The sequence below is a fragment of the Taibaiella soli genome, assembly GCF_003236175.1.
GTDB lineage: Bacteria > Bacteroidota > Bacteroidia > Chitinophagales > Chitinophagaceae > QKTW01.
Window position 1 is genome coordinate 118,442 of the sequence record NZ_QKTW01000027.1, and the last position, 57,671, is coordinate 176,112.

Annotated in this window: 50 protein-coding genes, 1 tRNA gene and 1 riboswitch (1 of these 52 cut by a window edge); of the genes, 38 read left to right on the forward strand and 13 right to left on the reverse strand. The window is 43.0% G+C overall.

Annotated features, from left to right (window positions below; translation table 11 throughout):
* Nucleotides 1–59: 59 nt before the first annotated feature.
* Complete coding sequence (locus DN068_RS20310) at nucleotides 60–551, reverse strand: cupin domain-containing protein (protein ID WP_111000777.1); 492 nt, start codon at nucleotides 549–551, stop codon at nucleotides 60–62.
* A gap of 760 nt (nucleotides 552–1,311) precedes the next feature.
* Between DN068_RS20310 and DN068_RS20325 the strand changes: the two genes are divergently transcribed.
* Genes DN068_RS20325 through DN068_RS20335 form a run of 3 tightly spaced genes read left to right on the forward strand, consistent with a single transcriptional unit; the run spans nucleotide 1,312 to nucleotide 3,656 of the window.
* Entirely contained in the window at nucleotides 1,312–2,112 is an 801-nt protein-coding gene (locus tag DN068_RS20325) for a helix-turn-helix domain-containing protein (RefSeq protein WP_207799071.1), read from the forward strand.
* Nucleotides 2,113–2,140: 28 nt separating this feature from the next.
* Nucleotides 2,141–2,479: a putative quinol monooxygenase gene (locus DN068_RS22320; protein WP_207799073.1), complete on the forward strand. Its 339-nt coding sequence runs from the start codon at nucleotides 2,141–2,143 to the stop codon at nucleotides 2,477–2,479.
* A gap of 10 nt (nucleotides 2,480–2,489) precedes the next feature.
* Entirely contained in the window at nucleotides 2,490–3,656 is a 1,167-nt protein-coding gene (locus DN068_RS20335) for an FAD-dependent oxidoreductase (RefSeq protein WP_111000781.1), read from the forward strand.
* A 26-nt stretch (nucleotides 3,657–3,682) separates the two neighbouring features.
* Here DN068_RS20335 and DN068_RS20340 read toward each other — a convergent pair whose 3' ends face one another.
* Nucleotides 3,683–4,645, reverse strand: a complete 963-nt coding sequence (locus tag DN068_RS20340; protein ID WP_111000782.1) for a CorA family divalent cation transporter — start codon at nucleotides 4,643–4,645, stop codon at nucleotides 3,683–3,685.
* A gap of 375 nt (nucleotides 4,646–5,020) precedes the next feature.
* Between DN068_RS20340 and DN068_RS20345 the strand changes: the two genes are divergently transcribed.
* Both DN068_RS20345 and DN068_RS20350 read left to right on the forward strand, forming a co-directional pair.
* Entirely contained in the window at nucleotides 5,021–5,581 is a 561-nt protein-coding gene (locus tag DN068_RS20345; RefSeq protein WP_111000783.1) for a TetR/AcrR family transcriptional regulator, read from the forward strand.
* A 30-nt stretch (nucleotides 5,582–5,611) separates the two neighbouring features.
* Nucleotides 5,612–6,457 (forward strand): sialate O-acetylesterase, encoded by an 846-nt coding sequence (locus DN068_RS20350; RefSeq protein ID WP_111000784.1) that lies wholly within the window; start codon nucleotides 5,612–5,614, stop codon nucleotides 6,455–6,457.
* Nucleotides 6,458–6,644: 187 nt separating this feature from the next.
* Here DN068_RS20350 and DN068_RS20355 read toward each other — a convergent pair.
* Together DN068_RS20355 and DN068_RS20360 are read right to left on the reverse strand one after the other, a co-directional pair.
* Nucleotides 6,645–6,717 (reverse strand) — tRNA-Lys (locus DN068_RS20355).
* Between the two features lie 122 nt (nucleotides 6,718–6,839).
* Entirely contained in the window at nucleotides 6,840–8,369 is a 1,530-nt protein-coding gene (locus tag DN068_RS20360) for an aldehyde dehydrogenase family protein (RefSeq protein ID WP_111000785.1), read from the reverse strand.
* A gap of 419 nt (nucleotides 8,370–8,788) precedes the next feature.
* Between DN068_RS20360 and DN068_RS20365 the strand changes: the two genes are divergently transcribed.
* From DN068_RS20365 to DN068_RS20400, 8 genes are all read left to right on the forward strand, one after another.
* A complete protein-coding gene (locus tag DN068_RS20365; RefSeq protein ID WP_111000786.1) occupies nucleotides 8,789–9,196 on the forward strand; it encodes a VOC family protein in 408 nt (135 codons plus the stop codon).
* 330 nt (nucleotides 9,197–9,526) lie between these two features.
* Nucleotides 9,527–10,270, forward strand: coding sequence for a class I SAM-dependent methyltransferase (locus tag DN068_RS20370; protein WP_111000787.1), 744 nt, complete (start codon nucleotides 9,527–9,529; stop codon nucleotides 10,268–10,270).
* A gap of 186 nt (nucleotides 10,271–10,456) precedes the next feature.
* Complete coding sequence (locus DN068_RS20375; protein ID WP_111000788.1) at nucleotides 10,457–11,137, forward strand: response regulator transcription factor; 681 nt, start codon at nucleotides 10,457–10,459, stop codon at nucleotides 11,135–11,137.
* Nucleotides 11,134–12,390 carry a sensor histidine kinase gene (locus tag DN068_RS20380; RefSeq protein ID WP_111000789.1) on the forward strand — a complete coding sequence of 419 codons (1,257 nt, stop codon included), beginning with the start codon at nucleotides 11,134–11,136 and terminating at the stop codon, nucleotides 12,388–12,390. Before DN068_RS20375 ends, DN068_RS20380 begins: the two co-directional genes overlap by 4 nt.
* A 192-nt stretch (nucleotides 12,391–12,582) precedes the next feature.
* On the forward strand, nucleotides 12,583–13,269 hold the full coding sequence (locus DN068_RS20385) for a potassium channel family protein (RefSeq protein ID WP_111000790.1): 687 nt from the start codon (nucleotides 12,583–12,585) through the stop codon (nucleotides 13,267–13,269).
* Between the two features lie 42 nt (nucleotides 13,270–13,311).
* On the forward strand, nucleotides 13,312–14,394 hold the full coding sequence (gene cax, locus DN068_RS20390; RefSeq protein ID WP_111000791.1) for a calcium/proton exchanger: 1,083 nt from the start codon (nucleotides 13,312–13,314) through the stop codon (nucleotides 14,392–14,394).
* 272 nt (nucleotides 14,395–14,666) lie between these two features.
* Nucleotides 14,667–16,856, forward strand: coding sequence for a TonB-dependent receptor (locus DN068_RS20395; protein WP_111000792.1), 2,190 nt, complete (start codon nucleotides 14,667–14,669; stop codon nucleotides 16,854–16,856).
* A gap of 134 nt (nucleotides 16,857–16,990) precedes the next feature.
* Nucleotides 16,991–17,653 carry an NAD-dependent epimerase/dehydratase family protein gene (locus DN068_RS20400; RefSeq protein ID WP_111000793.1) on the forward strand — a complete coding sequence of 221 codons (663 nt, stop codon included), beginning with the start codon at nucleotides 16,991–16,993 and terminating at the stop codon, nucleotides 17,651–17,653.
* 317 nt (nucleotides 17,654–17,970) lie between these two features.
* On the opposite strand, the gene DN068_RS20405 is transcribed toward DN068_RS20400, so the two are convergent.
* Nucleotides 17,971–18,867: a LysR family transcriptional regulator gene (locus DN068_RS20405; RefSeq protein WP_111000794.1), complete on the reverse strand. Its 897-nt coding sequence runs from the start codon at nucleotides 18,865–18,867 to the stop codon at nucleotides 17,971–17,973.
* Between the two features lie 103 nt (nucleotides 18,868–18,970).
* Between DN068_RS20405 and DN068_RS20410 the strand changes: the two genes are divergently transcribed.
* The 4 genes from DN068_RS20410 to DN068_RS20425 all read left to right on the forward strand — a co-directional run bounded on the left by DN068_RS20410 (nucleotide 18,971) and on the right by DN068_RS20425 (nucleotide 23,144).
* Nucleotides 18,971–19,954, forward strand: a complete 984-nt coding sequence (locus DN068_RS20410; RefSeq protein WP_111000795.1) for an aldo/keto reductase — start codon at nucleotides 18,971–18,973, stop codon at nucleotides 19,952–19,954.
* A gap of 21 nt (nucleotides 19,955–19,975) precedes the next feature.
* Nucleotides 19,976–21,079: an alkene reductase gene (locus DN068_RS20415; protein ID WP_111000796.1), complete on the forward strand. Its 1,104-nt coding sequence runs from the start codon at nucleotides 19,976–19,978 to the stop codon at nucleotides 21,077–21,079.
* 3 nt (nucleotides 21,080–21,082) lie between these two features.
* Nucleotides 21,083–22,189 (forward strand): alkene reductase, encoded by a 1,107-nt coding sequence (locus tag DN068_RS20420; RefSeq protein ID WP_111000797.1) that lies wholly within the window; start codon nucleotides 21,083–21,085, stop codon nucleotides 22,187–22,189.
* Between the two features lie 91 nt (nucleotides 22,190–22,280).
* Complete coding sequence (locus tag DN068_RS20425; RefSeq protein WP_165836473.1) at nucleotides 22,281–23,144, forward strand: alpha/beta hydrolase; 864 nt, start codon at nucleotides 22,281–22,283, stop codon at nucleotides 23,142–23,144.
* 168 nt (nucleotides 23,145–23,312) lie between these two features.
* On the opposite strand, the gene DN068_RS20430 is transcribed toward DN068_RS20425, so the two are convergent.
* Nucleotides 23,313–24,845 (reverse strand): T9SS type A sorting domain-containing protein, encoded by a 1,533-nt coding sequence (locus DN068_RS20430; protein WP_111000799.1) that lies wholly within the window; start codon nucleotides 24,843–24,845, stop codon nucleotides 23,313–23,315.
* 421 nt (nucleotides 24,846–25,266) lie between these two features.
* Nucleotides 25,267–28,086: a M16 family metallopeptidase gene (locus tag DN068_RS20435; protein WP_111000800.1), complete on the reverse strand. Its 2,820-nt coding sequence runs from the start codon at nucleotides 28,084–28,086 to the stop codon at nucleotides 25,267–25,269.
* Between the two features lie 214 nt (nucleotides 28,087–28,300).
* Here DN068_RS20435 and glmM point away from each other — a divergent pair, with 214 nt between their 5' ends.
* The 6 genes from glmM (at nucleotide 28,301) to DN068_RS20465 (ending at nucleotide 34,956) form a co-directional block, all read left to right on the forward strand.
* Nucleotides 28,301–29,695, forward strand: a complete 1,395-nt coding sequence (glmM, locus tag DN068_RS20440; protein WP_111000801.1) for a phosphoglucosamine mutase — start codon at nucleotides 28,301–28,303, stop codon at nucleotides 29,693–29,695.
* Between the two features lie 1,162 nt (nucleotides 29,696–30,857).
* Entirely contained in the window at nucleotides 30,858–32,366 is a 1,509-nt protein-coding gene (locus DN068_RS20445) for a phytoene desaturase family protein (RefSeq protein ID WP_165836474.1), read from the forward strand.
* 190 nt (nucleotides 32,367–32,556) lie between these two features.
* Nucleotides 32,557–33,225, forward strand: a complete 669-nt coding sequence (locus DN068_RS20450; RefSeq protein ID WP_111000803.1) for a hypothetical protein — start codon at nucleotides 32,557–32,559, stop codon at nucleotides 33,223–33,225.
* A 23-nt stretch (nucleotides 33,226–33,248) separates the two neighbouring features.
* On the forward strand, nucleotides 33,249–33,803 hold the full coding sequence (locus tag DN068_RS20455) for a Uma2 family endonuclease (RefSeq protein WP_111000804.1): 555 nt from the start codon (nucleotides 33,249–33,251) through the stop codon (nucleotides 33,801–33,803).
* A 90-nt stretch (nucleotides 33,804–33,893) separates the two neighbouring features.
* Nucleotides 33,894–34,448, forward strand: a complete 555-nt coding sequence (locus tag DN068_RS20460) for a Uma2 family endonuclease (protein ID WP_111000805.1) — start codon at nucleotides 33,894–33,896, stop codon at nucleotides 34,446–34,448.
* A gap of 148 nt (nucleotides 34,449–34,596) precedes the next feature.
* Nucleotides 34,597–34,956: a hypothetical protein gene (locus DN068_RS20465; protein WP_111000806.1), complete on the forward strand. Its 360-nt coding sequence runs from the start codon at nucleotides 34,597–34,599 to the stop codon at nucleotides 34,954–34,956.
* 19 nt (nucleotides 34,957–34,975) lie between these two features.
* Here the strand turns inward: DN068_RS20465 and DN068_RS20470 are convergent, their stop codons facing one another.
* The 3 genes from DN068_RS20470 to DN068_RS20485 all read right to left on the reverse strand — a co-directional run bounded on the left by DN068_RS20470 (nucleotide 34,976) and on the right by DN068_RS20485 (nucleotide 37,982).
* Nucleotides 34,976–35,203, reverse strand: a complete 228-nt coding sequence (locus DN068_RS20470) for a hypothetical protein (protein WP_111000807.1) — start codon at nucleotides 35,201–35,203, stop codon at nucleotides 34,976–34,978.
* A 369-nt stretch (nucleotides 35,204–35,572) separates the two neighbouring features.
* Nucleotides 35,573–36,547 (reverse strand): deoxyhypusine synthase family protein, encoded by a 975-nt coding sequence (locus DN068_RS20480; protein WP_111000809.1) that lies wholly within the window; start codon nucleotides 36,545–36,547, stop codon nucleotides 35,573–35,575.
* A 115-nt stretch (nucleotides 36,548–36,662) separates the two neighbouring features.
* Nucleotides 36,663–37,982 (reverse strand): citrate (Si)-synthase, eukaryotic, encoded by a 1,320-nt coding sequence (locus DN068_RS20485; RefSeq protein WP_111000810.1) that lies wholly within the window; start codon nucleotides 37,980–37,982, stop codon nucleotides 36,663–36,665.
* Nucleotides 37,983–38,189: 207 nt separating this feature from the next.
* Between DN068_RS20485 and DN068_RS20490 the strand changes: the two genes are divergently transcribed.
* Genes DN068_RS20490 through DN068_RS20500 form a run of 3 tightly spaced genes read left to right on the forward strand, consistent with a single transcriptional unit; the run spans nucleotide 38,190 to nucleotide 40,094 of the window.
* Nucleotides 38,190–38,645, forward strand: coding sequence for a hypothetical protein (locus DN068_RS20490; protein WP_111000811.1), 456 nt, complete (start codon nucleotides 38,190–38,192; stop codon nucleotides 38,643–38,645).
* Nucleotides 38,646–38,686: 41 nt separating this feature from the next.
* Nucleotides 38,687–39,175 (forward strand): hypothetical protein, encoded by a 489-nt coding sequence (locus DN068_RS20495; protein ID WP_111000812.1) that lies wholly within the window; start codon nucleotides 38,687–38,689, stop codon nucleotides 39,173–39,175.
* On the forward strand, nucleotides 39,159–40,094 hold the full coding sequence (locus tag DN068_RS20500) for a hypothetical protein (RefSeq protein ID WP_111000813.1): 936 nt from the start codon (nucleotides 39,159–39,161) through the stop codon (nucleotides 40,092–40,094). The genes DN068_RS20495 and DN068_RS20500 overlap by 17 nt, the downstream gene beginning before the upstream one ends.
* A 117-nt stretch (nucleotides 40,095–40,211) precedes the next feature.
* On the opposite strand, the gene DN068_RS20505 is transcribed toward DN068_RS20500, so the two are convergent.
* The 3 genes from DN068_RS20505 to tgt form a co-directional block, all read right to left on the reverse strand.
* Nucleotides 40,212–42,419: a M43 family zinc metalloprotease gene (locus DN068_RS20505; RefSeq protein ID WP_111000814.1), complete on the reverse strand. Its 2,208-nt coding sequence runs from the start codon at nucleotides 42,417–42,419 to the stop codon at nucleotides 40,212–40,214.
* A gap of 245 nt (nucleotides 42,420–42,664) precedes the next feature.
* Nucleotides 42,665–43,741 (reverse strand): LptF/LptG family permease, encoded by a 1,077-nt coding sequence (locus DN068_RS20510; RefSeq protein ID WP_111000815.1) that lies wholly within the window; start codon nucleotides 43,739–43,741, stop codon nucleotides 42,665–42,667.
* A 157-nt stretch (nucleotides 43,742–43,898) separates the two neighbouring features.
* Complete coding sequence (gene tgt / locus DN068_RS20515; protein WP_111000816.1) at nucleotides 43,899–45,029, reverse strand: tRNA guanosine(34) transglycosylase Tgt; 1,131 nt, start codon at nucleotides 45,027–45,029, stop codon at nucleotides 43,899–43,901.
* 85 nt (nucleotides 45,030–45,114) lie between these two features.
* On the opposite strand from tgt, the gene DN068_RS20520 reads away from it, so the two are divergent.
* The 12 genes from DN068_RS20520 to DN068_RS20575 all read left to right on the forward strand — a co-directional run.
* The gene (locus tag DN068_RS20520; RefSeq protein WP_111000817.1) at nucleotides 45,115–46,272 is read left to right on the forward strand and encodes a glycosyltransferase; all 1,158 of its coding nucleotides are present in this window, start codon (nucleotides 45,115–45,117) and stop codon (nucleotides 46,270–46,272) included.
* The gene (gene rsmG / locus DN068_RS20525; protein WP_111000818.1) at nucleotides 46,263–46,886 is read left to right on the forward strand and encodes a 16S rRNA (guanine(527)-N(7))-methyltransferase RsmG; all 624 of its coding nucleotides are present in this window, start codon (nucleotides 46,263–46,265) and stop codon (nucleotides 46,884–46,886) included. The genes DN068_RS20520 and rsmG overlap by 10 nt, the downstream gene beginning before the upstream one ends.
* A 90-nt stretch (nucleotides 46,887–46,976) precedes the next feature.
* Entirely contained in the window at nucleotides 46,977–47,411 is a 435-nt protein-coding gene (locus tag DN068_RS20530) for a methylglyoxal synthase (RefSeq protein ID WP_111000819.1), read from the forward strand.
* Nucleotides 47,412–47,414: 3 nt separating this feature from the next.
* Nucleotides 47,415–48,017 carry a CDP-alcohol phosphatidyltransferase family protein gene (locus DN068_RS20535; RefSeq protein ID WP_111000820.1) on the forward strand — a complete coding sequence of 201 codons (603 nt, stop codon included), beginning with the start codon at nucleotides 47,415–47,417 and terminating at the stop codon, nucleotides 48,015–48,017.
* Nucleotides 48,018–48,191: 174 nt separating this feature from the next.
* Entirely contained in the window at nucleotides 48,192–48,902 is a 711-nt protein-coding gene (locus DN068_RS20540; RefSeq protein WP_111000821.1) for a YebC/PmpR family DNA-binding transcriptional regulator, read from the forward strand.
* Nucleotides 48,903–48,970: 68 nt separating this feature from the next.
* The gene (locus tag DN068_RS20545; protein WP_111000822.1) at nucleotides 48,971–49,750 is read left to right on the forward strand and encodes a patatin-like phospholipase family protein; all 780 of its coding nucleotides are present in this window, start codon (nucleotides 48,971–48,973) and stop codon (nucleotides 49,748–49,750) included.
* A 96-nt stretch (nucleotides 49,751–49,846) separates the two neighbouring features.
* Nucleotides 49,847–50,674, forward strand: coding sequence for a 23S rRNA (guanosine(2251)-2'-O)-methyltransferase RlmB (gene rlmB, locus DN068_RS20550; RefSeq protein ID WP_111000823.1), 828 nt, complete (start codon nucleotides 49,847–49,849; stop codon nucleotides 50,672–50,674).
* 780 nt (nucleotides 50,675–51,454) lie between these two features.
* Nucleotides 51,455–51,645: riboswitch (cobalamin riboswitch) on the forward strand.
* A gap of 130 nt (nucleotides 51,646–51,775) precedes the next feature.
* Nucleotides 51,776–52,753: a DUF4465 domain-containing protein gene (locus DN068_RS20555; RefSeq protein ID WP_111000824.1), complete on the forward strand. Its 978-nt coding sequence runs from the start codon at nucleotides 51,776–51,778 to the stop codon at nucleotides 52,751–52,753.
* Nucleotides 52,754–52,783: 30 nt separating this feature from the next.
* Entirely contained in the window at nucleotides 52,784–53,785 is a 1,002-nt protein-coding gene (locus DN068_RS20560) for a T9SS type A sorting domain-containing protein (RefSeq protein WP_111000825.1), read from the forward strand.
* A gap of 19 nt (nucleotides 53,786–53,804) precedes the next feature.
* Complete coding sequence (locus DN068_RS20565) at nucleotides 53,805–54,902, forward strand: DUF5074 domain-containing protein (protein WP_123985432.1); 1,098 nt, start codon at nucleotides 53,805–53,807, stop codon at nucleotides 54,900–54,902.
* A 3-nt stretch (nucleotides 54,903–54,905) separates the two neighbouring features.
* Nucleotides 54,906–56,840 (forward strand): TonB-dependent receptor, encoded by a 1,935-nt coding sequence (locus DN068_RS20570; RefSeq protein ID WP_123985433.1) that lies wholly within the window; start codon nucleotides 54,906–54,908, stop codon nucleotides 56,838–56,840.
* 442 nt (nucleotides 56,841–57,282) lie between these two features.
* A protein-coding gene (locus tag DN068_RS20575; protein WP_123985434.1) for a hypothetical protein crosses the window boundary here: on the forward strand, nucleotides 57,283–57,671 show its start. 1,201 nt of this gene lie beyond the right edge of the window; the window shows 389 of its 1,590 coding nt (coding positions 1–389); the start codon lies at nucleotides 57,283–57,285; its stop codon lies beyond the right edge, outside the window.

The window sequence follows — 57,671 nt, forward strand, 5'->3', positions numbered from 1 at the left end:
CTGGCATGATGGATGGCAGCACCGTTTCCTATATACAAAATGCAAGCTCTGCTTTTTCATTAGTCAAGATAATCGGGAGGATAAGTTGTTTGTCCGTGTTTTATGTCTAACGCTTTAAGGCGCTCCTTAAGTTCCGGTGTCATTTCGGGTCTGGGAGCAAATTCACTGGGTTGGACGGGAACGCCTATTGCTTCAAAAACTTTTTCCAAACCCGCAGGAACTACGGTGCAAAGTAGCCTGGCATTTTTCTCCGTTGTATTTTTAAAACAGTGAATGCCGCCATCAAGTGGAATGTTCACAAAGCCGTCTTTTTTTACGACGGTTTTTCCCGATTCCGTTTTAAACAAAACTTCCCCCTCCAGCACATAAAACATTTCCTGCATTTTGGGGTGAGCATGCGGAGGGGGGCCGCCTCCCGGTGGAACCAGCATTTCTATGACGGCATAATTTCCTTGTGTTTCTTCGCCCGAAATGATGATTCGGTAGTTACCTCCTGCAACGCCCAGATGCTCGCCGGCTGCGCTGCTTTTTATTTTTATTTCCTGTTGCATGTTCTATTATTTTAATAGTTTTTGTCGGCTTTGATTTTCGCTATACATATCGACCTTTTAAGATTGCTTCATCATCGGTAACGAACAGTACGAATTCGCTGTAATGATAATTTCTTCGTTTTAGATAACAACACTTTCTTTCGGCAGAAGTAAAATAAGCAAAATCGAAAAAAAGTGTTTTTGAATTTTTAAAATCAAGTGATTTGAAAGCGCTGAAAATTTCGATTTGTGTTGTTTAAAAAGCAAAAAAAGTGGCCCGAAAAAATTCGAACCACTTCTCAAAACTAATTGTTAGTCTGTGACCCCGCAGGGGCCCATTTCGGTTGTATTGGTGCCCGAACTCAAAGCGATAATAGATAAGTGGGATAATCTTGATAAGCATCCGGATAACTATGTTTTTGCCGTATATGATGACACAATGAGTGCGCTTAGAAAGCATGATTTGAGCGTGCCGTTTATTCGTGTGATAATAATTGGATGGCGAAGATTTTTTAAAAGCGCGGAATAAAGAAGAAATCGTCAATTCATTTTGATTGCCATCTTTAGTTTTTTGGTTCACCAATATGCCAAGGCATTTTGTCGTAAATTTAGAAGATGGGAATAGAGAGGGTTCGTTCCGGTTGCATCATTCGTTACCGGAATAATATTTTTTGATTTTAAGCTTCGGGTTTTCTTAACGGGGTAACCGAAGGAAGTTTTCGGGTAAAGCCATATGGAAACAGAAGCTTTCATCTTATGAAAGTTCGGCTTCATTAAACTAATGGAAAAACTAAACAAATCGATAGCCAATAAGGAACGAATAACCATGAACAATAAATTGCATTACAAATTTATAGATCCGGATAATTCTCTTACTGATTTTGTCGCCGGCTTTTGGTGTTTACAAAATACATCGGAATATGCGGAAGAAGCCATCGCGTTACCTGACGGTCGAATTGATCTGTTTTTAACGAAATCCGTATCAGGGCAACTTTCTATCGGCATTTTGGGTCTCGGTACGCAACCCGACAAGGTGGAAGTTGAACCAAACACTTTGATTTTTGCCATTGGTTTTAAACTGCCCGCAACGGAATATATTTTCAATTTTTCCATTGCCGATTTATTAGATAAAGGAAAACAATTGCCAAACGATTTTTGGGATTTCGCTGCCGACGATTTAGACGATTTTGATGCGTTTTGTGGAAAGGCTTCTCAGAAAATTCATTCTTTAATACCGAAAGACATCGACGCCCGAAAACAAAAATTGTTTGAGTTGATTTATGCGTCAAAAGGTGAAATAACCGTGAAAGAGCTTTCTGAAAAAGCATTTTGGAGTAGCCGTCAAATGAATCGTTATTTCAATCAGCAGTTCGGGCTTTCATTGAAAGCATATTGTAATATTCTTCGGTTCAGGGCATCATTAGAACACATTGCAAAAGGGGAATTTTTCCCGGAACTTGATTTCGCAGACCAAAATCATTTCATAAAGCAGGTAAAAAAATTCTCCGGAGTGGTACCGACAGAATTATTCAATCATAAAAACGACCGATTTATACTATTGTCGACGCTGAAACAGAAATAATTTTGTATTGAATTTGAAATACAAGATTATGGAAAATCAAAATGAAAGAAAATCGCGTTACAAAAATCAACCCGGTTATGTAATGAAAATGGTTGCAAAACCCGGCAATGGCGATTTGTTGCGCAAGCTCGTGACAGACGGAATGTTGATTGCCAACGAAGGCGGAACGTGGATTCACTGCCTGGTCGACAATGAACCCGACACATTGTGGACATTTGAATTTTTTGAAAGCGAAGAAGCGAAATTGAACTACGAAAAAAGCGACCTCGCAGACAGACTTCGTGGCCAAATTATTGATTTGCTTGCCGAACCGCCAATGCGAATTTCGGTAACGCCATTTTCGGCAAGTTGGTTGCTTAATTCATAATCAGAAATCTATGTTACTACAAAACAAAACAATAGCTATTATTGGCGGTGGCCCGGGTGGATTGACATTAGCAAGGTTGCTGCAGCAAAAAGGGGGTACAGTAAAGGTATATGAGCGGGATTTAAACAGAAATGTGCGTACCCAAGGTGCAACGCTCGACTTACACGAAAACTCGGGACTAAAAGCCCTTATATCGGCAAATTTGCTGGATACTTTCAAAACGAGATACAGACCGGGTGCAGAAAAAGGACGGGTGCTTGATAAAGCAGGCAATATTCTTTACGACGAACACGAAACAAGCGGTTCAGAAATTGATTTCGACAGTCCCGAAGCAAGGCCCGAAATTGACCGTAGCGATTTGCGTGAAATGTTACTAGATTCTCTTGCTGCCGATACCGTTGTGTGGGACAGTCATTTTGCGAGTATGGTACAAGCTGACGGGCAATGGGAAATTACATTTAAGAATGGCAAAACAGCTTTAGCCGATATTGTGATTGGTGCTGATGGAGCTAATTCTAAAATTCGCCCGTATGTAACAGAAATCCAATCCTCTTATGCGGGTATTACTATTTTGCAAGGAAACGTTGAAAACGCCAAGACAAAGGCACCTCGTATGTACGAATTGCTGAATGGCGGGAAAATCTATACGCACAGTGAAGGAAAATATCTGCACATATCGGCGAAAGGCGATGGCAGTATTGACTTTTATGTTAGCAGCAAAACGGATGAAAATTGGGCAAAAGACAATAGTGCGATCTTCTCAGACAGAACACAATTAAACGAGTGGTTTAAAACAACATTCACTGCGTGGAACAGCGTATATTTTGAACTATTTGAAAATGTAGATTTACCGATGCTGATTCGTCCGCAATATTGTATTCCTTTTGATCAAACCTGGGAAGCGCAATCCAGCATTACTTTGCTCGGCGACGCCGCTCACATTATGGCTCCTTCAGGGGAAGGTGTAAATTTAGCAATGCTTGATGCGCTTGAATTATGCGAATGTCTAACTAACCCGAAATTTGAAGATTTACAAACGGCCATTGCCGCCTACGAAACGCCCATGTTTCAACGCGCTGCAGAAGAAGTGACAACATCGTGTGAAATGATAGAATGGATGCATGGTGACAATGCGCAGGAAAAGTTGATTAATCTTTTTAAAGAAATGGGAGAATAAAACGTTAATTACTCCCGAAGCTAAACTTAATTCAACCATTTTTTTCTTTTAAACCAAATCAGCGGCCCGATAAAAGACTCGAGCAACAAAAGGATCACATACAAATAACCATACTTCCATTCCAGTTCCGGCATGTACTTAAAGTTCATCCCGTAAATACCGGCAACAAGCATCGGCACTGAAACGCACATGGTTATTATAGTGAGTGTTTTAAAGATCCGATTTTGCTCCAGGTCTATTTTGTTGGATACATAATCTTTAAGATCATCCAGCCTTTCGAAATTATTTTCAACATATTCGTTGATTACCGTTAGGTCATTTAATTCAAACAAGATGGTTTCTTTAGTTTCAACGGTAATCTTCTTACTTTTTCGAAGGAGCTGCAAGATTCTTCTGAATTCATTAAGCGCTTCTTTTACAATCAAATTGTTGAATTTAAGCGCGGTTATATCATCCAGCTCTCGCTCGGAAAAACTCTTCTGTTTTTGCAGATTTGAGTAAAGCGTTTTGATATTCTTTGAAAGCAGCTCTGTCAGGTCAGCAAAATAATCCGGAACAATGCCGATCATCATGGATAGAAAAGCATCTAAAGTTAAAGTCCCGCTTTTTAAATTATCGAAATATTGCTGTCTTTTACTTTCCTGTATGAACTGCTCAAAATTAACCGCCATAAAAGAAATCATAACTTCATCTTTCAGGATGAATGTTACGATCACTTCTTCAATTTTATTTTGAAACCTGAAAAAAGGAAATGAAAAATTAAATGCCAGTTGACTGGTCTCTTCCAGATAATGGGAGCTTATTTCAATGTCATCCCCATTATTCAATATCGCCGCATCGATGCCAAAAAGTTTTTCAAGCTTTCTAACGTCATCCTTCGCGTAGTTGATAATCTGTACACTTTTTATACTGCTTAGGTCTGCAAGTATTTCTTCAGTACTATTTATCGTACTAATATTTCTGTTTTTATCCAGTAGTTCGATAATCATGGTCCGCTTTTTAAGATTTTTGCGATGCCGTGAGGATGTGTTAATTAACGGCGGAAATACTGAAACGGAACTTAATCATAATTTTCCGTTTTTCAGATTTTCTTTTCACCTCGGCTGATGAAAGCTAACATAGATTAACACTACCTGCCGTGATGATTATTTATGATAAACGGGCTAACGCTAATGGATATTCCAGTATTCGTTCAAAGGCCGTTACCGATAAAAGCTCCTTAAAAAAAGTACTGAAAGACATCAGCGGCGAATGCGCAAAGCCAGCTTGTATTTGTAATATAGGATTAGCCGGGGAGAAGGGGAATCGATAAAACAATATAACAATGTCTCATTTTTGTGACAAATGTCATAGTTTTGTGCGGTATGACCAATCAGGCAATCATAGATAGCGCGATCAGTATTCTGAACGAGGATTTTTCAGCACCGCTGGACAGAATTGCGGACAAGGCAGGACTGAACAGACGCACGTTGCATCGTTATTTTAAGGACAGGTCTGAGCTGATAGACGCTTGTATGAATGATATGATGCAGACTTGGCAGCGTGCAATGCTTGCAGCATACAACAGCACCACTGATCCTGTCGGACAACTGGAGCAAATGTTGTATGCTGGCATTGACTGTGGTGTAAAATATGCGTTTCTGAACAAGCTTTATTCACAACCGGTCAAACCTATTGATACAAGCAACAAGGATTACCAGGCGTATGAACTTGCAAAGGATAAATGGTTCAGTATTGTGCCAAAGCTTCACCGGAAAAAAATTATCAGTAATAAACTGTCTGCGCCATGGATAAGACTGTTGTTTACCAATATGATCATAACGACCATCGAGGCTTTAAGGTCCGGCGATATTGCGGCTAATGATATAAAAAAACTAGCCTGGTACTCGTTTAGCAGAAGCATTGGCATTGATCAAGATGCCTGATACTCAAATTGCAATTTTTCAAAAAAACTAATGATACACTCCTTTTTAATGATCGGACAGTCAAACATGGCTGGACGTGGTTACCTTAAAGATGTGCCGCCAATCTTAAATGAATCGGTCAAAACGTTACGGAACGGCCGATGGCAGATTATGTCGGAACCAATCAATTATGACAGGCCAACAGCCGGTGTTGGCCTCGCAGCTTCATTTGCCGCAGCTTATAGCCTGAAACAGAAAGTGGCTGAAATTGGATTAATTCCTTGTGCGGATGGTGGTACAAGTCTTGAAGACTGGTCTGCGGGCAATGCACTTTTCGATCATGCAGTAGCACAGGCAAAACTGGCACAACGTTCAAGCAACCTTACAGGTATTTTATGGCACCAGGGAGAAAGCGATTGCTTTCCGGAGCGTGCCGCTGTTTATCAGGAAAAGCTGGGGGCGATTATTAAGCAATTGCGTCTTGAACTTGCTGTTCCTGATATTCCATTGATTGTTGGTGGCCTTGGTAGTTTTTTGACTGCAGGTATGTATGGAAAATATTTTTCGTCTTACACGGCCGTGAATGAAGCATTACTGCAATTTGCAAAAACACAACCGGATACTTATTTCGTTACAGCAGACGGATTAAATGCAAACCAGGACCAGCTTCATTTTGACGCGGTATCACAACGAATACTTGGTATACGCTATTTTGAGGCGTTCCATAACCGCCAGCACATTATAACACCGCTAACGTATGAGCAGGAAATATTGAATACGATTTACAATAGAGCACAAACCCTGAAAGAGAAAACGATATTATTAGAACACAGATTTGCCTCTGGCAGCATAACGCAAGATGAGTTCGTCGCAGAATTAGCGGCAATACAACAGTAGTGAAAACATTCACTCGGGGCTAATGATTTCGTCCGATTCGTCTATTGAACGGTAGGTAACGTCGTTGAGTAACCGTCAACATCACTAAAATAAACTTCCAATAACGCCTCGATTATTGTTGACTTTAAAAGCAAAAAAAATGGCTCGAAAAAATTCGAACCACTTCGCAAAATTAATTGTTGGTCTGTGACCCCGCAGGGGATCGAACCCTGGACCCACAGATTAAGAGTCTGTTGCTCTACCAGCTGAGCTACGGAGTCATGGTAAACAAATCTAACAAACGAACGTTTGAAATCCCAAAAAAATAACGATTATTTTATCTGCCGCAAAAAATAGGAACAACTGCGTTTTACAGTGTTCCTATTTTATTATAATGGATCAACTAAAAGAAACCGGTTTCGGTTTTGTTATAAGAGATCAGCATGTTTTTAGTGTAACGATAATGATTGAGTGTCATTCTATGTCCTTCGCGCCCGAAACCTGATTTCTTGCAACCGCCGAAAGGTGCGTGTGCAGGATAAGCGTGATAACAGTTTACCCAAACACGCCCAGCCTGTATGGCTCTGGGCACCTGATACAGCTCGTGAGCGTCGCGAGTCCACACGCCTGCACCCAAACCATACATTGTGTTGTTGGCAATAGCGATTGCCTCTTCTGTAGTTTTAAAGGTTGTGACTGAAGTAACCGGTCCAAAAATTTCTTCCTGAAAAACGCGCATTTCATTATTCCCTTTAAAGATCGTTGGCTTTATATAGTAGCCGCGTTCCAATCCATTGCCCTGATAAAATGGTTCACCGCCGCAAAGCACTTCCGCTCCTTCCAGTCTGCCAATCGTAAGGTAGTTAAGAATTTTTTTGTACTGCTCTTCGGAGACCTGTGCACCCATCATCGTTTCCGGATCAAGTGGATCGCCCAGCCTAATGGCATTTGTACGTAATATCACACGTTCCATGAACCGGTCGTAAATATGCTCATGTACAAGTATGCGCGAAGGGCAGGTGCAAACCTCACCCTGATTCAATGCAAACATTACAGCACCTTCCACCGCCTTTGCAAAAAACTCGTCGTCTTCAGCAACTACAGATTCAAAAAAGATATTCGGACTCTTGCCGCCCAATTCCATTGTTACAGGAATCAGACTTTCTGATGCGTATTGCAAAATCGATCTGCCGGTCGTTGTTTCTCCTGTAAATGCGATCTTCTGAATACGCGGAGATGTTGCCAATGCTTTGCCCGCTTCAGGGCCAAATCCTGTTACAACATTTAAAACGCCGGCTGGAAGTACGTGGCCAATTAGTTCCATCAGGCACATAATGCTAGTAGGTGTTTGTTCTGCGGGTTTTAGAATCACCGTACAACCAGCAGCCAATGCGGGCGCAATTTTCCATGCAGCCATTAGCAACGGGAAATTCCACGGAATAATTTGTCCTACAACGCCGATGGGCTCATGAAGGTTAATACTCACCGTCGTGTCATCGAGCTCGCTGATGGTGCTTTCCTCACTGCGGATCGCACCTGCGAAATAACGGAAATGGTCAATCACAAGTGGCAGATCTGCTGTTTGTGTTTCCCGTATTGGTTTTCCATTGTCGATGGTTTCTACCGTTGCCAGGTAATGCAGATTGTCCTCAATAATCTGTGCAATTTTAAGCAGCAGATTACTTCTGTGAGCTGCACTTGTTTTGCTCCAGGTTTTAAACGCTTCACTGGCCGCATCTACCGCTTTTTCAATGTCCGCAGCATTTCCTCTGGCGGCTTTTGTAAATACTTTGCCGGTAATGGGAGAGAGGTTATCGAAATAGTCGCCGTTGGCGGGTTTTTCCCACCGGCCTCCGATATAGTGATCGTATTTTTCTTTAAATGAAATTGTCCAGATGCCGGCTGTTGAAGTTGCGATTGCTGATGTATCCATTGTAATTGTTTTTAAGTTGTTAACAACGTAACTTACTGTATATTAAATATTAGTGAATGGATTAGCAGGTATATTTCTTGCGCATAATCATATTCTATAACTGAAAATAGAGGTGGAATATTTGCGATAAATTAGAAATGCATAAGTGTGAATTTTCTTTATCGGCTTTTCCCGTTTACCTGATCTCCTACGTATAGGACGATTAGGCCAAGAAGGAAAAAACATTGTGTGTTCGTTTTTAATTGATGATGGGAAATTGCTTTAGTAAATAATATGTAGTCGTGAAATCCGACAGGATTAAATACATCTTCGTTTTAAATAAGTGGTGACGCAAAACGGATACTGATTCGTTTGTAACAACAAGATGGTTTATGGTAACGGAAATATTTTACGTAATTTACTTTCCTAAAACCTGACACATGATGAAACAACTTTGGCTGAATTTGCCGGTAAAAGACGTTAACCAATCCCGGGCTTTTTTTACGCAGATAGGATGCCAGCTCAATACCCATGGAAACACCGAAACATCCGCCAGTATTGTGATTGGCGGCTCTACTGTGATGCTTTACGACGAAAAAGCCTTTAAGAGCTTTGTAAATAACGAAGTCTCTGATTCACAGAAATGTACTGAGATGCTGATCTCATTTGATGTGGAAAGCAAGGAAGAAGCTGATGAGATTGCAAAAAACGTACTGCTGGCAGGCGGACGGACGGCTCATCAACCTAAGGAAATGGACGGATGGTTATACGGTTTCGTATTCTCAGATCTCGATGGTCATCGCTGGAATGTAGTGTACATGGACATCAGTAAAATGCCCAATAATTAGATGCCAATAAATTACAATATCAACATTCAGCATTTCTAAATGAAATGTAGATTGAAGTAATCCCATTTTTTTTGAAATAAATTTTTGCAAGGGTGTTTTGTGCCGGTGAAGGTACTGAAACACCTTTTTCTATTTTCTTTCCTCCGAACAAGTGCAGTATGCTTCGTCTTCAGCAAAGTCAGTTTTAGGGTTGTATTGCTGACGCACCACAATTGAATTAGGTTAAAATTTATTTGTCGAACGCTTCTTTTCTTTCAAGAAAAAACGGCACGATAATTGGGCTTGGTGTAAACCAGGGGAAATAAAGCTCTCCTGGTTTAAACTTTCGATATGGAGAAAAGCATAAAAGAGATATACTACAATCACAAAGGTTTTCTTGTCAATAAATGGAATCATTATCTGGATATTTACGACAGGCATTTCCTTCCTTATCAGGGAAAAGATGTCAAATTCCTCGAAATTGGTATTTCCCAAGGCGGGAGCCTTGAAATGTGGAAGCAGTATTTCGGTGCCGGAAGTATGTTCTATGCGATGGATATCATTCCCGAGTGTAAAATGTTTGAAAGGGAAAACGTCAAAATTTTTATAGGCTCGCAAGGAGATCCTCAATACTTAAATTCAATTTTGGGAGACATACCGCCTTTGGATATTCTACTAGATGATGGCGGGCATTTTGTAAAAGATCAGATCGTTACTTTTAATCTTCTCTGGGATAAGGTCAAGGATGGAGGATTGTATGTTTGCGAAGACCTTCATACTTCTTATTGGTATTCATACGGCGGTGGGTATATGAGAAAGGGCACCTTCATCGAATTTGTAAAACACCTGATGGATGTGATGCATGCCTGGCACTCTAAACAACCAGCTAAATTTAAACTTGAGAAATTAACGGAACAGATTAAAGCAATCCATGTTTACGAAAGCATGGTTGTGATTGAAAAAGCGAAAGTATCTCAGCCGAAGCAATCAAAATTTGGGGAAAAACAAATTCCGGATCAAATCCCTGCGAAAAGAGGGTTTTTCGATCTGGCAACGGGAAAAATCAGAAAAGCATGGATGGGTTTTAAAAACTAATAACGCAGCGGATACTTTAGAGGAAATGGTCGATGTCGATTTTTATTTGTAAAAAGTAAAAATCAGCATCGACCATCGATAATTTTACAACTTCAGAATTGCTCCCGATTTACTTGCTATTTTGCGGCGGCTTCACGGTAATTTCTTAAATTAAGGAAAAGAAATCCGACGCAAAGTTGTAGAAAAATGAAGATTCTGATAATCGAAGATAATGTGGCGTTGTCCAAAAGTATTTGCGACTTCCTGGCAGCGGAAAATTTTGTGTGTGAAACAGCTTATGATTTTCATACGGCGATGGAGAAAGTATCCTTGTATGAATACGGCTGTATTTTGTTGGATATCGGCTTGCCCGACGGCAGTGGCCTGGAAATTTTAAAAGAGCTCAAAGAGAACAACAAAACGGACGGCGTGTTGATTGTCTCGGCAAAAAATTCACTTGACGATAAAATTGCCGGATTGAATGCCGGTGCCGATGATTATTTGTCGAAACCCTTCCATTTGCCAGAACTCGGCGCACGGGTTGCTGCTATTATTCGCCGGCGTTCTTTTGAAGGAAAAAATTTAATCAGTTTTGATGAATTAACGATTGATATCAATGCCAAAACTGCACAGGTTAATGAACAAGAGTTAGACCTGACTCGTAAAGAATACGATCTGCTGCTCTATTTTGTTAGCAATAAAAATAAAGTAATCAGCAAGGGCGCCATCGCAGAACATCTATGGGGCGATGATATGGACATGGCTGACAACTATGATCTTATTTACACGCATATCAAAAACCTGCGGAAGAAAATGATGCAGGCGGGAACCCCGGATTATATTCAGTCAGTGTATGGCATGGGTTATAAATTCGCGGTACCAAAATGAAGCTGTTTACAAAATACAACCGTGTAAACCTGCTGGCAACGACTATAATATTCTTGCTGGCCAGTATCGCCTTTTCAGTACTCATCACATATGTATTGGTTTCACAGCTCGATGAAAACCTGGATATAGAACGGCATGAAATCAAAAATTATATTGAGAAGTACAATCGTCTGCCGGAAACTATACCCGTAAAGGATCAATATACTTCTTATGTTCTAACCAATGATCCGCCGAAGAAGAAGAAATTTGCTACCATCCGTGCGTATGTTGCGGAAAGTCATGAATACGAAATGCAGCGTGCGGTGGTATTTCCAATCACTGTCAACGGACAGTCTTATTCTGTGACCGTTGCCAAATCAATGGAAGGTACAGACGACATGATCCGTTCCGTAATTGCGATTACATTGATCACCATTTGTACCATTCTTGTCGTGAGCTTTCTGACCAATCGTATTTTGCTGCGTAAGCTCTGGCAGCCATTTTACGGCACGGTTGATAAACTGAAAAATTATCGCATCGGTCGGTTGGAGAAAATTGAATTCCCGCAAACAGACATCGACGAATTTTCTCTGTTGAACAGCACGTTGGAATCAGCGACCGGAAAGGCAAACGAAGACTATTTACTGCTAAAGGCATTTACGGAAAATGCATCACATGAATTACAGACTCCCATTGCGGTTATCCGTTCCAAACTCGATGTGTTGATACAAGACGAACAGCTGACGGAAACACAATCATCTTTGGTCGAAGAAGCTTACGAGCATATTCGCAAGATCACCAAACTGAATCAGTCTTTGTTGTTGCTGGCGAAAATTGAAAACCGCCAGTTTATGGAAATTACTGCTGTTGCGCTGCAGCCATTGATCATCGCGAAGCTGAAACAGTTTAAGGAATTACTGCGTCACAAAGGCATCGATGTAATCGTTGACCTGCAAGAGGCAACTGTAAATATGGATCCATACCTTGCAGACGTACTGCTGAATAACCTGCTGAGCAATGCGATCCGGCATAATGCGGCAAATGGCAGCATAAAAATCACATTGGCACCACACGAACTTTCCATGGGTAATTCTGGTGTTGATCACGCATTAGATAACAGCCAACTGTTCGTTCGCTTCAGCAAAACGAGCAACGCAGCGGAATACAACGGACTTGGTTTATCCATCATCAAAGAAATCTGCGCTGTAAATAATTACAGTATCGGGTACAGTTTCAGGGAACGGTTACATACGTTTACCCTGAACTGGAAATAATCTCCAATGTACCATTGGCGCGGAATAGCCCACCGTCTTTCTGAGGGGCTGTATGATCCGTTTACGCAAACGTTTCAACGATCAGATTCAGGCTAAATTTCGATGCAATTACACATTTATAAATAGAATAATATTTGGTATCTTGTAGAAGAAGAATTTTTTAAACGGTTTCTTAATCTGCGGATACGACACATGAATTTGTTTGAAAAAAAAGTGCTATCATTCTGGGATCGGGAAAACAGCCTCACGATTCTATTAATCGTTCTTGCAATTCAGATTTTTATTGTCATTCCTTTTGGACAGCAAACATTTTTTGGCAGGGCCATCTTTTATGTCTTCTATATACTATTAATGGTAACCGGGATGCTTGTATTAATGAAAAATAACCGGTTAAGGGCAACCACCTTTGTTTTATTAATACTCGCCGTCGTAGCACTTTTTGGTACAAATCCAAGTTTTGAAATTGCCCATGATCTGATCACTGCATTTTTCTGTCTGTTATTGAACTGGGTAGTATTGTTGCGAACATTCGGAAAGGGGCCGGTTACTACGCACCGCATCTTCGGGGCCATCGTGGCCTATCTGCTCATCGCGCTGATATTTGCGCTTTTGTATCATACCGTTTATATCATCAAGGGAGAAATCTCTTTTAAAGGATTAGGCACTGCCGATAGAAAGGAATTTTTATACTTCAGCTTTGTGACACTCACCTCTATTGGTTATGGCGATATCAGTCCTGTGGTGCCCTTCCTTAGATCACTGGCTAATCTTGAGGGCCTGGTGGGGCAGTTATACCCGGGAATAATAATAGCCAGACTTGTTTCTATGGAATTTGAATCCTCAAGGAGAAAAAAGGAAAACAATGATCGTCTGGCTTAAAAAAAATCATCGTCCATTTACAATACCTAACACATCTTCGTCATGCACCAGTTTATAAAAGACCTGAAATCAACGCCGATATTTTGGCTGGGTGTATTCGTGCCCATTGTTTTGATATTACATTGGACACATGGCGCATCGGAGACAGCGATGTTTGTACTGTCGCTTTTAGCGATCATTCCGCTTGCCGGTTTTCTCTCTCATGCTACCGAAGGTGTTGCCGCAAAAACAGGAGATACTGTCGGCGGGCTGTTGAATGCAACATTGGGTAATCTAACCGAATTAGCAATTTTTATAACGGCGCTGCATCAGGGATTGATTGATCTGGTAAAAGCTTCTATTGCAGGTGCTGTTGTTACAAACTCATTATTTATGCTCGGAAGCGCATTGTTGATTGGGGGATTAAAGTTTCGAGTTCAAAATTATAATAAGCTCAATGCTTTTATTCAATCATCACTGTTGTTCATCGTTTGCATTGCTTTGATGGTACCTACAATTGTAGCAAAAGTTTCAGTTGGAGAAAGCACGGTACGGGTAGGAAAGATAAGCTTTGGGATCGCCATTTTACTGCTTGTCATTTATCTGCTGGGATTATTGTTTTCCCTGAAAACACACGCTGATTTTTTTAAATCAGAAGAAACAGAATCGGTAGACGAACATGTATGGCCGGTAAATATATCGGTGGTTGTGCTTATTATCTCCGCTGTTTGCATTGCTATTGTGAGTGAAATTTTCGTAGATGGTGTGCAGGGTGCCGCAACGAAGATGGGGTTATCGCAGGCATTTGTAGGATTTGTGATTATTCCTATTGTAGGTGCTGCAGCAGAAATGATGGCTGCTTTTTCTGCTGCCAGGAAAAATAAGCTGGACATAAGTGTGGGCATTGCTATGGGAAGTTCGGTACAAATTGCGCTATTTGTGGCGCCGCTAATGGTTATACTCAGCTATTTTATTGCACCGGCACCTATGGATCTCAGTTTTAAAGGTGGACTGATTTTCATGTTATTATTTGCTACGCTTACCGTGGCATTAACCTCCAATCAGGGCAAATCAACCTGGTATTTAGGTGTTTTATTGATCGCGGTTTATTCCATCTTCGGCATCACATTGTTTTTTATGGATTAGGGAGGTTAAACATCAGATGTTTCGTTTGCTGAAATGATAATCAGGATTTAATATAGGGCCTTTCTGGCTCAATAAAGCATGAGGATTTTCAGTGTTTTATTGCCAGTTTAACCCAGGCAAAAGCTGTATGCTATTGACTTTCCGCATTTCATGTCCAACATTTATAGTGTTGCTTAGACGCAGGAATTTTTCAACCATCACCACATGTCTGCATTTAACCTACAGAATCTGCACAGATTCACATTGCTATTTTACATAGTAATTCATACTTCGTGAAAAAACTGATTCTTTTGATCGCTATCAGCTTTGCCGCTCAGACTTTATGGGCACAGGCAACCTTTAAGGCTGTAGTCGAAGATAAATCCACACATGAAACACTGGCCGGCGTCTCCGTTGTTGTAAAAGGAAACGAAACAGTCGGTAATAGTTCAGACGTAAATGGCAAATTGGTGCTGAGCAATTTGCCCGAAGGGAAACTGACGTTGCAATGCAACTTCGTTGGTTATAAAAAGCTGGATGTTGACATCGTTTTGCCGGATACAAGCACACACGTTATTTTTCTGGAACCTGATGAAGCGACACTAAACGAAGTAGTCGTTGTTTCGTCTACCCGCAATAACGACCGCATTGAAAATGCAACGACAAAAGTTGAAGTGCTTGGCTCTGAGGAAATGAGCGAAGAAAGCATGGTGAAGCCCGGAAACATTTCCAGCATTCTTGGCGATGTGAGTGGTATTCAGATCCAGCAATCTTCGGCGACTTCGGGCAATGCAAATGTTCGTATTCTCGGTCTAGATGGCAAATATACACAGATGCTGAAAGACGGCATGCCGCTGTATGATGGTTATTCCGGTGGCTTTGGCGTATTGTCTATTCAACCATTAGACCTGAAACAAGTGGAACTGATTAAAGGCTCTGCTTCTACTTTGTACGGTGGCGGTGCCATTGGCGGTTTAATCAATTTCATTTCTAAGAAACCTACTTATGAGCCGGATGCTTCTTTTATTCTGAATGGAACCACGCTGAAAGAAGGAAACCTGAACGGTTATTTTGCACAACGCTGGAAGAAAATTGGTTTTACATTATTCGCCGGACAAACAATGCAAAAACAAGTGGATGTAGATGGCGACGGCCTGAGTGATGTGCCAAAGATTAGCAGCACGAGTATTCACCCGACTTTATTTTTATATCCTACCGATAAAAGCACGATTTCTATCGGATGGGCAGGCAACTACGAAAAACGCACTGGTGGTGATATGCTGGCGATTGATAATGCTAATGATGCCGCACATCCGTACTATGATAAAAACGATTTAAAAAGGAATACGTACACAATGATTGCTACTAATAATTTCACCAGTCGGATTACGGGTACTTTAAAAGGGAGCCTCAGCGTATTTGATCGTACCGAAACAACCAACACCTATTTATTCAAAGCACAGCAGAAGAATTTTTATTCCGAGGCATCGCTCGCCATTCATCTGGATCGTCATAACATTGTCGGTGGTGTAAACATTACCGGTGACGATTTCCGTCCGGATGCAAGTACGCCGGCACCCGTGGGTAATTTCTCCAATACAGTACAGGGTATCTTCGGACAAGACACCTGGCAACTGCTGAAGAACACAAAACTGGAAGGTGGCCTGCGTGTGGATCACCATACACAATATGGCATGTTTGTATTGCCGCGTTTGGCTTTGTTCCAAAAGATCAACGAAGCATGGGGTGTGCGTGCGGGATTCGGTATGGGCTACAAAACGCCAAACCCGCTTTCTCCGCAGATAAAAGACTACGAAATCTATCAGATTATGCCGATACCTTCTGGTGTAACACCGGAAAAATCAACTGGTGGCAATATTGAATTCAACTATAAAAAAGCATTCGGTGATGGCGACGAAAAAAACAGTTTCTTTATCAATCATGCGTTTTTCATGACCCAGATTAATAACCCCGTTGTTGGTACGGAACAGCCGAATGGTGATCTTACTTTCAGCAATGGCAGCAAACCTATTGTAACACGCGGTTTCGATACGTATGTTCAACTGAAAATGGCACCATGGGAATTCTACGTAGGTTATACATATACCGACGCTATTCGCAAATACCTCGCCGATAACCAATACATGCCGCTCACGCCAAGAAACCGTGCTGCTGCAACAGCAGTGTATGAGATTGAAGGTAAGTGGCGTTTCGGTCTGGAAGCATCTTACAACGGAACACAATACCGCGATGGCGACACCAAAACACCGGACTATGTTTTCATGGCAACCATGATTGAACGTAAGTTTGGAAAGAAATGGAGTGTGGTGCTCAACTGTGAAAACTTACTTGACGTTCGCCAAACGAAATACGAAACTATCTACACAGGCTCGATCATGAATCCGGACTACAAGCCTTTGTGGGCGCCAATCGACGGCAGAGTAGTGAACCTGGCAATTAAATTTATGCCGTTTGCTCACTAGCGTAGCCAATTGATTAAAATGGTAAATGGCTAAATCAGTTGTGACTGATTTAGCCATTTTTCCATTCAGGATAAACGACTGATTTAACTTTGACCAATTAACCATTTACCGAATTAACCTTTTAACTTCACAAAATGGGTATTAAAGTAATCATCACAGGTGCAACCGGAATGGTTGGAGAAGGCGTACTGCTGGAATGTTTGAAGAATCCGGAAGTAGAATCTGTTTTGATTATAAACCGTCGTACGGCTGGCGTGATTCATCCAAAACTGACGGAGATTATTCACACCGATTTTTACAACCTCAATCCGATAGCGGATCAGTTGACAGGATATGATGCTTGTTATTTTTGTCTGGGTATTTCTTCAGTTGGCATGAAAGAGCCTGATTATTTTAAGACCACTTACACGCTGACGATGCACGTCGCTGAAATACTTTGCCTACGCAATCCAAACATGGTCTTTTGTTACATCTCCGGAGCCGGAACAGATAGCTCTGAAAAGGGCCGCCAGATGTGGGCGCGCGTGAAAGGCAAAACAGAAAATGATCTCATGAAAATGCCGTGTCGTAACGTGTACGCATTTCGTCCCGGATTTATCAAACCAATTGAAGGACAAAAATTCGTCAATAAACTGTACAAATATATCAACTGGATGTTTCCGATCTTCCGCCCGATATTTCCCGGAGGTTTTTGCAGAGTCACAGAAATCGCAGATGCTATGATCTACGTAACAACACATGATGTGACAAATAAAGTGGTGACGGGAAAAGATATTATTGCGTTAGCGAGCCGTTAGTGGTTAATTGTATTGTTCTTTTTTGGCACCGACGTATTGTCTCCGGTTCAGCCTGAGTTGCGTCGCACATTTCAGCGCCGGTGCTGCTATTTCCATTTTTTCAAAAACATGAAGAACCATACCGGCGTGAGCCTTCCATAGGGCGCTCGTGTCTGCCAATTCCGTCAGATTGTATCTGGCTTCACGAGACTGGAGCTATTATAGACACAGGAAGGAGCGCTACGTTAACACCTGCGCCAATGGAAATAGAGATTTTGCATCTCTGCTCCTTAGCTTCTCTGCGGGAAATTTTTGAATTTTTACTTTTGAATTTTACTTCAAAACGCTTGTTTTTCAAAAACCTCTTTCACCAGTCCGATTTCCTTTTCATACATCGTTTTCTTCCGATTGCCGAAGTACAGCGTATTCTCAATCGTATTATTGCCTTCCCAGGCCAATTTGATTTTACCAGCATTCATCTCCGAACGGCACAGAAAATCCGGCACAATAGAGAACCCCTCCGAATCACTCAAACAACGGACAATAGAACTGATGTTTGGTACAATATAATTCGGCTTGAAATCGATATGATGTTTGAAATTGCTTTGCCAGAAGCGTTTCAGATGCTCCATGTCTGCCGCAGTACTATACCAGATCTGTTGTTTTAGCCATTCTTCCGCTTCCGCAACCTTATTTGCTTTTAACAGTGCATTCAACGGCTTTAGATTTGTTTTAGATCCGGCTACCATCACAATTCTTTCCTTCGCAAACGCTTTATACTCCAGGTTTTTCTGTTCTTCTTTCTGCGGCGTGATGATCAGATCGAGCAGACCTTTGTCCAGGTCATGAATCATCTGCGGATATTCGCCAAATTTAATGATGATATTAAACGGTAGCGAAGAAATATGTCGCTCCAAGGTGAACTGAAACGTCTCGAAACACATGCCGATACTGATTGTAGCACGATCATCCTTTGTGCTTTTATGAAAAAGCTGTTCAGCACTTTCCAGTTTATAAATCGGCTCCAGGATAAAATTATACAGCACTTTACCACGTTCAGTCGGCACCATTTTCTTCGCCGAACGATCAAATAGTTTATATCCAGTATAAGCTTCCAATGAGTTCAAATGCAAGCTCACGCCGGGTTGTGAGATAAACAGCGTTTGCGCTGCTCCGGTCAATGTTCCCGTTTCATAAATTGCTTTAAACGTCCGCAGCCATTCCAGATTAAGCATAGCTTTATATTATTTTTCTGATACAAAGATACAATTTAAATAATTTTTCTAATATACTGGATTGACGGAAATTTGTTCCATCAAAATAAGAAAACGAACAAAAATGGAATATAGAAAACTCGGAAACAGCTCGCTCGAATTATCAACTATCACTTACGGCGCGTTCGCTATTGGCGGTAATATGTGGGGCGGTAATGAAAAAAACGATTCTATCAGCGCTATCCACGCCGCTCTGGATCATGGGGTTACCTCAATTGACACCGCGCCTTTTTATGGTTTCGGTCTCAGTGAACAAATGATTGGTGAAGCATTGAAAGGCAAGGATCGTACGAAGGTACAACTGCTTACAAAATTTGGATTGGTTTGGGATGGCAGCAACAATGGCAAGGGAGAATTTTTCTTCGATGCAAATGATGAGGGTAAAACAGTTCCAGTCTTTAAATATGCTTCAAAGGCAAACCTGATCAAAGAAGTTGAAGAGAGTCTGAAACGCCTGGGCACCGATTATATTGATTTGTTGCAGTTACATTGGCCTGATAATTCAACGTCGATTTCCGAAACAATGGAAGCACTGGAAGCATTGATTCAACAAGGAAAAATCAGAGCGGCTGGTGTGAGTAATTATAGTGTTACACAAATGCAGGAAGCTGCAAAGACCATCGGTTTGGCTTCCAACCAGGTTTCATACAGTATGTTGAACCGCGCCATCGAACAGGAATTAGTGCCTTATACAACTGCAAATAAAATTGGCATCATTGCTTACAGTCCGCTGGAACGGGGTTTGCTTTCCGGTAAATATTTTAAAGACGCGAAGCTCAGCAATGACGACCATCGCAACGGCTATTTTGGTCAGTTTGACGCAGAGAAAGTAAAAGCTTTGCTGCAAACAATTCAGCCAATAGCGGAAGAGAAAAAAGCAACTTTATCACAAATTGTACTTCGGTGGACCACTTTACAAAATGGAATTACTGTAGTGCTGGCCGGTGCGCGAAATGCAGCACAAGCAATTGAAAATGCCGGCGCCATGAATATAGAATTATCTGCCGGAGAATTGCAAATGATCAACAACGCAATCGCCGGAATTTAAGAACGTTTAAATATAAGTGTGATGCTATTCACAAAATATGAATTAAGCGGACTGCCGCTTGGTAACAGAATCGTCATGCCGCCAATGACGCGATCCAGAGCTTCTTCGGGCGAAGTTGCAACCGACCTGATGGCGGAATATTACAGTCAACGTGCTACAGCAGGATTGATCATATCAGAAGGAACACAGATTAGCCGGCAAGGACAAGGTTATGCATGGACACCAGGAATTTTTACGGATGAACAGATTCAGGGCTGGCGTAAAGTAACAGATGCAGTTCATAAAAATGGAGGTAAAATATTTGCACAGCTTTGGCATGTAGGTCGTATATCGCATGTGTCACTGCAGGAAGACGGGGCAGCACCGGTAGCTCCTTCCGCAATTTTAGCCGACGGTGTAAAGGTTTTTGTAGATGCCAATGGCGATGGGGCCATTGGCGGTGCTGGTGAAATGATACAACACTCCATGCCACGTGAATTGACTATAGGCGAAATACAAAGCATCATTAAAGATTATGCACATGCCGCCAAAAACGCTATAACAGCTGGTTTTGACGGTGTGGAATTACACGGTGCCAACGGTTATCTGATTGAGCAGTTCATTGATTCGCAAACCAACCTTCGAACAGATGAGTATGGCGGTTCGTTGGAAAATCGTCTTCGCTTTCTACGCGAAGTGGTGACAGCCGTCGCTGATGCGATTGGTAAAGAAAGAGTGGGCGTACGTCAGGCGCCACTCACAACATTGATGGGTGCGATTGATGATCATCCGGAAGAAACGTATATCGCCGCGGCGAAAATTCTGAATGAAATCGGAATTGCCTACATCCATATTGCAGAAGCTGACTGGGACAACGCGCCGGTGATGCCGGTTGCCTTTAAGGAAGCCTATCGCAAAGCGTTCTCCGGCACTTTAATTTATGCAGGAAAATACACAAAAGAACGCTCCGAAGAAGCGCTGACAAAAGGTTGGGCAGATCTTATCGCTTTTGGCCGCCCATTTATCGCTAACCCGGATTTGCCGTATCGTTTAGAAAATGACTTGCCTTTAAACGAGCCTGATCGCACTAAGTTTTTCGGTGGCGATGCAAATGGCTATACCGATTATTCATTTTATAAAAACTAAGCAATGTCTTTATTCGAATCATTTCATAGTAAACAGCTCCAATTAAAGAATCGAATTGTTATGGCGCCGATGACCCGCGCGCGCAATCCCAACGGCATTCCGAACGAAATGAACGCACTGTATTATCTGCAACGTAGTGACGCCGGTTTGATTATCACGGAAGGAACAGCAATTTCCGATACCGCAATGGGCGTCTTGCATATTCCCGGTCTCTATACGGCTGCTCAAACCGAAGGCTGGAAACTGGTAACAGAAGCTGTGCACAAAAATGGTGCAGTAATTTTCACTCAGCTCTGGCATGTTGGCCGTGTATCACATACATCGATACAGCCCAATGGTGGTAAGCCTTTTGGTCCGTCTGATATTCGTGCTAATTCATCTGCCTGGGGGTACGATGAAAACGGAAAGGAAAATTTCGTTCCCTGTTCTGAACCACAAGCACTGACAACCGAAGGCGTGGGACAAGTGGTAAATGATTTTGCCAATGCCGCGAAAAATGCGATTGTTGCAGGATTCGACGGTGTGGAACTGCACGGGGCTAACGGATATCTGATTGAACAGTTTCTGAATCCGTTTGTCAATAACCGCACGGACGAATACGGAGGTTCTGTCGAAAACAGAAGCCGGTTTCTGCTGGAAGCAATAGACGCGTGTATCGCTGCAATTGGTGCGGATAAAGTAGCAATTCGTTTAACGCCTTATGGAGGCCTGAATGATTTGCCGTTGTACGATGAAATTGAAACTACTTACCAATACCTCGCTGCTGAACTGCAAAAACGAAATATCGCTTACATCCATATTATGGATCAGCAATCACGCGGCAGTTTTGCGCTGCCAAAGGATTTTATGAGTCGCTTCCGGACCTGGTATGCCGGTGTGATTGTACTCGCTGGCGGAATGAGCAAAGGAATCTCTGAACAAATGATTGCTGACGGCAGCATTGATTTAGCTGGATTCGGCGAACCATTTATTGCGAATCCTGATCTGGTAGCACGTTTGCAAAACGACTGGCCGTTAACTGCTCCAGAGCGTCACTTACATTATGGTGGCGGAGCACATGGCTATACCGATTACCCATTTTTTGAAACAGCAGATGTTTGCAGCGCATAGATGGTAAAGCTGTGTTAAAGTAAGTATTCCGGAATATGGTTAACATGTTGCGTGTCGCTAGATCTGTATGTTTATGTCAAACTACATACCTATGGCAGTACTACGCAGCGTTTTTCTGTTTTCCGGAATGCTTTTTATTTTCAGTAGTTGTCAGCCACGGACAGTAAAGCAACGTGGTCAGTCATCTGATGTTTCCCGCGATGCTTATTTTAGCATGTATGCACCGTCGGTAAATGACAGCTTTTATATTTCTGTAGCTCTGCCCGAAGATTATGATCCGTCAAAAAAATATCCGGTCGTTTATCTGCTCGATGCCAATGTTTATTACAACATTATTGCCGCTACTACAAAAGAATATGGCACCATCGGCATGCTGGATCCTATGATTGTGGTCGGTATCGGTTACAAAGATTTCCCAACGCTGGATTCACTCCGGAACCGCGATTATACTTATCCGGCGGCAATGCCAGAACAGGAAATGGCAGCCAGTGGTGGCGCTGAAAAATTTCTTTCTTTCCTGAACGGCCAACTTATCCCTTATATAGACAAGCATTATCCGACAAACCCGCAACGTACTTTAGCCGGACATTCATTAGGTGGCTACTTCGTGATGTATGCTCTGTTTCAGCATCTGAACGGTATTGATCATAGCTTCACACATTATATTGCGGCAAGTCCCTCTCTGGAATACAATCAGCAATATTTATTAGGTCGGTTTGATTCTCTTAAGACAACAGCAACTGCAGATTCGCTCACCACATATATCACTTATGGAGGGCTGGAGGATAAAGAAAATGCGGAAGACGTCAACTTCGTAAAGACAGATTCGCTTTTGCATCATGCAGAGAAGACACTGGCGCGCTTCCCAAAGCTAAAAACAACAACGGTTACATTTTCGAACATGGTTCATATGGATACACCGTTTCCGAGTTTTATTAAAGGCCTCCAAGATTGATGTTTGAAAATTTGTGATTGACTTTGGTTTATCAGATTTCAGGAAGCCAATTGCAATTGAAGGCCAATCACCAATCTCAAATAAACAAATGACCAAAATGAAAAAGGCTTCCCCCCGGAAGCCTTTTTATTATAGAACCACAACCAAAACAAAATGTTTTTGAATGTCTTATTTGATGATTTGAATTTTGCTTGTTTGTAAAACACCGTTTGTGTTTGCAACGCGGCAGATATACATTCCCTCAGTCAGGTTAGATGTTGCGATCTGACCGTTACCATTTACTTCTTGCGTTGCAACGTTTACACCGTTCATGTTGAAGATAGCTACAGTTACATTACCCGTTGTAGCGATGTTCAGTACATCTTTAGCTGGGTTCGGGTAAAAGTTTACTGATGCAGCAGCTACTTCTTTACCGATGTTCAGTTTGATTACTTTAGAATATTGGAAAGAGCCATCGTTGTCTACTTGTTTCAGACGGTAGTAGTTAGCGCCGTTCGCAGTGTTGTTATCGGTGAATTCGTAAGTGTTGTTACCAGTACCTTTTGCAGCGATTGTGCCGATATTTTCAAAAGAAGCACCATCAGTAGAATGTTCGATCTCGAAAGTAGCTGTGTTTTTTTCGTCAGCAGTAGCCCATGTCAGTTCTGTATTTTCATTTACTGCACTTGCAGTGAAAGAAACCCAGGTAAGACCGAGTGGTTTAGCAGTATTGCCCATTGCAACGCTGTATTGAACCGTACGTGTGAAAGTCAGAGAAACTGAAGGATCACCAGTCATACCACCGAATTCTACTACGAAACCTAACGTGTTAGAAGAATCCATATCGCTCCATTTACCGTTTGTTGCAGAGATAGCGCCAGAGTTTTCACCTTTTGTGTTACCACCCTGGTAGTTATCAGGTTGGTTTGTGTTCCAGTTCATGAAACTATTGCCTTGTGCTACAGGAGCAACTGTGCCATAGTTGTAGAAATTTTGGTGTTTACCATAATCTGTGCTGGAAACGAAAGTTCCTTTTTCAGGACCAGTAACCCAGTACCAGTTTGCTTCAGAACCGTTTTGATTATTGTAGGTAGCAGTGCCGGTAGCAGCGTTGATCTGAGCTACGTCGTCAGAAGCGCCCATCCACGCGTCAGCCTGCAGTTTTGCTTTGATGAAATCGTTTTCCGCCTGAGAAGTAGCAGTAGCAAGGTAACCGTGCATACCGTAGAGACGCATTGTATCAGCGCTGTATTTAGCAGCTCCCCATGTTTTAGCGCCGGCAACGTATTGGTAGTAGTGACCGTTACCGCTGAAAGTCAGCGCAGAACCGATTGTGAATGCTACAGATTTAGAACCTGAAGTTGCAGCAGATGTCAGTGTAACGCTGCGGAGTATATTTTGATAGTTGATAGCAGCAGAAGAACCGGAGAAGGTAAGAACGCCGGTAGTTGCGTTGTAAGAACCAGTGATGCCGTTGATTGCAGTATAGCCGAGTACATCGCCAGACTGAAAACCAGTGATGCTTACTGTTGCGCCAGTGTAAGTAGTGCTTGCATCCAGCGCAATTGTGGTATCTACTTTATAAGCAGTAGTTGCAGAAGCGGCAACCTGGAGTGCAGTGGCGTTTCCTTTGATCGGTGCAGTAGCTGATTGAGCGTTTGCAGCGAAAGTAGCAGTAGCGAGGGCAGCAGCAGCGATCAATTTTGTAAATACTTGTGTCATTTTGGTTGGCTTTGGGGGGTGGTTATTTGTTTGTTTTGTTGACACAAAGATGGAACGAGAAACCCGACAGGACAGTTAATCAATTGCTAATGAGTGTGTTGCAAGAAGGCTCTTAACCAGACGTTTTTAAATCAATTGTTAAGCGATATAGAATCTGATTATAACGATTGAATATTAAGTGCTTCGGAAAGCCTTGCTGGATAAGGGTCTTAGAGAATGGGCAAATTCAAAAAATGGAAGTGTTTGTAAATCAGTTCGTTTTGTTAAGCTAATTGTTAACCGAAAGGCGCTACCGGGCAACGGGTATCAGAATTTGGGCATTTGCGGTTGATTTTGAGTTTATGAGCATGAAAAAGCCGGCTCTATGGCCGGCTTTTCACAAAATATTACTTGCTAGTATCTAATGTCTGATGCCTAAAAACTAACCTTCAGGGTAGAGTATAGCTGTAAACTGATTTTTACCATTAAACAGTTTTTGTGCCGTTTGCTGAATATCTGCAGGTGTCAGTTTATCTACCCGGCTATCATATTGCAGGATGGTGTTTTTGTCTTTACCCCAGAATAGAATGCTTTCGAGGCTGCCCATCCAGTATTTGTTTTCTTTCAAGGCCGTGCGATGTTGTTCATGCCAGGTTGCCTTCACTTTATCCAGGTCTTTCTGATCAGGACCTTTTTCCTTCAATTCCTTAATTTCATCGTTTGCAGCTGCGATCAACTTATCTACATTCTCCGGACCGCAGGGAAGCTGCATGCCCACAGAATACCGTTGATAAGGTAATCTGCTCACACTCGCATTGAATCCACCGCCGTAAATAGCACCTAACTTCTCACGAAGATCTTCCACCACTTTTATATTAAGTACTTCAGAAAGCGCTTGTGCTTTCAGTGCCAGATCATCAGAATAGGGAATCTCGCCATAATACTGGGTAACGATCAGGCTTTGCTTTTCCGTACCTTTTTTGAATTTTAAAGTATGTTCACCGGCAATCGGACGAACGCCATTGTCTTTATAAGCCGTTGTTTTTTTCTGCACCGGAATGCTGCCCAGATAAGTTTCCAGCAATGGAATGATCTTTTCAGCGTCTACATTGCCGACAATGAAGAAATGATAACCATCGGCGGAGCCAAATTCCGCTTTGTAAATGTCCAGCGCACGGTCCAGATTTACTTTGTCGATATCCTGAATGGTCGGAATTGCAATTTTGGCCAGCGGATTATTATCATACAGCGTTTTAATCATGGTATCCGCAAAAGCTACTTTTGGATTTGCAGAAAGGAATTGCAACTGTTGCTTTTGTTTGTCTTTAAATGCATTGTACAGCGCCTCATCTTTTCTCGGATGCATAATATAGAGGTAAGTGAGTTGCATCAGCGATTCAAAATCCTTGATACTGCTGCCACCTGAAAGTATATCTTCAATATCAGACATATCGGAATTGATGCTGACTGTTTTGCCTGCCAGAATTTTTTCAAGATCTGTAGGTGAAAAATCACCGATACCCATTTCTTCAATGATATCGGTAATGAAAGCAGCATTCTGTTTGTCGGCAACGCCATATTGACCAGTACCACCTTGTTTCACACCTCTCATAATGATTTCGTCACTTTTGAAATCGGTCGGCTTGATGGTTACCTTAATGCCGTTACTTAATGTATAAGTAGTTGCATCTAATCCTTCCTCTTTGACAGTTCCTACTACTTTTCCAGGTTGCGGAATCGTTGTCATCAAACTGGTCGCTACTTTTTCTTCTGCTTTAGCCGTTACCGTCTGACTCAATCCAGCTTGCGTCATCGCGAGCAAAGCGGCATCGTTTGGCAATTTCTGATCTGCTTTTTCAGGAGCAGTGATCAGTGTAAACGTGTTCACGTTCTGCATCCATTGCGCAGGTTGTTTACTTACTTCTGAAAGCTGAATGCCTGGCAAAAGATTTTTATAATATTGGTATTCGTTTTCGATGCCAGGAACTGGTTCGTTATCCAGGAAATTGCGGGTGTATTCGTTGATGTAGCTGCCGCTGTTGGTTGTTTTACGTTCGTTGTAAAGCTTATCCATGCCGCTCATCATTTCTTTTTTCGTCAGTTCCAATTCGCTTTCGGTAAAACCGAATTTCTTTGCTCGGATCAACTCTGCTGTAACTGCTTTCATGGCATTATCCGGACCATCAGCACCAAATCCTGCATTCACAACAAAACTTTCATAACCATGAATCAGGTCATCGAATCCTGCGCCAGCATAAAGAAACGGAGGATTACTGCTTTGCGACAGATCACTAAAACGACGGTTCAGCATTTGCAGCGCCAATGCTCGTACTATATTTGAGCGGTAGTCGCCTACAGTTTTCTCTTCCATTTTTTTGGTGTGTGAAAACATAATCTGCAGATCTGAACTTGTTGCTTCTTTATCAGTCACAACCATCGCGTCTGATTTTGTACGTGCCGCAGCTGTAATATAGGTGCGTGTTTTTTCGCCTTTCGGATTTTTCAGCGTAGCAAAATGTTCCCGTATCAGTTTCATCGCGGTAGCAGTGTCAATATCACCAACAACAGCTACGGCCTGCAGGTCCGGACGGTACCAATCGTTATAGAAACGACGGATGTTTTCGTATTTGAATGTCTTTAGAATGGTGTCCTTACCAATCGGCAAACGTTCAGCGTATTTAGTACCTGCTGCATATTTCGGGAAATATTTTTTCAGCATGCGGTCGTCCGCGCCTTTACCCAAACGGCTTTCTTCCAGCACCACGCCGCGTTCATCGTCAATATCCTTATCAGTCAGCAAAGCATTGTGTGCCCAGTCTTCTATAATCTGGAAACCTTTTTCGAGATTACCTGGCTTGTCTGTAGGAATGGGCAGTATATAAACGGTCTGATCGAAAGCCGTATAAGCATTCAGATCGGCACCAAACTCCACGCCGATTGATTGCAGATAATTGACCAGTTCGTTTTTCTGGAAATTCTTTGTTCCGTTGAAGTTCATGTGTTCCATGAAATGCGCCAGACCTTGCTGGTCGTTATCTTCCAGAATCGAACCGGCTTTTACTACCAGGCGTAGTTCTACTTTTTTCTCCGGTTTTTGATTCGGGCGTACGTAATAGGTAAGACCATTGGCAAATTTGCCGGTAAGTAGATTTGGGTCTGTCGGTAAGTTTGATTTCAGATCCTGTGCAAACAATGAAAAACCTGCAAAGGATAAGGTGCCCGCCAGCATGCAGCGAAGCAAAATTCGGGTGTGTGATTGCATAAAAGCGGTCAGATTTAAAGGAGCAAAGTACGCTAATGGCTGGAAAATAAAAGCTGTGGAAAACGTTCGAAAATGCTAAAATGTTGTTATATAACGGCTTCTCTAGCCGTTATATGCGCCGAAAGATCCTTTTGTTCAAAATTCTATGTTAATTGTACTTTCCGGCTAGCGCGAGTATATTAAACGCTTATCTTCGCACGGTAGCACAGTTTATATGGCACTTATCAAATCGATTTCAGGAATCAGAGGAACTATTGGCGGAAAACCCGGCACCGCGCTTACACCGATCGACATTGTAAAATTCACTACTGCTTATGGCGCATGGATCGCACAGCAGGGAGAGAATAAGAAAATCATCATCGGTCGCGACGGACGTATCTCCGGCCCGATGGTGCGCAATCTCGTTGTTGCAACGCTTCAGGGCATGGGTTTTGACATCATCGACCTCGGCCTGAGCACCACGCCAACCGTTGAAATGGCAGTGAAAACAGAAAGCGCAGCAGGTGGCATTATCCTTACAGCCAGCCACAATCCCAAAGAATGGAACGCACTGAAACTGTTGAATGCGGCAGGTGAATTTCTGGACGCTGAGGCAGGCAAATGGATATTGGAATATGCCGAAAGATCTGAAATGGATTTTGCGGATGTAAATAAATTAGGAAAGGTAACCACAGACGAGACTTTGGGTCAAAAGCACATCGATGCTATTCTGGCGCACCCATTAGTTGATGTAGAAGCAATCCGTAAAAAAGAATTTAAAGTTGTAGTTGATCCGGTAAACAGTACCGGCGCTATTTATGTACCAATGGTACTGAAAGCGCTGGGCGTTGATGATATCATTATTATCAACGAAGAAGTAACCGGTAAATTTGCTCATAATCCGGAACCTTTACCAGAACATCTGCGCGAACTGTGCAGTGTAGTAGAAAAGAAAAACGCACATCTCGGTATTGCCGTTGATCCGGATGTAGACCGTCTGTGTTTTGTTTGTGAAGATGGCAGCCTGTTTGGCGAAGAATATACACTTGTAGCGATTGCTGATTATGTGCTTTCTCATAAGAAAGGTAACACTGTTTCCAACCTTTCTTCTACACGCGCATTGAGAGATGTTACCGAAAAACACGGTGGTACTTACTATCCAAGTGCGGTAGGCGAGGTGAATGTGGTGAAAAAAATGAAAGAAGTAGACGCAGTAATCGGCGGTGAAGGTAACGGTGGTGTTATCGTTCCGGAACTGCACTACGGTCGTGATGCGCTGATCGGTATCGCTTTATTCCTTACTCATCTGGCGAAGTCTGGCAAAACGGCTAAAAACCTGCGCAGTTCATATCCTGATTACATTATTTCTAAAAACAAAATTGAACTGGACGAAAGCGTGGATGTAAAACACATCTTCGACCAGATCATGAAGAAATACAAAAAGCAGCCGATCAATACAGAAGATGGTCTGCGTATTGAATTCGATAAAGACTGGGTACACCTGCGTACTTCAAACACAGAGCCAATCATTCGTATCTATGCGGAAAGCGTAAACGAAACAACGGCCAACAATATCGCCAAACGTATTATTGGTGATATCAAGGAGATGATGCTGGTGAAAGCGGAGTAGGCCTTGACTTGGTGAATGGTGAATAGTCAATGGTTAATGTGGTGAGACGTCAAACGTCAAAGTGTGGATGTATAACCGCATAGTCATGTCGACGATAGGAGACATCCCGCGGAATAAGAAGTGTTGAATGAGTGGTCGCAACCTCAGTAAATAAAATTAAAAAATAGGAAACCCGCAGGCGCTCGCTTGCGGGTTCCTTGTTTTTTACGTGCATGTAACCATACGGGTCATCGCGAGGACGACGCAGGAGGATGTGGCGATCTGATTTCGCGCTGGATTCGTCTGTATTATCGGGCAAATTGCGTCGAAGAACCACCTTCCCAAAACCGCCACAGCAGCAACTTTTATATGATCGTCAAAATCGTCCTTACAATATTCCCAACTCGTCCTTACGATTTTCTAAACTCGTAAGGACGAGTTTAAGCGAAGATCCTGACGAATGTGAGCAGTTGTAACAAATAATTTTTCCCATCGCGAAAAAACCTGCGGGTCATTGCGATGAGGAGATACGACGAAGTGGCAATCTGGTTTCGCGGAGGGAAGAACGAGCTTTCGCAATAGGGATTAAAAATCCCTATTATCTGTCGTTCGATATGCGCTATGCTAACATGCCGAACAGCGAGGGGATGTTTAATTTCCTCAGCGCGAAATCAGATCACCATGTCGCCCCGACAGTTTCACTGTATTGGGGCTCCTCGTGATGATCCTCAAAATCTGTTACTCAATGCGAGTGCTATGATGGTAAGGTCGTTTTTTTTGCGATGATTCAAAGAAAAAGTCAAAAATTGAAAATGTGTTTATGGTTTAAATGTCACATCGGCATGAGATGGCCCACTAAATACGGATGCTCGTTACGCGGGAACCTTCTTTCGTCAGGAGGACAAACGCGGGCAGTACCGCGCGAGTAACCGCGAAATCAGATTCCAACTTCCTCTTTCGTCGTCATCGCGATGACCGTGTTGGCATACACTCGCATTATATGTGCCTTCTAGTTAGTATGACAAACGTGATAGGAAGCCGCGCCTTCGTGCCACCGCGAACAAAACCTTTGCATCTTTGCTACCTATTTTCCTTTGCGTGAAACGCTAAGCTGGTTATACGCTTTTAGTTTTAGCCTTTCCGCTTTAATAAAATCGTATTTTGCTGCACCATTTTAGTTTTTGTGCGTCAATCTGAATACGATATAGTGATCATCGGCAGTGGCCTCGGTGGCTTGCTGACAGCTGTTTTCCTCGCAAAGGAAGGCATGAAGGTTTGTGTGCTGGAGAAAAACAAACAGATTGGTGGTTGTTTGCAGACATTTGCCCTGCACAAAAAAGTGTTCGACAGCTGCGTGCACTATATCGGCGGTCTGGGCGAAGGGCATACACTCAACCGGATCTTCAGTTATGCCGGTATTATGGACAAATTATCGCTCTCGGCATTTGATACTAATGGCTTCGACCGCATTGCTTTCGGCGATGAGCAAATTGAATATCCACAGGCAACAGGCAAAGAGAATTTTATCGAACAATTATTGCCTTTCTTCCCGGAGGAAAAAGCTGCGCTGAAAAAATACATCGCCACTATGAGCGAGGTAACCAGCCATTTTCCATTGTATCATTTGCGCAATGGTTCTGCGGATGAAAAGATTGCGGTAACCAGTTTAGAACTCAGCGGTACACTACAACATATCACTTCAAACAAACGTCTGCGAAATGTTCTGGCGGGAAACAATCTTTTGTACGCCGGTGTCGAAAATGTATCGCCGTTTTATCTGCATGCTTTGGTGCTGGAAAGTTATCTGCACAGTGCACATAAAGTAATGCCGGGTAGTTCACAGATAGCAAAATTGCTTTGGCAGGAATTACAAAAGCACGGCGGCGAAATTCATCGCAATCTCGGCGTTACAAAACTGGTGGAAGAAAACGGTCAGATTTGCTACGCTGAAACCGAAGGTGGGCAAAGGTTTTACGGGAAACAATTCATCAGTAATATTCATCCCGCGGCATTATTGCGAATTACCGACAGCGATTTGTTGCGCAAAGCTTACCGGCAACGCATCAACGGGCTAGAACAAACGCAATCTGCCTTTATGATTAATTTGGTATTGCGGCCCGGAACAGTTGCACATCGCGATTACAACCTCTACTGGCATCGTACCGATGACGTATTTATTGGTGCGACAAATAAAGCTGAATGGCCCCAAACCTATGCTTTGTACTTCGTCGGCGATAAAGAGCGACCGGGCTTCGCAGAAAGTCTGTCCATACTTACTTATATGAGTCCTGTGCAAACGGCGTTATGGGATACAACAGAAAATCATTCTGGCAGACCTACGGAGCGTGACGAAACCTACGAATCGTTCAAACAATCTTACGCCGACCAACTGTTCAATAAAGTATTGGAACGCGTTCCGGAATTGAAAGGAAATATCCTTGCCCAATCAGTAGCGACACCGCTTACATACCGAGATTACACGCATACTCCTAATGGTGCATTGTACGGCATTCTCAAAAACGTACATGAACCGATGAAAACAACCATCGCAACGCGCACACGCATCCCCAACTTATTACAAACCGGCCAGAATGTAAACCTGCATGGCGTTTTGGGTGTGAGCATTACTGCAATTGCTACTGCCGGCGAGTTAATTGGACTGGATTATCTGCTAGGAAAAATTAATAGCTGATTTGCTAAACGCTGGCGTAGCATTTAGCAAAATCCTGTACGGGACTTGCCTAACTTCTGTACAGGATTTGCCTGACTTCTGTACAGAAGTTTCCAAACTGCTGCTTAGCATTTTTTTTGTATTTTTCATGCCTGCTGATAAATAAATAGGGGTTTTCGGTTAAGCATCCGTGTTGTAATAAACCAAACCCATGTATCAACGAATTGTACTTACCCTCGTTTTCTTCTTCTCCGTAACATTTACCGACGCACAAGACAAAGGACTTTATTTAGGCATGCAAGCCAATGGGGGATTTGCCAACGATCTTAACAACAACGCTACCAAAGCCGGTACAACCATAAACGGTCATAGCGAGCTTGGTTTCACCGGTACCTTTATGGTGAAAGACTTTTGGGGAATCACGACAGGAGCACTGCACACTAATTTCAATTTTGATCTCCGCTACGGTGACCATCTTTTAGGCACACAAAAGCTATATTATTGGCGAATGCCACTCGGTGTACGTTTCATCTTTTCAAGAAAGCCGAGTCGTGTAAAAATTGATTTCTACGGCGGTTTATCGCTGTACTTTCTTCAAAAAGCAAACTTTACTGGCAACAGAGAAGGTCCGCTGGGACCTACAGTTTCCGACCCCACAACGCAAAATTATCATGCAGTAGGAGTGGGTGCTTATACGGGAATGGGGATGAATATTCGAGTTGCAAAATCTTGCAATTTATTGCTTGGGTTCCAATTGGCAGGTGCGTTTGGTAACCAAAATAAGAGTGGCGAGATACAAGGCTATAAAATGAACGCAAGCCTCACAACCTTTACGTTTAATCTTGGTTTTCAGATGTGCATCTTTTCGTATAGGCATTAAGGGATTTGCCCGGATCGATAAAAATGGAGTACTTTCGGGAAATGGGTGCAACGAAAATGATACCAAGGTATACATACGATGATTATAAAAATTGGGAAGGCAATTGGGAATTGATTAATGGAATTCCCTTTGCGATGAGTCCTGCACCTCAACCAAAACATCAGCGTATTTCGGTGCGATTATCTACTATTTTCGATAATGCTTTAAGTCAATGTAAATCTTGCGTTGTCTACGGTCCTATCGATTATAAAATTTCAGACGAAACAGTGCTGCAACCCGATATGCTAATCGTCTGCGATGAAATCACAAAACAATATCTTGATTTTGCACCTTCACTTGTAGTTGAAATTTTGTCACCATCGACTGCTTCTAAAGATCGGCTCTATAAATATGAATGCTACCAGAAACAAGGTATCCCATACTATCTGATCGTAGATCCGGAGTCTGAAGAAGTGAATGTTTATGAATTGCGGGATGGCATTTATAGTGAAGCGGCTTCGGCAAAAGACTTTCAACATCATTTCAATTTTCCGGAAGCTTGCACTGCCGATATCAATTTCTCGGAAATCTGGCAATAAGCGCGGTTGCAACAAAGTTACCTAGCTGTTATATCGCGAACCTGCAATAACAGAGAACCCGAAGTAAGGGATTTGCCCGGATCGATAAAAATGCAGTACTTTCGGGAAATGGGTGCAACGAAGATGGTACCAAGGTATACATACGATGATTATAAAAATTGGGAAGGCAATTGGGAATTGATTAATGGAATTCCCTTTGCGATGAGTCCTGCACCTCAACCGAAACATCAACGTATTTCAGCTAATCTCCAGGCTGAATTTCGCATGTTTCTGAAAAAATGTGACGTATGTACCGTCTACGGTCCTATCGATTATAAAATTTCAGACGAAACAGTTCTGCAACCCGACATGCTAATCGTCTGCGGTGAAATCACAAAACAATATCTTGATTTTGCACCTTCACTTGTAGTTGAAATTTTGTCACCATCAACTGCTTCTAAAGATCGGCTCTATAAATTTGAATGCTACCAGAAACAAGGTATCCCATACTATCTGATCGTAGATCCTGAGTCTGAAGAAGTGAATGTTTATGAATTGCGGGATGGCATTTATAGTGAAGCAGCTTCGGCAAAAGACTTTCAACATCATTTCAATTTTCCGGAAGCTTGCACTGCCGATATCAATTTCTCGGAAATCTGGCAATAAGCGCGGTTGCAACAAAGTTACCTAGCTGTTATATCGCGAACCTGCAATAACAGAGGACTCGAAGTCGTCCAGCTGTCATTGTTTTTTCAATTGTGGGACGCAGGCTTCGCTGGCACGGTACTAATGGCATATTTCGTAAATTTGTATTATGGAATCCGATGAAAATGCATATCTCGGTTCGCCTGATAATCCACGTACCGCTGCATTGGTCAGCTATATCACTATGCTTGGCTGGCTGACTGCCTATTTTCTTCTGTACCGCGGCAGTAGAAATTCCTTTTCTGCATTTCATCTCCGGCAGACTTTATTGCTACATATCCTGGCGTTTTTCCTCAACATCCTGAGTTTGCTTGCATTATGGCATTATATTCCAAACAGCGTCGTCATCATACTGGCCGTCTTATTACTGATACTCTGGATGATGGGTGCATGGTCCGCTATTAATAACGAACAAAAGCCTGTCCCTTTGGTGGGCAGGCTTGCACAAAATTTATTCAGGAATTTGTAGCGGGAGATTTCCCTTTTTATTAATGATTTCCCAGTTTGCCGGCAATTTCGGATTCAACCCGGTCCGGCATGTTTTCGGCGCCGTCGCCGATTGTGGTGTAACGGCTCATTTGAGAGTCATAGGCGAAAATATATTCGTCTCCGTCGTAGTGTACTTTAAAACGTTTTTCGCTGTTGAAATTGTAAGGAGTAGCTTTTACAGCATAAGGCACACCATCGATCACTAACTGAAGATTGATTGTTTCCATAAAGTCAGATTTTGTTTGAGAGCCTGAAAATTTGATACTATTATAAATTTAGGGAAATAAACTCATCTGTCCGTGTTATCACTTACAATTGACCGTTATCCGTTTTTCTCAGCAAACTGTGTAACTATCCATCGGGTTTCTAAATCCTTTTTGTTACCATCAGGGGTTATTGCTATTAAGCTTCGTTGCGACGCTCCTTTCATCGCAGGCAATTCTATTAAACAAAAAAACGGCGCAGTAAATTTTACTGCGCCGTTTGGCAATTTATTGTTGTTATTGTTACTCTTGTTTGTCAGGCTGAGCGGAGACGAAGCAAACACTCGCATAATTGACGTTTGACCTCATTGACTATGACGATTCACCATTCACCTACTGTCCCAGCAACCACGCAAAGATCAATGGCGCAACGATCGTTGCATCACTTTCCACGATGAATTTCGGCGTGTTGATATCCAGTTTACCCCAGGTAATTTTTTCGTTTGGAACCGCACCAGAGTAAGAACCGTAAGAAGTCGTAGAATCACTGATCTGACAGAAATAGCTCCAGAACGGAACATCATGCCATTCCAGATCCTGGTACATCATCGGAACTACGCAGATTGGGAAGTCACCAGCGATACCGCCACCGATCTGGAAGAAACCAACACCTTTACCGCCAGAATTGTTGCGGTACCAGTCAGCCAGCCAAACCATGTATTCGATACCGTTTTTCACCAGCGTCGCAGGCAATTCACCTTTGATTACATAGCTTGCAAAGATGTTACCGGTAGTGCTATCTTCCCATCCTGGTACTACAATCGGAATATTTTTCTCAGCAGCAGCAACGATCCAGCTGTCTTTAGGATCGATTTCATAATACTGTTCCAGAACACCGCTCAGTACTACTTTATATAAAAATTCGTGCGGGAACATACGTTCACCTTTCGCATTAGCTTCATTCCATACATCAACGAGGTGTTTCTGCAAACGGCGGAAAGCTTCTTCTTCCGGAATACAAGTATCTGTAACGCGGTTGTAGTGGTTTTCCAGCAGATCCCATTCTTCCTGTGGTGTCAGATCGCGGTAGTTAGGTACGCGTTTGTAGCTTTTGTGAGCAACCAGGTTCATTACATCTTCTTCCAGGTTTGCGCCTGTACAAGAAATGATATGAATTTTATCCTGACGGATCATTTCAGCCAGAGAAATACCCAGCTCAGCGGTACTCATAGCACCAGCGAGTGATACGAGCATTTTACCGCCTTCCAGCAAATGTGTTTCATAACCTTTCGCAGCGTCCATCAGGGCAGCAGCGTTAAAGTGGCGATAATTGTGTTCGATGAATTGCGAAACAGGACCCTTGTTCATATTGTGAATGAAATTTTTATTGATTGAGTGATATATTCCTATTTATGGAAAAAGCAGGCAGTATTGCTACTGCTTGCTTTTTCATTTTGAAACTTATAAAAAGACAAGTAGCGAATTAAGCTACTGGCTCGTTTTTAGCAACGAATTGTTTTGCCCATTCTGTAGTAATTGATTTCGGACGCTCGATCGGGAAACCGAGTGCGCGATCCCAGCAGAGGCTCGCCAGTACACCGAGTGCACGGCTAACACCGAACAGTACTGTATAGAAATCTTCTTCTACCAGACCGTAGTGTTTCAGCAAAGAACCAGAGTGTGCATCCACGTTAGGCCATGGATTTTTGATTTTGCCAGTGCTTTCGAGAATAGCAGGAGCTACTTCGTAAACATTCCATACTGTTTGTACAGTGGCATCATCCGGACAATGTTTTTTCGCAAATTCCATCTGTGCAGTAAAGCGTGGATCTGTTTTGCGCAGTACAGCGTGACCGTAACCCGGAACTACTTTACCGGCAGCCAGTGTATCCTTAATATATTGTGCGATCTGTTCTTTAGTCGGACGGTCAGTACCCAGTTCTTTCTGGAGTTCTTCGATCCAGCGGATCACTTCCTGGTTAGCCAGACCGTGCAGCGGACCTGCAAGACCAGTCATACCGGCAGTAAAAGACAAATAAGGATCGCTCAGTGCAGAACCTACGAGGTGAGTAGCATGAGCAGACACGTTACCACCTTCGTGATCAGCGTGAATCGTCAGGTACAAACGCATCAGTTCTTTGAAGCCATCATCGTTGAAACCGAGCATGTGTGCGAAGTTTGCACTCCAGTCGAGCATACCGTCAGGTTGGATATGTTCGCCGTTTTTGTATTTGCGACGGTAGATATATGCTGCGATACGCGGCAGGCGAGCAATCAACGTCATTGAGTCTTCGTAAACGAAATCCCAATATTGTTTTTTGCTGATACCTTCTTCGTAAGCTTTGGCAAATTTAGATTCAGTTTGCAGTGCAAGGATAGCAGCACAGAACTGAGTCATTGGGTGAGATGATACAGGGAAAGATTCAATAACATCAAAAACATGATTCGGAACGTGAGAACGACGGGCCCATGTTGCAGAGATGTGTTCAACATCTTCTTGAGTTGGCACCTGGCCTGTCAGCATCAGGTAAAACAAACCTTCCGGCAGCGGCTCATTTCCGCCTTCAGCTTTTGGAAGTCTGTCTCTCAGTTCAGGAATAGAGAAACCACGGAAACGGATACCTTCATTGGAGTCAAGCAGGGAAGTTTCGGTAACGAGGCCTGTGATGCCGCGCATACCCTGGTAAACCTGAGCAAGCGTTACGTCGCCTACTTTTGTTTCTCCATGTTGTGCAATCAGATTTTTGATTTCCTGAGATTGAATATCGGCAATCTCTTTAAACCGGTCTTTTACGTAGCCCATATGTTTAGTGCATTAAATTGCGGGGATGGATTAATCTAAAATTCAGTCCTCGCAAAGGTAATAAAACTGAGCTTATAAGGTTAGTCTAACTTATAAATTATACGATTGCTTTTTAGGATTGTTCTATAAACTGTATAGATATAATGTTTTGATTATAAGAGTCAAGTTTTAACAACATTAATTTAACCTGAATATTACTTTTAGGAAATGAAGAATGTTTATAAAACTATTCTTGTATGGCTGCTTACGGCGCTTTTGGGCAGTACTTTTCTTGGGTTTGGCTCTTGCGTCGACGACTTAAGGCACAATGTGCGCGTCGGAACTGATATCGCGGGAATTCTGTCTCTTGCCCTTGTTGGGGGAATAGTTTGCCTGATAACATCTGTTCCAGCAATAGTTATTTACCATTTTCTGGCGGTGAGATTATATCGTCGCCAGCCGAATATAGTTAAAGTAAAAGCCGTGCTGGCGTTTTATGGGTTCGTTGTTCCATTTCCCAGTTATTGGTTTATAAGTATTGTTTCCGGAGATTCACCGGAGGCATGCACGCTTCCTGTTTTGGCTTATGCCGTCGCAGGTTTATTTACCGCACAAATTTTCCACTATTATCCGTTGGCACCGAAAACAGAAACAAAAATTGCTGCGACCAATTACCCGGAATAAATTTCATTGGATGACAAACTTCCAAAATCAAACAAAATTTAATGAAGCATAACACTATTCGAATCTGGATTCTTACTGCTCTTATCGGAAGTATTCTTTTCGGATTTCTGCTGAAAATTGATGGCTCCATACACCACAGCAGGTTTTCCCTGGATGGTGGGCAAATAGTTATGGTTTCCGGAATTGCCGTTGTCGCATGTCTTATTTTATTGATCCCGGCGACAATTATTTTTCATTTCCTGGCTATCCGATTGTTTGAACGGTGGAACAATACGTTGAAAATAAAAACAGTGCTTGCGTTGTATGCGCTGGTGTCTGTATTTGCGAGCGTCTTTATCGTGAGCGTTGGTACGGGAGGTTATGTGAATGATGCGCTCGCCATTTTGACTTCGCCCTATGCCATCAGCTTTTCTGTAGCTTCCTGTTTTTTCAGTTATCGTTCTTCCCATCAGAATTTAGAACAGAACCATTCCGCGAACTCATTCCCCAAACACAATTTTCAAAAATCCCCAAATGAAAAACATTTCTAAAACCATCTTCGTATGGCTACTCACCGCAATTATAGGCGGTTTTGCATTCGGTGTCATGCTCGCTGCAGACGAAAGCGGACATACCGGACGATTTGCCCTGAATGATAGTGACATGGTAGTAGTTTCTGCGATAGCTGCTGTTGCCTGTCTGGCATTATCAATACCCGCAACGATACTATACCATTTTATTGCTATCAGGCTGTATCAGCGCTGGGACAGCACGACTAAGATTAAAGCGGTACTTGGCCTTTACGCAGCTGGCGCCACGGTTGTCAGTATTGATGTTTTGGGAATTTCATCCGATGGGCGTTTGGACACCGATTTCTTCATTTTAGCAGTGCCATTTGCAATAGGTGCGCTGGTGAGTGCTTTGCTTTTTAGCTATCGGCCGCTGCCGAAAGAACAGCGCTGGGGGAGCGATTCTTCAGTATTTCCTGATGAAGAAGAAGCCGAAGCGGAAAATTTATTTCCGAAGGAGACACATGCCATCATTATTTGTATCACTGTCCTCATGATTCTTTGGGATCTGATCAACATGATCAAGGGAAAATTTTACGGCGGCGGGTTTAATATTGGCTTTTCGGTGCTTTTATTGGGAACATTGATTGCAGGTATGGTATTGTTTGCCCGTAAAAACGTTACAGGTTGGTACCTGTTGTTTGGCTTCTTTGTCTACGGCTCCGTAAGCACCTTACTTTCGGTGCTCAATGTCATGGGGCGTTATCGTGCCACAATATCCGGCCAGTACATGATCCAGACGATTCTCATGCTGGTGATTTGTAATCTGGCACCATTGATACTGATCGCTGCCCCTAAAATGACTCATTATTTTAAAGTGGAAAAGAATAAAACCATATTAGTGTGCATCATTGCAGGTTTGCTGGTAGCGGGCGTTTGGGTAAGATTCTGGATGATGTAAAATATCTGATTGTTTTCTGATTTCGTTGGAAAATACAAGCGTCATTCGGAGGACTAAGGAACACAAAAAAAGCGCAGACCGTTTGGTCTGCGCTTTCATTTTATCAGAACATTCAAATTACTGAACGATCAGTTTTTGTGTACTTGTTTTATCAGCAATAGTAATCGTTACCAGATAGAACCCGGAAGCAGGGAAAATATTGCCCGGGATCGCCTGTTCTACAACTGAATTCGGTGCATAAGTCTGTTGCGCCGTATAGATAGTTTTACCACTCAGATCACGTACTGCATAAGCAACTTTACCATCGTTACCTGTTGTAAAGGCCATGTTGAATGCACCTTTAGTCGGGTTAGGGTAAATTTTAACCTGATCATGATGTGTTGCCACTTCAGCTACTTCTGTAGCATATGGAGTAATGGAGAATTTATCCATATAGAAGTCGTTACCACCTGATTTAGGCAAATAGCGGAAGCGGAAGAAAACCTGTGTGGTACGCGCCGCAGCTGGAACCGCAATAGTCTGTGCTGCCCAGTTGCTGCTGCTGCCAGGAACGAATTCTGTGTTTTTATAACCGTTATTGGCCAGGGTAGTGCCGCCCAGTGAGCTAAATGTAGTCCATGATCTGCCGCCATTGATACTATAGGCAATCTCTAATGAATCATTGCTGCCACTACTTTTATAGCTACCGGCAGTGTAAAAACTAAGATTCAAAGAACCAGTGCCCCAATCAGCCAGGCTAAATGCCGGAGTAAAAACATCATCATGGTCGCCATCCGGATTGCCGGCATATATATCTGTTCTGTTGTCGAAAGAGCGGTAGCGTATAGATCCATTATCGTCATAACCAGCGCCGGTAAATGCTTCCCAGGCGAAAGTATTATCGAAGTAGTTAAACATTGGCCAGTTTGCCATATCGGCAGCAGAAGCGAAGTTCTGCATATAGCCCCATGCTGCTGTGCCAACAGAGTCCGCGATGAACATTTTCTTCGTTATAGTATTTGAACCTGCATTAGAACCTGCGGTAAGTGCAATTGTTGCCCAGCCCGGTTGTGAGAATTTCACGTTTACAACTGAGAGACTGCTGGCGGTAGCAGGAGTTGCCCCGTTGCTGAATGTCCAGTCCCCTGTAGCAACCGTATCGTTCCAACTGCGATTTTTAAACGAGAAAGCGATATTTGAATTAGCCGCGGCAAAATAGAGACGCTCGGGTGTGGTGAAAGAACCACCTACAACACCTTTCTCTACAGAAAAATCAGCGATCGGCGCAAGATCCGGACGAGCAGCCAATGCTCCGGTAGCTGCAAGGTTGCTGGCGGTATACAAATTGTTACGTCCGGCAATGGTGCTTGTCAATGCGGTTCTCATGCGCTGTACCTGACCAATCGTAAACATCTTCTGGCAATAAGTATAGTCCATGATGTTCTGCGAATTATTGGTATCAGGATAGTTGATGATATAGCTGCTGCCGGTAATTGCGTCGGTATACGATTTCTGATAACCGATAGAACAACTTGTATCATATAGTGCAGCTGTGGTACAACCCGGCATATGTCCTTTCGTTGGTGGTGTATCATCTACGCCATCGTCGCCACATTGCTGGCCTGGCTGGTTGTTGTTACCCCAAACGTGTTGCAGCTCCAGACAGTGACCAATTTCGTGCGGAATTGCTTTGTCGTAATTCAGATAATTGAAGAGTCCAATTACACCATCGTAATAAGGATAGTATTGCGCTGAGGACGGGTAGTAAGCATAAGCCGCCGCGCCAGCCATTTGTGAAGAGAAAGTATTAATAAACCATATATTGAGATAGGAAGTGTTTGGCCATCTGCCGATTTTCGCAACATCCGAAGCATTTGTAGTGAGATAAGAATGCTCGTGTGTGATACCTTTTGTAGGATTGCCGTTCGGATCTTTAGTAGCAAGATGCAGACGGATTTTTGCGTTGCCTACATATTGTTTGAACGGTTGGATAACATCTGAAGTGTCGGCGTTCCGCTTCATGTATACGTCTGCCCAATAACTAACAGCATTAAAGATGTCGTCATCTTTCAGGTATTCATTTCCGTAGTCATGCACCACGTGAATCACAATCGGAATATCGTAAGTTGTTGTATCAGCACCACCGGTTGTACGTGCAAACTTGCTGATGTTCATCTGCTGAAGGCCTTGTGCAATGGCCTGCTCAATCTGTTGCTGGTAAATTCCGATTTCGGGATGTGCTTTTAACTGTTCCTGAAAAAGGATGTCGGTGCCACAAGCTTTTTGCGCGGAACCGGTTGTCGCCGCGCCTAAAAGGATGCACAGCGGTAAGATGACTTTTTTCATCGATTAGTTGAATGGTGAAATAATGAAAAATCTAAGAGCGATTTCTAAAATTAGGGATGAATGAGGTTGGAAATGAATTTTTATGAACTCTATATTATGTTATAAATAAGTTAAATAGAGTTAATGCCCTTATTTCAATGTTGGTACACCTTTTGAAATATTAAATCTGTAGTAATAAAAAAATAAAATTGACATTGGATTGACAAGTTCCAAAGTCAATTTTATCCTTATTATAAATAAATCAATTACTTGATTTGTTTTCTGTAGAGATAAAATGCCAGAATTCCGGCCAGAATGTTCGGAATCCATACCGCAATAAGCGGATTCAGACCGGCCTTAGTAGAAAAGGTTGTAGAGAATTGCATCAGCATGATATATACAGCACTGATCACAATACCTAATGCAAGGTGAAACCCGCTACCACCGCGTATTTTACGACTGGCGATACAGGCGCCGATCATGGTAAGGATAAAACCGGCAAATGCTTGTGAAGTACGCTTATGCAGCTCTACGTAATAGAAATTCAGCGTTTCTGCACCGCGGGTTTTCAGCAGTTCAATATGATCCAGCAACTGAGGCGTCGTCATGGCCTGCATGATATCATCGTTTACTTTAAGGTCTTTCGGTGTGAAGGCATATGCCTGAGTCATTTCGGTAGCATACTTCAACTGTTCATGCAAACCGTCGTTGGTGCGGGTTGTCACATTATAAAGATGCCATTGTTTTTTTACACTGTCGTAACTGGCTGTTTCCGCCATTACTTTTTCTTTCAGTAAAATGCCGTCAATTTTTTCTGCCGAAAAACGATAGCCGCGATTGGCATTGTAATCGTAGTTCTGCATATATACGTATAACCCTGGCGTCAGCCGCAGATGCACGTTCCGGTCTGCAGTATTTACGTGCTCATGTACGTAGAGATCTTCAAAATTAAGGCGTTGCTTATTAGCCGCAGGCACAATCCAGTGGCTACATAACAAAGCCATTACGCCCAAAAATGCACTGCCGATAATATAGGGCCGAAGAAAACGCTGGAATGAAACGCCGCTCGCCAGTATCGCAATGATCTCCGATTTATAGGCCAGTTTTGACGTAAAAAATATGGATGCGATAAATATGAAAAGCGGGTAGAGCAGCGAAACGATGTAAGGCATAAAGTTTTTGAAATAATTCAAAACCGCCAGAAACGGTGCCTTATGTTTCACGAAATCATCTACCTTCTCCGAATAGTCGATCACACAGGAGATAACCGCCAGTATGATGATGGCAAAGAAGAAAGTACCGAGGAACTTCTTTATAATATACCAGTCAAGTTTCTTGATCATGGGTTAAGTCAAAAACTAATAGTGAGTTGTGAGGTGTCAATTGAGTCCCCTCGTTACATCATTGCGAGGCACGAAGCAAACTGCACGATACGAGTTGCCCGTTTCCATTTTCAAAAATAACAGCTTTCTATCTGATACTTTCCATTTTATACAAAACTTAGCATCTCTGTTTCAGAATCGGTATCATTTCATTTTTCCATTGATTGTAATCGCCGGCAATGATATGCTCACGGGCCTGTTTTACGAGATGAAGATAAAATGCAAGGTTATGAATGCTTGCAATCTCCAATGCCAGGATTTCGCTGGCTACGAATAGATGACGCAGGTACGCTTTAGTGTAAAAATTGCTGGTATAACAGTCAATACCATCATCGATCGGCGTAAAATCATTTGCCCATTTCTTGTTTTTGATATTCACCACACCTTTAGACGTAAACAGCATGCCGTTGCGGCCATTGCGGGTTGGCATCACGCAGTCAAACATGTCAACGCCCAGTGAAATGTTTTCCAGAATATTCCACGGAGTGCCTACGCCCATCAGATAACGCGGTTTGCTTTCTGGCAAATATTCACAGCAGAGCGCACACATTTCGTACATCATTTCTTCTGGTTCACCTACAGACAAACCGCCAATGGCGTTACCTTCACATTCTGCTGCAGCTACAAATTCCGCTGACGCTTTACGCAAGTCTTTATAGGTGCTGCCTTGCACAATTGGGAACAAAGTCTGACGATAACCATATTTAGGTTCTGTTTCGCCCAGACGCTGAATACAACGTGCCAGCCAGCGATGTGTCAGCTCCATCGAGTTTTTAGCATACAGATATTCCGAAGGATACGGCGGGCATTCATCAAAAGCCATAATAATATCGGCGCCGATACTCCGCTGAATATCCATCACGCGCTCTGGCGTAAACAAATGTCGCGAGCCATCAATATGAGATTGAAACATCGCGCCTTCTTCAGTGAGTTTACGGTTGTTCGACAAAGAAAATACCTGATAACCGCCACTATCCGTCAGAATAGGCCGGTCCCAGCCGTTAAATTTATGTAAGCCGCCTGCTTCCTCCAGAATCTCCGTTCCGGGACGCAGGTATAAATGATAAGTGTTGCCGAGGATGATCTGTGCTTTGATTTCCTCTTTCAGTTGTTGCTGGTTCACAGCTTTTACACTACCGACGGTGCCTACCGGCATAAAAATCGGGGTTTCGATCTGTCCGTGATCGGTGGTAATGATTCCGGCCCTTGCTTTGGAACCGCTGTCGGCAGCTAAAAGTTGAAATTCCATTGTTCCTTTCAAAACGTCATTCAGGGAGATATATTATCCTTAGAATAAATAATAAATCAGTGATTGACAATGTTTACGTTTCTTTGTGAACGTGATCAGTTCACTGTTATTTATATTATTTGCCGTTTCCGTAGCCATACAACTGGCTTATGCTTTTTATTTCTTTTTGCCGGCGCTTCCGTCTGGCGATAATGAAATAAATGATGTTCCTGTTGTGATTTCCGAAAAGGAAAAAGTATCAGTGGTGATCTGTGGCAAAAACGAAGCCCATCATCTCCGCAACTATCTTCCGCTGATTTTGGCGCAAAGATATAGCAATGCTTCGGGGAAAAGAATGTTTGAGGTAATTGTTGTAAATGATGCATCTACAGACGATTCCGCCGCGGTATTGGCTGGGTTCGCGCAAAACAACGAACATTTAAAAATTGTTACCATTTTACCGGAGGAGCCTCGCAAGTTTCCGGGGAAGAAATTCGCTATTGGCAAAGGGGTAGCGGCTGCAGCAAATGAATGGCTCTTGTTTACCGACGCGGATTGTCAGCCAGTCAGTAAATACTGGATAGAAGAAATGACCGTTCTTTTTAGAACTTCCGGAGGAAAAAAGCAGATTGCCGGTGGTTATGGGAAATATGCACAGGAACCAGGATTATTAAATGCATTGATCCGCTGGGAAACGATGCATAGCTTTCTGCAGGCGTTCAGTTACGCTTATCGCGGAATGCCTTATATGGCAGTAGGAAGAAATATGGCTGTCGAGAAAAAATTATTCAGAGAAGCAGAAGAATGGGATGTCTGGAATAAGCTGCCTTCTGGCGACGATGATCTGCTGGTGGCAAAAACGGCGACTACGGATAATATGCGATTGATCATGCCAAAAGGATCTTTTACTATATCTGAACCCAAACACTATTGGCAGGATTGGATCCGGCAAAAACAGCGTCATCTTTCTACCGGCAAATATTATAAACCATCTGTAAAACGGCTTTTAGGCATTTATGCATTGACCCATAGCTGGAGCTGGCTGTTTTTTATTCCTTTATTATTTACCCATTTCTACGCAGCTGCCATTTGCTTTATGATTGCCCGTTGTCTGCTTTATTGGACCGTCTGGACCGCAGCCGCAAAACAGCTTGGTGAAAAAAAACTTTCGATTTTCTTTCCACTCTTCGATTTCGGCTGGATGATCTATAACTTTGCGTTCGCTCCATACATATTCTGGAAAAACAAACAACAGTGGAAATAATTCAAGACTACTTCTCCGATTTTACGGAAACACAGACGCAACAGTTTCAGCAACTGCAGGCACTTTATACCGAGTGGAATGAAAAAATCAATGTCATTTCACGCAAGGATATTGATTCACTCTACGAAAAACATGTGCTGCATTCGTTGGCTATCGCTGCTATTTGTAATTTTCACAAAGGTGCGCATGTTGTAGATATTGGTACTGGTGGCGGTTTTCCGGGTATTCCGTTGGCAATCTTCTTTCCCGAGGTAGAATTCTTGCTTGTAGATAGTATTGGTAAAAAGATTAAAGTGGTGGAGGAAGTAGCCAGCGCCATTGGACTTAAGAATGTGAAAACAATGCATGGCCGTGTAGAAAATACAGGTCAGATCTTTGATTTTGCAGTGAGCCGTGCCGTAGCTCCTTTGGGTGAACTCTGGGGCTGGATCCGTAATTCGCTCCGCAAAGGTCGTATGAGCGACGAATTTGCTAATGGTCTTATTTGTCTGAAAGGCGGCGATCTTACTGAAGAAGTAAAGCAATCCGGCTTACGTCCGCATTTGTTTCCGATCTCTGAGATATTTGACGAGCCTTCGTTTGAGACGAAGTATGTGGTGTATGTGCCGCGCTAGAACGTAATGTGTTTAATGTGGGAAATGTGATGAATGTGTTTGCTCGCGCTGGGAGTTCTCCTCCTTTGAGTTTTCACCAACAATTAATCCATGAAACAGCAGAAAAGAATCGCGCTGGTAGCGCACGATAATAAAAAACATGAGCTGATCCGCTGGGCGGTTGGCAATAGGGAAAAACTGGCGCAACATATACTTTCGGCAACCGGCACTACCGGAAAAATGCTGGAAGAAGAGCTGAAACAGCCGATCCATAAATATAAAAGTGGTCCACTCGGCGGTGATATGCAGATTGGTGCGGACATTGCCAACGGCAATATAGATATTCTGATCTTTTTCTGGGATCCGATGGAAGCTCAGGCGCATGATCCGGATATTAAGGCTTTACTGCGTGTAGCGGTTACCTACAATATTCCATTGGCTTGTGATATGGCTACGGCAGACTTTATTTTTAATTCGTCGTTACTGAGTCAGGATTATGAAGTTCAATTGCCGGATTATAGTTTTTATGTAAAACGGAAAATCTAACAAGTGAAGCATATTCCTATAACACTTATCTTTTCCCGGCTACTGGTTGCAATATGGCTGATCCTGGCGAGTATTTTGCATATTCAGATGTCCGGATGGCTGGTGATTACGTTATTCAGTTATGCCTTGGTTTCGGATATTTTTGATGGGATTATCGCCCGGAGACTTAATGTTTCGACGCCATTACTGCGACGCTTAGATTCATCCATCGATCAGGTATTCTGGATTTCGGCAGCAGTTGCGATGTTTATCAAATGCCCGGAATTCTGGCAGGAACATTCCCATAAAATTATTCTGTTGCTTTGTTTCGAGGCATTTACCTATGTGGTTAGTTTCTGGAAATTCCGGAAGGAAGTGGCTACCCACGCCATTGCATCCAAAATCTGGACATTGACTTTATTTGCTACAATGGTGGAAATAATGGCGAGCTGTCATTCAAACGTGCTGTTCGAAATCTGTTTCTATGGTGGCGTACTGACCCGTATAGAAATTATAGCGATTCTGTTGTTTCTCCGCGAATGGACTAACGACGTGCCTTCATTTTACCACGCTATCCAATTGCGGCAGGGAAAAACAATCAGAAGAAACAAGATTTTCAATGGCTAGCTTTGGGTTAAACATGCTGGTTGAATTGATGTAATAAGTTGGAATGTGAAAAAATGTATGCAGCCAACCGTCTGTAAAGGCCTGATTAACAAATTAACCCTTTACCATTTTTAACTAATCGACCATTTAATTACATTTGCAGCCTTAAAACCAGAATAAAAACTACCATAATTTATGGGTCGCATATTTGAAGTACGTAAATCTACCATGTTTGCCCGCTACGATCGTATGGCAAAACAGTTTAGCCGTATCGGTAAAGAAATTGCAATTGCAGTAAAGAAAGGTGGCGCTGACCCGAATACCAACCCGATGCTGCGTCGTGTGATGCAGAATGCGAAAGGTATCAACATGCCGAAAGACCGCATTGAAGGTGCTATTAAAAATGCGTTAGGTAAGGACACAAGCAACTACGACGAAGTTTTATACGAAGGTTACGCACCACATGGCATTGCCATCCTGGTTGTAACGGCAACTGATAACACCACACGCACTGTGGCCAACGTTCGTTCACATTTCAACAAAGCTGGCGGCACCCTTGGCAACAGCGGTTCTGTGGCATTTATGTTTAAACACCTCGGTGTTTTCAAACTTGCTCCTGCAGGTTTGAGTGCAGAAGATCTGGAACTGGAACTGATCGACGCTGGTTTGGAAGAACTCGGTGAAGACAGCGAAGGCAACCTGATCGTTCGTTGCGAATTCAACGATTTCGGTAATATGCAGAAAGCACTGGAAGAAAGAGGTATCACACCAATTTCTTCTGAGCTGGAATGGATTCCGCTGAATACGGTCGCTATTTCTGAAGAACAAGCAGAAGACGTGTTTAAGCTGATTGAGCGCGTAGAGCAAGACGATGACGTGCAGCAGGTGTTCCATAACATGGGTTAAAATCATTTTGTTAAAATTTATATCGGCTGGCAGTTACCTGTCAGCCGTTTTTTATTTTCATACCTGTTATGAAAAGACCTTTTGTTCTGTCGGGTGGAGGAAACCGTGGCTTTGCGCATCTGGGCGTGCTGAAAGCATTTGCAGAAAAGGATATTTTTCCTGAGGCAATTGCGGCCACCAGTGCAGGTTCTATTATTGGCGCATTGATTTGCGATGGTTATATGCCAGAAGAAATTCTGGAACTGGCAGTACACAACAAGCTGTATTCAATGTTCGACTGGGCGTTTCCGCTCAAAAGTCTGATGTCTCTGCGTCCACTGCAGGAATTTCTCACCCGTTATCTGCGACACAAAAAATTTGAGGACCTGCCCATACCTCTTTTTATTACTGCCACGAATATGAATACCGGCCATCAGGCTATTTTTGATAAAGGAGAAATTATTCCGGCCGTAATTGCTGCTTGTTCTATTCCGCTCGTATTCCCAGCCAAAATTATTGATGGCATTGCGTATGCAGACGGTGGCATTTGCAGTAACCTGCCTTTAGAACCTTTACTCTTGCATCAATACGAAGACATTATTGGTATTTATGTTAATCCTTTGCCGGATTACAACGAAAAAGCCCATTTCTCTGAGCTTTTTGATCGATTAATGCATCTGATGATTCGCGAAAATGTGGTTCGGAATATTGGGCATTGTTCCATTTTCATTGAACCGCCATTGCTTTCCCATTATGGTATCTTCGATGAAAAGAAGAAACGTATGATTTTTGAAGAAGGGTACAAATATGCGCAGGAGAGATTAGAGACACTGGATGATGATGGACCTGTTGATACGTTTATAGGTTGATTCGTTCTGCTGCGCAGGTTTAAAGTCTTAGGTAAAAACCCCGGTGCTACAGACAATTAGCTGCGCGCCCTCCGGCTTTTTTTGTAGGTTTGCGGAATGAAACAAGAACGGCGCGAACACTCGAAACAGGCTTCAGGCAAAGGAAAACCAAATACTTATGCCAACAGATCTCCAAAACCTGTCCGTTCATTGCCGTTGCTCATTGGGCGTAAACCAGTCATGGAGGCGTTAGAGCAGGGTACCACTATTGAAAAATTGTTTCTGCTCCGTACAGCCACTGGCCCGGAGATAAATTCCATCAAACAATTAGCCAAAGAAAGAAATATTCCCATCAGCCAGGTGCCGGTAGAAAAGCTGGACAGCTTTACAAAAGCACAGCACCAAGGTGTAGTAGCGTGGACAAGTCTGCTGCAATATGTAGAGCTTCAGGATGCGATCTCACATGTGGTAGATAAAGGCGAAACACCGTTGTTTATGTTATTGGACGGCGTTACCGATGTGCGTAACGTGGGAGCTATTGCCCGTACCGCTTTATGCTGTGGCGCTCAGGGTCTCATTCTGCCAACATCGCATGCAGCGTCGCTAACCGAAGAAGCGATTAAAACATCTGCCGGTGCGCTCCATAAAATTATGCTCTGCCGTATTCCTTCTGTACAGCAGGCAATGGATGTACTTCGTTTAAATGGTATTCAAATTCTTGGAACCGAAATGCGTGGCAGCGTTCCCGTTTATGAAAGCAATCTGAAAGTGCCTTCTGCTATCGTGATGGGGGCTGAAGACACCGGAATCAGTAAGGAAGTCCTCAAACGTGCAGATCAGCTCATTCGCATTCCAATGGCGACCAATTTCGATTCGCTTAATGTTTCTGTAGCGGCTGGTATGATTATGTACGAAGCGCTGAGGCAACGGACTTTGGATGTCTGATTTGGCTGAATCAAGAATGGCCAATCTCGTAAAATGTCAAACTAACTACATATAGTTGAGCGAAGTCTCTGACTTCGTTCGAGCAGAGGCGGTCTCCCGACCGTTGTATTTTTGTGCCGGTCAGGAGACCGAAAACCACTGCGACGAAGTCTGGAGACTTCGCCGAACGGCGTCTACGTTCATACTCTGAGCGTCAACGTTGACTCTTTTAGAATCAACATACATGTTCGGAGAGTCAAATTCCACTCTTTTTACCTCAATGTCCACTCTTTTAGAGTCTACGTTCATGCTCCGAGAGTCAACATTGACTCTTTTAGAATCAACGTCCATGCTCAGAGAGTCAAGCTCCAGTCATTTAGATTCAGCGTCGACTCTTTTAGAGTCCACGTTTATGCTCTGAGAATCGACATTGACTCTTTTAGTATCAATTTTCAGTAACCAGAACCGACATCGGAGTAAAAAGCATCAACGTTGGAGTTCTGAGGTTCAGCACTTTTCGACCTCACAGTTGAGCGAAGTCTCTGACTTCGTTCTGGTGGAACGCGGTCTCCCGACCGTTGTATTCTATGCCGGTCAGGAGATCGGAAACCACTGCGACGAAGTCTGGAGACTTCGCCGAATGGATATTAGTGCCGGCTTGGCCGAACTAAACCTCTCAATATTATTTAGAGACGTAGCGTGCTACGTCTCTACGTACTTCCGGTGCGGGAAAATTCACCATTGCCCATTCACCCCATTCACCCTTTTTGAATTTTGACTTTTGAATTTTGACTTTCTATGCTACCTTCGTCCCCGCTAAGGTTTTCGCTTTCGGGCGGAATGAAAAGGGAACCGGGTGTAAATCCCGGACATTACCCGATGCTGTGAGCTTCCAATAATTCTTTTGTCCGTACTATCGCCACTGTTTACCAAACGGGAAGGCCGCAAAAGAAGAAGCAAGTCAGAAGACCTGCCTTTCGCAAACATTTATCGCTGCTTTCGGGAACAAAAGCACAGATAACGGCAGGTTTATGGCTTTGATGCCCGGCTTGCTCTTTTCTGATATTTTTCCGTAGCTGCGTAGCAACCAATTAAAAACAGTTTTTAAACACAACAATTGCTATGCGCAAACTTTTACTCCTGCTCGCTGCTGCCGCAGCAACCGTTTCTGTAAAGGCCCAGACAGTCTCTACATTTGACTCCTTAGCACTTTCCAAAAGTGACACATTTTATGTGAACACTGCCAATTCAATGACCGATCAGGGTTTTAACGATGGTCTTGCTCATTTCGATTATTACTACGATACTTCTTATGGCGGCTATTGGACTGCGGGTTGGTTGTATTCAAATATGACCGACAGCGTCACCAGCGGTTATACCAACATGTATTCAGCTAAAGCAGGTAAAGGTTACAATGGCTCTGCGCAATACGCTGTAGCGAACGGCGACGCCATGATCCGCTTGATTAATCAAGGTTTGGGTCAGCCGGTTTCAGGTTTGTACATTACCAACAGCACTTATACATACAACAGCATGCGTGATGGCGATGGTTTTGCTAAGAAATTTACTGCAGCAGATTCCGATTGGTTTAAAGTAACCATCAAAGGTTATTCTGGTGGTCAATTGACAACTGACAGCGTTAATTTTATGCTGGCTGATTTTACCAAAGCCGATTCTACACAGGATTACATTCAGAAAGACTGGGCTTGGGTTGACCTGAGTTCACTCGGTGCTGTAGATAGCATTACCTTCCATTTGTCTTCTTCCGATAATGGCCAGTACGGCATGAATACACCGGGCTTCTTCTGTATTGATAACTTTACGTCGTCTTATATTTATCCAAATGGCGTTCCTTCGGTAATGGCAAACCTTGCAAAAGTTTACCCGAACCCGGCTACAGATAAATTGTTCGTAGAACTGGCAAATACCACTTCGGTGAATCAAGTAAATGTAATTGATATGGCCGGTCGTGTAATACTGAGCCAGCCAGTTGCTGGAGATAAAGTAATTTTGAATACGGCAAACCTTGCAGCAGGTACTTATTATCTGCAGTTGAGCGGCGATGCTGTTCATGCAGGAACCCGCTTTGTAAAACAATAATCCGGAGCTTTCCGAAGAAAATAGAATCTGATGAAAAAAGCCATTTCGGCCATTATACTCAGTCTGAGCAGTCTGTCTGCGGCGCAAGCACAATTTGCGCCACAGGCAGGTGTTTCAGGAACCACGGCAATACCAGCCAGCAGCAGCCAGTTTGTAGGCTGGGCCACACATTGTGATGTGCAACGCGGCTGGATGGATATCGCAGATCAATCACTTGGCAGGGTTTCAGCCGGTGATAGCAGCGTGGTAGTAGGCGCGCCTGATAATTATATTATGAGTCTCGGTGACAGCGGTGTGGCAGTGCTCACATTTGCCCATCCGATTGTAAACGGCCCTGGTTACGATTTTGCTGTCTTCGAAAATGGCTTTGCCAATCCGAATAACCCGGAGGAAGCCTATCTGGAGTTTGCATTCGTAGAAGTAAGTTCGGACGGCGTCAATTATGTTCGTTTTCCTGTTACTTCCAATACACAAGATACCGCGCAGATTGCCGGTACCGGTGAGTATATGGTAGCAAGCCTGGTCAATAACCTGGCAGGGAAATACATCGGTAATTACGGAACGCCATTTGATTTAAGTGAACTTTCGGGTGCTGCCAATCTCGACCTGAACAATATTACTCATGTTCGTTTGGTAGACGTAATTGGCTCCATTGGTGCGCTCGGTACCGTAGATATGAATAACCACAAGATCAATGATCCTTATCCTACGCCGTTCCCAACCGGAGGTTTTGATCTGGATGCCGTAGGTGTTATTAATCAATCGACCACCGGTGTAGCAACAATCAATGGTAATAATGCTTTCCGCATTTATCCGAATCCCGCAACGGAGAAAATTGTTTTTCATTGCGATCGGACTCCTGAAGGAGCAACGCTTTCACTGACTGATGTAACTGGTAAAATTGTTTTGCAACAATCTGTAAGCGGAAACGATACGGAAATTAATCTGAATGCCTGCGCATCCGGTCTTTACTATCTGGTGCTGAACGATGCGAAAGGAAATAAATGGGTGGAGAAAATCTCAAAATTGTAAAGGAGTTCTGTTGAAAAGAATGCAAATAAATCAGCGGTCAAAAAATCAGACATCAGCGATACTATTATTGCTGTGTTGCTTTTTGTTTGCCTGTAAAAAGGATAAGCCCGGCGGCTCCTATACACTGCCTTCCACAGACACAACCAGACAAGTGCTGGTGGTTTGCGAAGGAAGTCTGGGTAATGGCAATTCTGCGCTGACGCTGTATTTGCCCAATAAGGATTCGGTGTATGAAGATGTTTACAAAGCAGCAAACGGGCAATCGCTCGGGGATGTTTTTCAGAGCATCACACCCATTGGCAGCAACTATTTTCTCTGCATCAATAACTCCGACAAAATTTTAGTGATCAATAAAACAGACTGGACATTGCAGAGCTCCATCAGTATTCCGAAGCCGCGTTATATACTGCCGGTTTCAGAACACAAAGCTTATGTTTCCAGCCTGTTCAGCAACAAACTTTACACGATCGATCCTGTCACCATGCAAACAACAGACACGATCGTAATGCCTTATCAAAATACAGAAGGTCTTACACTTTCAAACGATGGAAACAGCGTGCTGGTTTGCGTTTGGGATACTGCCAATAATCATCTTTATTCGGTAGATATTGCAACCAATACACCAACGCAGTCTACAACATTGGCTGGTTATGCACCACAAGAAGCGTTCTATGATAAAGAGGGCAAGCTTTGGGTTTTATCGGGAAATGTAACCAAGAAAAAAGACGCGGCGCTCACGCGCATTGATCCGGTGAGCGGCAATGTAATTAAGACTTATCAGTTCCCGACAGGCGCAGATGTTGTCCGTCCGGTGACGAATATCGCCAAAGATTCCATTTACTTCATCGAGGTAAATTATACCGGCGGTACTCAATACAACGGCGTCTACCGCATGAATATTAACGATGCGACACTGCCTTCGCAAGCCTTTGTACAGGCTACAGCATATCAGTATTTCTGGGGCCTGGGCGTTGATCCGCTGAGCGGAAATATTTACGTCGCCGATCCGAAAGGCTTTGTGCAAAAAGGTTCGGTGTACATTTACAGTCCGGATGGTACCAAAACCGATGAGTTTAAAACCAGTGTAGGTCCGGGACATATTTACTTTAAAATTTAGCAAGTGCATCATAAATGCAACATATCCCTATGCAAACTGGAAATAGCATTGCTTTCTGCGATGCTATTTTTCTTTTCCAATGTGCAGGGCCAGCAATTGGCAGATACGCTGCATGAACTAAAAGTGAAGGGAAAAAAAGACCGTCATCAGACCGACGATCTCCGTATTAAGAATTATGCATCAGGTATGAAAGTGCAGACGATCGACAGTACCATGATGCAGGTTTATCAGCAACAATCTGTAGCCAGTCTGCTTGCTCAGCAGGTGCCTGTTTTCATCAAGTCTTATGGATTTAACGGTGTAGCCACGCTCAATTTTCGTGGCTCGTCTGCCGCACAATCACAAGTACTTTGGAACGGCATTCCTTTGCAGAACGCATCTTTAGGATTAACGGATGTTTCATTATTGCCGGTTTCGCTGATGGATAAAATCAATATCGTGTACGGCGGTTCAGCGGCATTGCTTGGAAGCGGTAACGTAGGTGGTGCAGTAATGCTGGAGAATGATGCACCGTCCTTTGATTCGAATAGAAAATTTAAACTGCAGTTGTCTGGCGCAGCAGGCAGTTTCGGGCAATATCAGGCAGGTGCGAAAGCAAGTTTCAGCAGCAAAAACTGGTTTACTTCACTGCAAGCTTTCGGACAAACGGCACAAAATAATTTTACGTTCACTGACCAGAAACGTATGGATCAGTCGATGCCAAATGCACAGTTAAAGGGCGGGGGATTGCTCTGGCAAACAGCGTGGCGACCGAATATCTACAATACTTTCAGCCTTTCGGCCTGGTTTCAATACTATGACCGGCAAATTCCGCCAGCGCTATTTGAAGACATTTCTGTAAAAGAACAGAAAGATGAATCCGCGCGATTCCTGCTACAATGGCAACATCAGAAAGGCGCATCTAAATGGTATGCGAAACTTGCTTATTTGCAAGATGGCATGAAATACCGCGACAGTCTAAGTCTGTTGAACACAAACAATATTACCCGTCAGATATATGGTGAAGCTGGTTGGCAGCATAGTTTAAATGCACACCATGACGTACTCTTTTTTGTTCCGATGCAAACTTCCTGGTTTACCGGCGACAAAGCACATACGCAAACTAAGCTGGCATTGGCTGCAGCCTGGCGAATGCACTATATTAATGACCGTTTGCAAGTGGCAATCAATGCCCGAGATGAATGGGTGAACAGTAATAATTTCTTTCTGCCGGGAGCGAATGCTTCTTATCAGTTACTATCCTGGCTGAAGCTGAAAGCCAATGTGCAAAAGACATACCGGGTGCCAACGTTAAATGAATTGTATTATGATCCCGGTGGTAATAAAGATCTCAAACCAGAACAGGGCTGGGGTGAAGACTGCGGTTATACAATCGATCTGCATTTCGCCAAACGGTTTACACTACACCAGGAAACTTCGATTTTTAACCGCAATATCAACGACTGGATTATCTGGTACGGCGGTTCCATCTGGACGCCACACAACATTGCCAGCGTACATAGCAGAGGTATTGAAACCAGTAATACCCTTACCATTCAGCTCAATAAATGGCAATTACATTTTGGATTGAATACGGAATATGTGCTGGCCACAACGACAAGCAGCTACGTACAAAATGATGGTAGTATCGGCATGCAGATTCCTTACACGCCGCGATATCAATGGCAGGCAAACATCGGATGTGCTTACAAAGGATTTTATCTGAATTATAATCACACCTACGTCGGCTATCGCTTTCTTACAAACGACGAGTCTGTTTATCTTGATCCATATCAGACGGGAAATGTACAGCTGATGTATTCATTCCCTTTCAGGAACGCAAATTGGCGCGCATCTCTTCAATGCAATAATATCTGGAATCAACAATATGAGGTAGTGGCGGCAAGACCAATGCCGGGCGTGAACTGGCTTGCCGGTTTGGCTGTGAGTTTGTGGTAGTTTCCGCAATGTGTTCTTCTCGCAAAAGCATTATATTTTTAACGAAAATCTCTTGCGGCGCTCGCTACGGCGCTAAGTCCGTATTTAAAAACAAGCATTATAAATTATACCCTAGCGCCTCCGTGAGCGTTGCGAGAAAAACTTACGCGTCTTTGCGTGAAATAGACTCGATTTTTTTGAAAAAATATATCTTTTTAAGTCCTTCTTCCCAGGAGCTTTTTCAGCTTTTTATCATCAGTAAAGTCTGATTCTCAATACTATTTTATTTGTTCATTTGCAATGGATTAACTTCTTTTGTGCTGGTCTCAGCCCATAAATGACTAGATAAAATACCTCCCGTTCCATTTATATCGTATTAGCAGATTTGCGCGCTGTTTTGAGCAGCAATGCCTGTTAAGTTGTCGGGGTATTAATTAATAACCATGTTTTATCATAGTTAGAAATGGAAAAATATTACAAGAGAATACTACAAAGAACGTTGCTCATTACGTTGATGATGGCGAATAAAAGTATCATCGCTAACGCCCAGTTTGGAGGTGTCCCCATAGAATCATTCCCTGGTTATTTCACTTATTTTGACCCTGCTGCTGCAAATAATCCTCCGGGATCTGATACTGCAAATAAAGCGATACTTTATTATAAAGATCTGCGTAGCTCCGGGACAATGTCTTTAATATATACGGACCGTAACGACGATACAATATGTGCCTGCATGGCGGGACATCAGATTCGCTCCTTCTTTCCGGCAGGAGTAGTAAGTCTGGGGCCTTTTGCAAGTACCATTGACGTTTACTCGGATTATATGGGACGCGATTCGGTGGCTACAATTAA

Coding starts and splice junctions, on each gene's coding strand:
- DN068_RS20310 (WP_111000777.1), bottom strand. CDS start 551: ATGCAACAGGAAATAAAAATAAAAAGCAGCGCAGCCGGCGAGCATCTG.
- DN068_RS20325 (WP_207799071.1), top strand. CDS start 1,312: ATGGAAAAACTAAACAAATCGATAGCCAATAAGGAACGAATAACCATG.
- DN068_RS22320 (WP_207799073.1), top strand. CDS start 2,141: ATGGAAAATCAAAATGAAAGAAAATCGCGTTACAAAAATCAACCCGGT.
- DN068_RS20335 (WP_111000781.1), top strand. CDS start 2,490: ATGTTACTACAAAACAAAACAATAGCTATTATTGGCGGTGGCCCGGGT.
- DN068_RS20340 (WP_111000782.1), bottom strand. CDS start 4,645: ATGATTATCGAACTACTGGATAAAAACAGAAATATTAGTACGATAAAT.
- DN068_RS20345 (WP_111000783.1), top strand. CDS start 5,021: ATGACCAATCAGGCAATCATAGATAGCGCGATCAGTATTCTGAACGAG.
- DN068_RS20350 (WP_111000784.1), top strand. CDS start 5,612: ATGATACACTCCTTTTTAATGATCGGACAGTCAAACATGGCTGGACGT.
- DN068_RS20360 (WP_111000785.1), bottom strand. CDS start 8,369: ATGGATACATCAGCAATCGCAACTTCAACAGCCGGCATCTGGACAATT.
- DN068_RS20365 (WP_111000786.1), top strand. CDS start 8,789: ATGATGAAACAACTTTGGCTGAATTTGCCGGTAAAAGACGTTAACCAA.
- DN068_RS20370 (WP_111000787.1), top strand. CDS start 9,527: ATGGAGAAAAGCATAAAAGAGATATACTACAATCACAAAGGTTTTCTT.
- DN068_RS20375 (WP_111000788.1), top strand. CDS start 10,457: ATGAAGATTCTGATAATCGAAGATAATGTGGCGTTGTCCAAAAGTATT.
- DN068_RS20380 (WP_111000789.1), top strand. CDS start 11,134: ATGAAGCTGTTTACAAAATACAACCGTGTAAACCTGCTGGCAACGACT.
- DN068_RS20385 (WP_111000790.1), top strand. CDS start 12,583: ATGAATTTGTTTGAAAAAAAAGTGCTATCATTCTGGGATCGGGAAAAC.
- cax (WP_111000791.1), top strand. CDS start 13,312: ATGCACCAGTTTATAAAAGACCTGAAATCAACGCCGATATTTTGGCTG.
- DN068_RS20400 (WP_111000793.1), top strand. CDS start 16,991: ATGGGTATTAAAGTAATCATCACAGGTGCAACCGGAATGGTTGGAGAA.
- DN068_RS20405 (WP_111000794.1), bottom strand. CDS start 18,867: ATGCTTAATCTGGAATGGCTGCGGACGTTTAAAGCAATTTATGAAACG.
- DN068_RS20410 (WP_111000795.1), top strand. CDS start 18,971: ATGGAATATAGAAAACTCGGAAACAGCTCGCTCGAATTATCAACTATC.
- DN068_RS20415 (WP_111000796.1), top strand. CDS start 19,976: ATGCTATTCACAAAATATGAATTAAGCGGACTGCCGCTTGGTAACAGA.
- DN068_RS20420 (WP_111000797.1), top strand. CDS start 21,083: ATGTCTTTATTCGAATCATTTCATAGTAAACAGCTCCAATTAAAGAAT.
- DN068_RS20425 (WP_165836473.1), top strand. CDS start 22,281: ATGGCAGTACTACGCAGCGTTTTTCTGTTTTCCGGAATGCTTTTTATT.
- DN068_RS20430 (WP_111000799.1), bottom strand. CDS start 24,845: ATGACACAAGTATTTACAAAATTGATCGCTGCTGCTGCCCTCGCTACT.
- DN068_RS20435 (WP_111000800.1), bottom strand. CDS start 28,086: ATGCAATCACACACCCGAATTTTGCTTCGCTGCATGCTGGCGGGCACC.
- glmM (WP_111000801.1), top strand. CDS start 28,301: ATGGCACTTATCAAATCGATTTCAGGAATCAGAGGAACTATTGGCGGA.
- DN068_RS20450 (WP_111000803.1), top strand. CDS start 32,557: ATGTATCAACGAATTGTACTTACCCTCGTTTTCTTCTTCTCCGTAACA.
- DN068_RS20455 (WP_111000804.1), top strand. CDS start 33,249: ATGGAGTACTTTCGGGAAATGGGTGCAACGAAAATGATACCAAGGTAT.
- DN068_RS20460 (WP_111000805.1), top strand. CDS start 33,894: ATGCAGTACTTTCGGGAAATGGGTGCAACGAAGATGGTACCAAGGTAT.
- DN068_RS20465 (WP_111000806.1), top strand. CDS start 34,597: ATGGAATCCGATGAAAATGCATATCTCGGTTCGCCTGATAATCCACGT.
- DN068_RS20470 (WP_111000807.1), bottom strand. CDS start 35,203: ATGGAAACAATCAATCTTCAGTTAGTGATCGATGGTGTGCCTTATGCT.
- DN068_RS20480 (WP_111000809.1), bottom strand. CDS start 36,547: ATGAACAAGGGTCCTGTTTCGCAATTCATCGAACACAATTATCGCCAC.
- DN068_RS20485 (WP_111000810.1), bottom strand. CDS start 37,982: ATGGGCTACGTAAAAGACCGGTTTAAAGAGATTGCCGATATTCAATCT.
- DN068_RS20490 (WP_111000811.1), top strand. CDS start 38,190: ATGAAGAATGTTTATAAAACTATTCTTGTATGGCTGCTTACGGCGCTT.
- DN068_RS20495 (WP_111000812.1), top strand. CDS start 38,687: ATGAAGCATAACACTATTCGAATCTGGATTCTTACTGCTCTTATCGGA.
- DN068_RS20500 (WP_111000813.1), top strand. CDS start 39,159: ATGAAAAACATTTCTAAAACCATCTTCGTATGGCTACTCACCGCAATT.
- DN068_RS20505 (WP_111000814.1), bottom strand. CDS start 42,419: ATGAAAAAAGTCATCTTACCGCTGTGCATCCTTTTAGGCGCGGCGACA.
- DN068_RS20510 (WP_111000815.1), bottom strand. CDS start 43,741: ATGATCAAGAAACTTGACTGGTATATTATAAAGAAGTTCCTCGGTACT.
- tgt (WP_111000816.1), bottom strand. CDS start 45,029: ATGGAATTTCAACTTTTAGCTGCCGACAGCGGTTCCAAAGCAAGGGCC.
- DN068_RS20530 (WP_111000819.1), top strand. CDS start 46,977: ATGAAACAGCAGAAAAGAATCGCGCTGGTAGCGCACGATAATAAAAAA.
- DN068_RS20540 (WP_111000821.1), top strand. CDS start 48,192: ATGGGTCGCATATTTGAAGTACGTAAATCTACCATGTTTGCCCGCTAC.
- DN068_RS20545 (WP_111000822.1), top strand. CDS start 48,971: ATGAAAAGACCTTTTGTTCTGTCGGGTGGAGGAAACCGTGGCTTTGCG.
- rlmB (WP_111000823.1), top strand. CDS start 49,847: ATGAAACAAGAACGGCGCGAACACTCGAAACAGGCTTCAGGCAAAGGA.
- DN068_RS20555 (WP_111000824.1), top strand. CDS start 51,776: ATGCGCAAACTTTTACTCCTGCTCGCTGCTGCCGCAGCAACCGTTTCT.
- DN068_RS20560 (WP_111000825.1), top strand. CDS start 52,784: ATGAAAAAAGCCATTTCGGCCATTATACTCAGTCTGAGCAGTCTGTCT.
- DN068_RS20565 (WP_123985432.1), top strand. CDS start 53,805: ATGCAAATAAATCAGCGGTCAAAAAATCAGACATCAGCGATACTATTA.